Here is a 45,126-nt window from a genome sequence, read left to right as displayed (position 1 = left end):
ACCGCGCGGCTTCTTTCTACTAGTGCGTTCGTCCTGGCGTTGTTTGGGTGTTGTGAAACCGGTGTCGGCGACGGGGGATGGTACCCCCCGCTGCGCCGGCTCCTCACGTTTTCCGGCCGTCTCCCGGGCTTCTCGGGCCCGTCTCTCGGCTCGTCCTTCGGTTCGTCTTTCGGTTCGTCTTTCGGGCAGGCGGCCCGGTGCCGCGGGTCAGGCCCGGTCGTCGGCGTAGGTGGTGAGCAGGCGGGCCAGGTGTTTGCCGGTGACCAGCAGCGGCTGCTCGCTGCGGGCGACCTGGGCGGCGAGCTCGGCGCCCTCCAGGGTGCTGATCACGGTGCCGGCCAGCTCGCGGGCGTCCTGCTCGCCGATGCCGGCGGCGAGCAGCCGTTCCGCCACGACGGCCCGCCAGTTGGCGAAGGCCTCGGTCACCGCCTCCTCGATCACCGGCACCCGGCCGACCGTCTCCAGGGCCGTGCTGGTGATCGGGCAGCCGTCCTGCCAGTCGGACTCGCGCAGTTCCGTGGCGAGCATCCGGGTGCAGGAGGTCATCGCCTCGCCCAGGTCCGGCGAGGAGCCGAGCCCGGCGCGCAGCAGGACGGCGAACTCCTCGTCCCCGTGCCGGATCGCCTCGGCGGCCAACTCCTGCTTGCCGCCCGGGAAGAAGTGGTAGACGGAGCCGAGGGTGGCCTCGGCCTCGCGGGAGATCTGCTTGATCCCGGTGCCCTCGTACCCCTGGCGCTGCAGCAGCCGGGAGGTGGCCCGGACGATCCGCTCGCGGGTGCCGGGCTTCGCTTCGGCCTTCGAGCTCGTCTTCGAGCTCGTCTTCGAGCTCGTCTTCGAGCTCGTCCTCGCGCTCGCTTTCGCGTCGGCTCTCTCGGGCGTGTTCACGCCGCGATCCTAGCCGAGATTCTGGGTAGAGCGTTCGTTCCAGTCCTGTGCTAGCGTCGGCCCGGCGCTCTGGATAGAGCGTTCGTTCCAGAGGAGGGGAAGCGCATGTCCGTGGAGCAGCAGGCACGGCGATCAGTGACGGTGATCGGGCTCGGCCCGATGGGGCAGGCCATGGCCGGGGCGTTCCTGGACGCCGGGTACGCCGTCACGGTGTGGAACCGCACCGCCGGGCGGGCCGACGCGCTCGTCGCCCGGGGTGCGCGGGCCGCATCCGACGCCGAGGCGGCGGTGGCGGCGAACGACCTGGTGGTACTCAGCCTCACCGACTACGACGCGGTGTTCGAGGTGCTGGAGTCGGTCGAGCCGGCGCTGCGGGGGAGGACGATCGTGAACCTCGGCTCGGACACTCCCGGGCGGGCCCGCGAGGCCGCCCGCTGGCTGGCCGAACGCGGCGCCGGCCACCTGACCGGCGGGGTGCAGGTGCCGCCGTCGGGCATCGGCAGCCCCGAGTCGTCCACCTTCTACAGCGGCCCGGTCGAACTGTTCCAGCGGCACCGGGCGGCCCTGGAGGTGCTCACCGGGGCCGACTACCGGGGCGACGACCCCGGGCTGGCGCAGCTGTACTACCAGATCCAGATGGACCTGTTCTGGTCCTCGATGGTCGGCTACCTGCACGCCACGGCGATCGCCGAGGCCAACGGCATCTCGGCCGAGGAGTTCCGGCCGTACGCCCTGCCCACCGCCTCGCTGGTGCCGCGGATGATCGAGTTCTACGCGCCGCGGATCACCGCCGGGGACCACCGCGGGGACGTCGACCGGCTGACGATGGCACTCGCGAGCATCGAGCACGTCCGGGACACCGCGGAGGCCTCCGGGGTGGACGGCGCCCTGCCGGCCGTCCTCGCGGAGGCGGTCCGGCGGGGCGTGGCGGCCGGCGACGGCGCGGCCGGTCTGAGCACCCTGGTGGGCCGGTTCCGTCGGGCGTAGCCCTCCGTGCGGACCCGAAGATCGTGTGCCGTCGGCCGTTGTCACGGCCGACGGCCGCTGCCACCATGGCATTCGGCGTCACGGAGGGCCGGCCCGGCGGGCCGGTGACGGGTGTTCGAATCACCGGCTGTCGCGTACGCAACGTAACGTGACATTGTACGCTGGTGTTCTGCACCCACCCGGAGGAACACCATGGCCGACCTCAAATCCCGCACCCTGATCTCCGTACAGGAGCGGCTTCGCGACCAGGTCGCCCACGCACTCCGGGCGGCCCTGATCTCCGGCGAACTGCGCCCCGGCGTGGTCTACTCCGCACCCGCGCTCGCCGCCGACTTCGGGGTCTCCGCGACCCCGGTCCGCGAGGCCATGCTCGACCTCGCCCGCGAGGGCCTCGTCGAGGCCGTCCGCAACAAGGGCTTCCGCGTCACCGAGCTGACCGACCGCGACCTCGACGACTTCACCGAGATCCGCGCCCTGATCGAGGTCCCGACCGTCGGCCGGGTGGCGCGCACCGCCACCAAGGAGCAACTGGAACGGCTGCGCCCGCAGGCAGAGGCGATCGTCGCGGCGGCCCGCAAGCACGACCTGATCGGCTACCTGGAGGCCGACCGCCAGTTCCACCTGGACGTGCTGGGGCTGGCCGGCAACTCCCGCCTGGTCGAGGTCGTCGGCGACCTGCGCAAGCGCTCGCGGCTGTACGGCCTCAACCGGCTCGACGAGCGCGGCGAGCTGGTCTCCTCGGCCGAGGAGCACCTGGAGCTGCTGGACCTGATGCTCGCCGGGGACTCGGCCGGCGCCGAGGCCTGCATGACCCGCCACCTCAGCCACGTCCGCTCGCTGTGGGCCGGCGGCGAGAAGCCCGCCGAGCCGGAGGCCTCGGCCCTGCGACTCGGGGCCCGCCGGAGCTGAACCACTCGTCCGGGTGAGGATCGAGGATCGGGCGCCGGGAGGCGTCCGAGTTCTACGATGATGCTCTCGACATCGGCAGCCAGGAGGAATTCCATGTCCGCCGCAGCAGTGGAAGAGCCTTTCGAGCAGCCGACGCTGCTCGAAACCGCCGAGCTGATCTCCACGCAGTTCGCGGGGCACCGGGTCGAGATCCTCGGAGGACAGATCACAGTGACACCGCCTCCGGACGGACAACACGGTGACTCTCTCACCAGCATCAGCATTCCGCTCCTCGTCGCGGGTCTCCACGGCGAGACGACCCGATTGATCCAGGGGATCGGCCTCTGGCTGCCCGGCGGCCCGTCGGACTTCGCCGTCCCGGACATGTCGATCGTCGATGCCGACTATGCCGACCACTTGATCGAGCGCAACTGCTACGACCCTGTGATTTTCAGGCTTGTGCTGGAAGTGACGTCGTCGAACCACTTGATCGACCTGAAGATCAAGCCGTTGCTGTACGCCGAAGCAGGAGTGCCCGCATACGTCATCGTCGACCGCAAGAACCTGAAGGTCATGGTTCTGACCGAACCGCGGGACGGGGAGTACCGGGTGCACGCCGTCCACCACCCCGGCCAGTCCTTCACCCTGCCGGAGTCCATCGGGGCGGCTGTGACGCTCTCGGTGGACGACGTGCTCATCGCCAAGAAGTAGCCGTCATCCGTGCGGAGCAGCGCGGTGGAGATGGCCGAGGCCCTCTTTGAGCGGTTCCCCGGGGAGTGGGTGGTGCACCGTCCCGGGCAGGTGTTCGCGCTGCCCGGGACGACGGTGACGCTGTCGGTGGCGGAGCTGGTCGGCTAGAGCGCCGCCGCGGGCAGGGTCAGCCGGCCGTCGTGGACCTCGGCGACCTGGTCGACGGCCGTCAGGTGGGTTCGGTCGTGGGTGACCAGGACGGTGGCGGTGGCCCGGCGGTGGGTGAGGTCGGTGATCAGGTCCAGGACGGCGGCGCCGCGCTCGTGGTCGAGGGCGCTGGTCGGTTCGTCCACCAGCAGGACGGTGGGGTCGTTCATCAGCGCGCGGGCGATGTTGACCCGCTGGCGCTGGCCGCCGGAGAGCTGGTGCGGGCGGCGGGCGGCCTGGTCGCGCAGGCCGACGGCGTCCAGGAGTTCCAGGGCCCGGGGCAGGGCGGTGCGCGGGGCGCGGCCGTCCAGGTGGGCCATCACCTGCAGCTGCTCCACCGCGGTGAGCGAGGGCAGCAGATTGGGCTGCTGGAAGACGATCCCGATCCTGGTGCGGCGCAGCGCGGTGAGTTCCGCCCGGTCGAGGCCCGTGGTGTCGGTGCCGTCGATGACGACCTGCCCGGAGTCCGGGGTGATCAGGGTGGCGGCGACCGCCAGCAGGCTGGACTTGCCGGAGCCGGAGGGGCCGACGACGGCGGTGAGCGAGCCCTTGGGGACGGTCAGCGAGACCTCGTCCAGGGCCGTGAGCCGGCCGTCGCCGTCCGGGTAGGTCAGGGTGATGCGGTCGAGGGTCAAGCTCATCGGGCGCTCCCCAGGGCGGTCAGCGGGTCGACGGAGGTGATCCGGCGGATGGACAGGGCCGCGCCGATCGCGCCGAGGGCGATCATGACGGCGGCGGGCAGCAGGACGGTCGGGGCGTCCAGGACGAAGGGGACGGCGGAGCCGATCAGCGCGCCGAAGCCGGCCGCGACCGCGGTGCCCAGCAGGGTGCCGAGCACCAGCAGCAGGACGGCCTGGCCGAGGGCGTCGCGCAGCAGGTAGCGGGTGGAGGCGCCGAGGGCCTTGAGGACGGCGATGTCGCCGCTGCGCTGGATCGTCCAGACCGTGAAGAACGCGCCGATCACCAGGGCGGAGATGGCGAACAGGAAGCCGCGCATCAGCTGGAGGGAGCCGTTCTCCGAGGTGTAGGACCCGATCGCGGTGAGGGCGTCGTCGCGGGTGCGGGTCTCGGTGCCGTGGCGCGCGTCGGCGGCGGCCAGGTCGGCGCCCTTCGCCGTGGTGAGGGCGATGACGGTGGCGTGGCCGGTGCCGCCGGGGGCGGCCTGCTGCCAGTCGCCGAGGGAGGTCCAGATCACCGGGGTGTGGCTGTAGGCGGCGTCGCCCTGGACGGCGGCGACCCGCAGCGGGTGGCCGCCGAGGGTGAACTCGGCGCCGGGGGCGAGGCCGCCCAGGTTCTCGGCGGCGGTCCTGGACAGCACGGCCTGGCCGGGGGCGATCCGGGTGCCCTGCGGGGCGAGCCCGGAGTCCTCCGGGACGCCGAAGGCGGAGAGCGCGGCGGTGCGCTGCCCGGCGGCGGCCTTGGTGGTGGTGATGCCGAGCGGCTGGGCGGAGGTGACGCCGGGCTCGCGGGCCCAGCCCTGCCACTGGTCGGGGGTGACCTGGGAATCGGTGAAGGAGAGCTTCTGCCCGTCGGCCGGCTTGCCGAAGACCAGGTGGTCGGCGGGCAGGCCGGTGATCGCGGAGATGTTCTGCCGGCCGAGCCCGGCGGTCAGCCCGGACAGCAGGCCGACCAGTACGGTGATCAGCACGATGACGGTCCCCATCAAGGCGAACCGCCCCTTGGCGAACCTCAGGTCCCTCCAGGCGACGAACACGGTGAACCTTCCTCTGCACAGGTGTTTTCGACTCTTCCACCGTCCCGGACGGAGGGGCCCCGGGGCATCGCGCCGGGGATTGCATCCTGGGCATCAAAGGGAAGAGGCCGAGTTCAACCTTTTGATTGATGCCGGACGCCGACGCGGAACTTAGGCTGGACGGATGGCGACCGAACGATCCAGAACCACCCCCGTCGCCCGCGTCCTCCAGGTCTGCCTGCACCTGCTCGTTGCGGGCCTGCTCGCGCTCGCCGTCGCCCGGGCCGTCTTCGTCGACCGGGGCGGCGACCCCGCCGCCGTCGCCGCCGCGGCCACCGCGATGGCCGCCGTCTACACCGTCGGGCCGCAGCTGGCCGCCGTGCGCCGCTCGCGCCGGGCGGCCGCACTCTGGCTGGTGCTGCTCGGCGCCACCTGGGCGGGCGTGCTGATCGCCACCCAGGACGGGGTCTGGCTGGCGTTCCCGCTGTACTTCCTGGAACTGCACCTGCTGGGGCGGCGCGGTGGGCTCGTCGCCGTCGGGCTGACCGCCGCCGCGTCGATCGCCGCCTGGTCCTGGCACCAGCACAGCTTCAGCTTCGCCGCCTCGATCGGGCCCGCGCTCGGCGCGGCCGTCGCCACCGCCACCGTGCTCGGCTACCAGGCGCTGTACCGGGAGAGCGAGGAGCGCCGCCGGCTGATCGACGAACTGACCGCCGCCCGCGCCGACCTCGCCGCCGCGCACCACGCGGCCGGGGTGCTGGCCGAGCGGGAGCGGCTCGCCCGGGAGATCCACGACACCCTCGCGCAGAGCCTCAGCTCCATCCAGCTGCTGCTGCGGGCGGCCCAGCGGGCCCTGCCGGAGCGCACCGAGGCCGCCGCCGGGTACGTCGAGCAGGCGCGGCAGGCCGCCCAGGACAACCTGGACGAGGCCCGCAGGTTCGTCCGGGCGCTCACCCCGCCCGCGCTGGACGGCGACCCGCTGCCGGTCGCGCTGGAGCGGCTGTGCGCGACGACGACGGCGCACGGCACGCTGCCCGTCCACCTGCACGTCTTCGGCGACCCGGTCCGGCTGCCGGCCGCGCAGGAGGTCGCGCTGCTGCGGATCGCGCAGTCGGCGCTCGGCAACACCGTCCGGCACGCGGGCGCCTCGCGGGCCGACGTGACGCTCAGCTACATGGAGGGCGAAGTGGCACTGGACGTGTACGACGACGGCGCCGGGTTCGACCCGGCGGTGGTGGCGGCCGGCCGCCCCGACGGGGAAGGCGGGTTCGGGCTGCCCTCGATGCGGGCCCGGGCGCGGGCGCTCGGCGGCCGCTTCACGGTGGAGTCGGCGCCCGGGCAGGGCACCACGGTGGCGGTGCAGCTGCCGGTCACCCCGGAGGCCGGCCCGTGATCGGGCTGCTCATCGCGGACGACCACCCGGTGGTGCGGGCCGGGCTGCGGGCGGTGCTGGAGTGCGAGCCGGACTTCGCCATCGTGGCGGAGGCGGCCACCGCCGAGCGGGCCGTCGAACTGGCGGCGGAACCGGGCGTGGACGTGGTGCTGATGGACCTCCAGTTCGGGCCGGGCTCGGCGATGAACGGGGCGCAGGCCACCGCGGCGATCACCGCCCGGGAGGGCGCGCCGCGGGTCCTGGTCGTCACCACGTACGACACCGACGCGGACACCCTGCCGGCCCTGGAGGCGGGCGCCACCGGCTACCTGCTGAAGGACGCCCCGCCGGAGGAGCTCGCCCAGGCCGTACGGGCCGCCGCCGCCGGGCGCAGCGCGCTGGCGCCCAGCGTCGCGGACCGGCTGCTGGAGCGGATGCGGACGCCGGCGGCGGCGCTCAGCGCCCGGGAGACCGAGGTGCTGGGGCTGGTCGCGGACGGGCTGACCAACCAGCAGGTCAGCCAGCGGCTGCACCTGAGCCAGGCCACGGTGAAGTCCCATCTGGTGCACATCTACACCAAGTTGGGGGTGGACTCGCGCACGGCGGCGGTGCGCGAGGCACGGCGGCGGGGGCTGATCCGCCGAGCGTAGGGTGGGGGTGTTCCGTACCCGCAGCAGTGTGAGGAGCGCCCGATGACCGTCCGGCTCGACGAGCTCGCCGTCCCCGTGATCGCCGCCCCGATGGCGGGCGGGCCCTCGACGCCCGCACTGGTCGCGGCGGTGAACCGGGCCGGCGGGCTGGGCTTCCTGGCCGCCGGGATGAGGACCGCCGCCGGGATGTCCGAGCAGATCGCCGCGGTGCGGGCGTCGACCGACCGGCCGTACGGGGTGAACCTCTTCGTGCCGGGCACGCCCGGGGACCGGGCGGCCGTCGCCGCCTACCGGGAGCGGCTGCGGCCCGAGGCCGAGCGGTGGGGCGTGACGCTGCCGGAGGAGGACGGGCCGGACCGGGACGACTGGGAGGCCAAGCTGGCCGCGCTGCTCGCGGACCCGGTGCCGGTGGTCTCGTACACCTTCGGGCTGCCGACGGCCGAGGAGGCGGCGGCGCTGCGGGCGGCCGGGACGACCCAGATCGGCACCGTCACCACGCCGGAGGAGGCGCGGGCGGCGCAGGCGGTCGGGATGGACGCGCTGTGCGTGCAGGGCCCGGAGGCGGGCGGCCACCGCGGCACCCACCGGGTGACGGACGAGCCGGGGGAGCTGCCGCTGCTCCACCTGCTGCCCGCCGTGCGGGAGGTGACGGCGCTGCCGCTGATCGCCGCGGGCGGGCTCGGCGACGGCCCGGCCGTCGCGGCGGCCCTGCGGGCGGGAGCGGCGGCGGTGCAGCTGGGCACGGCCCTGCTGCGGTCGGACGAGTCCGGGGCCGCGGCCGCCCACCGGGCCGCGCTCGTCGAGCTGCCGGAGACGGTCGTCACCCGTGCCTTCACCGGCCGCCCGGCCCGCGGCCTGCGCAACGCCTTCATCGACCGCCACGGCCCGTACGCCCCGCCCGCCTACCCCGAGGTCAACCGCCTCACCACCCCCCTGCGCGCCGCCGCCGCCCGCCGCGGCGACACGGCCGCCATGCACCTCTGGGCCGGCACCGCCCACCACCTGGCCCGCACGGGGCCTGCGGAGCAGATCGTCGCGGAGCTCTGGCGGGCGGCGCGGGGGTAGGGCGTCGGGGGCGCGCGGGACTCGGCGTGTTGTCCCTCGCAGGGGTGGATTGAGCGGGAATGCGCGTAACGTATAAGGGACAACTTAATTTGGTTCCATATGGGAGATCACACTCATTGGTCCGGTGAACGACTGGTTCCTGGACATCGCTGTCAAGGACCCGGACACGGCCGACCAGATCGCCGACGCGATCGAGTTGCTCGCCAGGAGGGGGCCACTGCTCGGGCGCCCGCTGGTGGACCGGATTCATGGAAGCAAGTTGCACAACCTGAAGGAGCTTCGGCCCGGCTCGGTGGGGCGCTCCGAGGTTCGATTGCTCTTCGTTTTCGATGTCGAGCGGGAGGCCCGTCATCCTGGTCGCCGGCGACAAGAACGGGGAGTGGTCCCGGTGGTACGACATCAACATCCCGCTGGCGGAAGCTCGCTATGAGCAGTACGTCGAGGAAAAGGGAGCGTGAGCGTGAAGGGTCGTAGTTGGACCGAGGTGTGGGCCGAGGCGCAGCGGATCAACCCCTGGTTGGCCTCGCCGGAGGCGGAGGCCGACCGGGCTCGGATCCGGAAGGAGAACCTGGCCCGGATTCGCGGCTACGAGCTGGCCGAGATGCGGAAGGCGGCCGACCTCACCCAGAAGGAGGTGGCGGCGCTGATGGGCGTGAGTCAGGCGCGGGTGTCGCAGATCGAGCACGGGCAGGTGGACAGCCTGGACAACCTGCGGGCGTATTCGGCGGCGATCGGCGGCGAGGTCGAGGTGACGATTCGGCGAGGGGAGCGGACGATCAAGGTGGCTTGATCGTCCGCTGCCTCCTCAGGGCAGCAGGTCCGCCATCCAGGATTCGACGTCGGTGGCGGTGCGGGGGAGGGCGCCGGACATCAGGTGGGCGCCGTCGGCGGTGATGACCAGGTCGTCCTCGATGCGGATGCCGAGGCCGCGGAGTTCGGCGGGGAGGGTCTCGTCGTCGGGCTGGAGGTAGAGGCCGGGCTCGACGGTGAGGACCATGCCCTCCTCCAGGGTGCCGTCGAGGTAGCGGTCGGCGCGGGACTTGGCGCAGTCGTGGTAGTCGAGGCCGAGCATGTGGCCGCTGCCGCAGAGGGTGTAGCGGCGGTAGAGGCCGTTGTCCTCGGCGAGGGCCTCCTCGGCGGAGACGGGCAGGACGCCCCAGTCGGCGAGGCCTTCGGCGATGACCCGCATGGCGGCGCGGTGGAAGTCGCGGAACCGGGCCCCCGGGCGCAGCGTGGCGATGCCGGCGCTCTGGGCGGCGAGGACGAGGTCGTAGGCCTGGCGCTGGACCGGGGTGAAGGTGCCGCTGAGCGGGAGGGTGCGGGTGATGTCGGCGGCGTAGAGGGTGTCGGTCTCGACGCCGGCGTCCAGGAGGAGCAGGGAGTTCGGGTCGAGGGCGCCGTCGTTGCGGATCCAGTGCAGCACGCAGGCGTGGGCGCCGGAGGCGGCGATGGTGGTGTAGGAGGTGCCGTTGCCCTCGGCGCGGGCGCGCAGGTCGAAGACGCCCTCGATCCAGCGCTCGCCGCGGTGGTGGCGCAGTGCGGTGGGCAGGGCGCGGACGACGTCCTCGAAGCCGGTGGTGGTGTGGTCGACGGCCAGTTGCAGCTGTCCGATCTCCCATTCGTCCTTGACCAGGCGCAACTCGGAGAGGACGGCGGCCAGTTCGCTGTCCCGGTGGTCGCCGTTCGGGCGCCCGGTGGCCTCGTCGACCAGCGGGTCGGTGCCGACCAGCACCCGGGTGGGCGGCTGGGGGCCGGTGAGCAGTTTGCCGAGGTCGTCGAGGTGTTCGGTGCGCACCCCGGTGAGCTGCGCCGCCTCGGCGAGGTCGGGCCGGGCGCCGACCCAGAACTCGCCGTAGCGGCGGTCGCGGTAGAACTCGCCGCCGTCGCGGGGGGAGCGGGGGCGCAGGTAGAGCACCGGCTCGTGGCCCTCGGGGCCGGCCGGTTCGAGGACGAGGACGTGGTCGGCCTGGTCCTCGCCGGTGAGGCCGGTGAGCCAGACGTACGCGCTGTGCGGGCGGAAGCGGTAGTCGAGGTCGTTGCAGCGGACCTTGAGCCGGCCGGACGGGACGATCAGCCGCTCGCCGGGGAAGACGGTGGAGAGCCGGGCGCGGCGGCCGGGGAAGCGGTCGTGGCCGGGGACGCGCAGGTCGGCGGGAATGGGGGTGGCGGCCCACCGGGTGCCCATGAACGAGGCGAGGGCGGGGGAGACCGGGAGGTCGTGGCTCCCGGTGTTGAGGCCGGTCGGGGGAAGGGTCACCGGTGAACTCCTTGGTGGGGCTGGGGAGATGCCTGGCACGGACACAGCTCGGTAACGGGAGCCGTCACCTCTTGTGCAGTGCAATTTCACATTACTATGTTACGGGTCACACAGCGCAGCGGCCAGATCCGGCGGATCGGGCCCCCCACAGCGGAGTTGCACATGACCAGGCGCACCCACGCCGCCCTCGCGGCGGCCCTCGCGGCGACCCTCACCCTCGGCCTCGGGGCCTGCTCCAACGACAAGAGTGACAGCGGCAGCGACGCCGCCCCCTCCGACGGCAAGGGCCCGGGCGCCGCGTCCGGCTCGGTCATCGGCGGCACCCCCGTCAAGGGCGGGACCCTCACCGTCCTGACCAACCAGGACTTCGCGCACCTCGACCCGGCCCGCAGCTGGGTGGTGCCGCACATGGACTTCGGCACCCGGCTGCTCTACCGCACCCTGACCACCTTCAAGGCCGAGCCGGGCGCGGCGGGCAGCGAGATCGTCCCGGACCTCGCCACCGACCTCGGCAAGTCCTCCGAGGGCGGCAAGGTGTGGACCTTCACCCTCAAGGACGGCCTCAAGTACGAGGACGGCACGCCGATCAAGTCCGCCGACATCAAGTACAACGTCGAGCGGTCCTACTCCCCGGACCTCACCGGCGGCCCCGACTACGCGATCCAGTACCTGGCCGGCGGCGAGAACTACAAGGGCCCGCTGAACGGCGAGCACCTGGCGAGCATCGAGACCCCGGACGACAGGACGATCGTCTTCCACCTGAAGCGCCCGGTCGCCGAGTTCTCCTCCACCGTCTCGCTGCCGACCTTCTCCCCGGTGCCGCAGTCCCAGGAGAAGGGCACCCAGTACGACGCCCGGCCGTTCTCCTCCGGTCCGTACAAGATCGAGACCTACGACCGCGGCAAGCAGCTGGTGCTGGTCCGCAACACCAACTGGGACCCGGCCACCGACACCGTCCGCAAGGCCTACCCGGACAAGGTCGTGGTCACCCAGGGCATCAAGGGCGGCCAGGCCGACGACCGGATCATCGCCAGCGACGGCGCCGACGCCAACGCGATCAACATGCCGTGGATGGCGCACGAGACCGTCGCCAAGGTGCTGCCCAAGCCGGACGTCAAGGCCCGGATGGCCGCCGAGGTCACCGGCTGCACCGACATGCTGTACATGAACACCGCCAAGGCCCCCTTCGACGACCCGAAGGTGCGCGAGGCGATGATGTGGGCGGTCGACCGCGAGGGGCAGGTGACGGCCTTCGGCGGCCCGGCGATGGCCGACGTGGCGACCTCCTACCTGCCGCCCTCGCTGACCGGCGGCGTCAAGTCCGACCCGCTGAAGGTCCCGGCGGCCGGCGACCCGGAGAAGGCCAAGAAGCTGCTCCAGGAGGCGGGCAAGAGCGACCTCAAGGTCTCGCTCACCGTCTCGCTCGGCGACAAGAGCCGTGCCGAGGCGATCCAGCAGTCGCTGTCCAAGGCCGGCGTCCAGGTCACCATCAACACCACCGACCCGTCCGCCTTCCAGGACACCGTCGGCGACATCAAGAACGCCCCCGACCTGACCATCAGCGGCTGGTGTCCCGACTACCCCTCCGGTGCGACCTTCCTGCCGTTCCAGTTCGACGGCCGCACCATCAAGGAGAAGGGCAACCAGGGCAACCTGAGCCAGTTCAAGGACCAGGCCACGATGGACCGGATGGACCAGATCGCGGCCATGACGGACGTCAACGAGGCCAACAAGGCCTGGCAGCAGCTGGACCAGGACCTGGCGAAGAAGGCCCCGGCCGTCCCGCTGATCTGGCAGCGCCGCCCCCTGCTGGTCGGCACCAACGTGGCCGGCGCCTTCGGCAACTCGGGCTTCGCCGGGATGCTCGACCTGGGTGCCATCGGCCTCAAGGACCCCGCCAAGGGCAAGTGAGGGGCCGGCAGCGATGAGTACCACCACTGAGCCCGCCGCCGTGGCCGACGCCACGGCGGGGGGCGCCAAGAAGAGTGCCGGGCGCGGGCCCTGGCGGCTGGTCTGGGACCAGCTGTGGGCCAAGGGCTCGGCCCGGTTCGGGCTGATCACCGTCGGCGTGCTGATCCTGATCACGGCGCTGGCCGGACCGCTCAGCGCGCTCGGCGGCTGGACCCCCGAGGAGTTCGACAAGCGCGCCGTCGACCCGTACCTGGGCGGCGTGCCCAGGGGCGACTTCGGCGGCATCAGCGCCCGGCACTGGCTGGGCGTCGAACCGGGCAGCGGCCGCGACCTGTTCGCCCGGGTGCTGCACGGCGGGCAGGTCTCCCTGCTGATCGCCTTCACCGCGACCGCCGTGGTCGTGATCGCCGGCACCCTGGCCGGCATCGCGGCGGGCTACTTCGGCGGCCGCGTCGACACGCTGCTGTCCCGGCTGATGGACCTCACGATGTCCTTCCCCTCGCTGATCTTCATGATCGCGATGATGTCGGTGGCCAAGGACGTCAACCGGATCCTGCTGATCACCCTGGTGATCGGGCTGTTCACCTGGCCCGGCATCGCCCGGGTGGTGCGCGGCCAGACCCTCTCGCTCAAGCACCGCGAGTACGTCGAGGCCGCCAAGGTCGGCGGGGCGCGCTCCTGGCGGATCCTCACCCGCGAGATCCTGCCGAACGTCTCCGGCCCGATCATCGCCTACACCACCCTGCTCATCCCCGGCATGATCGCCACCGAGGCCGCGCTCAGCTACCTCGGCGTGGGCGTCCGCCCGCCGACCGCGTCCTGGGGCCAGATGATCGCCGAGAGCATCGTGCACTACGAGACCGACCCGACCTACTTCCTGATCCCGACCGCCTTCCTGTTCGTCGCCGTGCTCGCCTTCACCCTGCTCGGGGACGCGCTGCGCGACATCCTCGACCCCCGGGGAGGCCGGTCGTGATCCTCTACCTCGGCCGCCGGCTGCTCGGTGTGGCGGGCATCCTGCTCGCCATCTGCGCCATCACCTTCACCATCTTCTACCTGCTGCCCAACGACCCGGCCGCGGCCGCCTGCGGCAAGACCTGCAGCCCCGAGCGGCTCGCCGACGTCAAGGCGGCGATGGGCCTGGACAAGCCGGTCTGGGACCAGTTCCTCGCCTACCTCGGCGGCATCTTCGCCGGCCGCGACTACGGCTCCGGCCCCAGCGCGGTGCACTGCGGCTTCCCCTGCCTCGGCTACTCCTACGAGTACGGGCTGCCGGTCTGGGACCTGCTCACCGACCGGCTGCCGGTCTCCGTCTCGCTGGCCCTCGGCGCGGCCGTGCTCTGGCTGGTCCTCGGCCTCGGCGCGGGCGTCACCTCGGCGCTGCGCAAGGGCCGACCGGTCGACAAGACGCTGATGGTGCTGTCCGTCGGCGCCGCCTCGCTGCCGGTCTACTTCACCTCGATCATGCTGATCTGGGGCGTCGTCAGGACGGCCGGGCTGCTGCCCTACCCCTCGTACCACAAGTTCACCGAGAACCCCTTCGAGTGGGGCTCCAACCTGCTGCTGCCGTGGATCGCGCTGGCCCTGCTGTACGCGGCCATGTACGCCCGGCAGAGCCGCAACTCGATGATCGAGGCGATGGCCGAGCCGTACATCCGCACCGCCCGGGCCAAGGGCCTGCCGCCGCGGACGGTCACCGTCAAGCACGGGCTGCGCGCCGGGATGACGCCGATCCTGACCATCTTCGGCATGGACCTCGGCGGCCTGCTGGCCGGCGCGGTCATCACCGAGTCGATCTTCGGCCTGCCCGGCGTCGGCCGGCTGTTCTACGACGGCCTGGCCCGTTCCGACCAGCCCGTCATCCTCGGGGTCACCCTGCTCGCGGCCTTCTTCATCGTCGCGGCGAACCTGCTGGTCGACCTGCTCTACGCGTTCGTCGACCCGAGAGTGAGGTACTGATGACCAGGCTGTTGGAGGTCGAGGACCTCAAGGTCGCCTTCGACACCCCGCGCGGCACCGTCCGCGCGGTGGACGGGATCTCCTTCGCCGTCGAGGCCGGGCGCACCCTCGGGCTGGTCGGTGAGTCGGGCAGCGGAAAGTCCGTCACCTCGCTCGCCGTCATGGGCCTGCACCGCGGCGCCGCCGTCACCGGCTCGATCCGGCTGAACGGGCAGGAGCTGAACGGGCTCGGGGAGCGGGAGCTGGGCACCGTCCGGGGCCGCCGGATCGCGATGATCTTCCAGGACCCGCTGTCCAGCCTGCACCCCTTCTACACCGTCGGGGAGCAGATCGCCGAGCACTACCGGGTGCACTTCAAGGCCAACCGCAAGGCCGGGCGGGCCAAGGCGGTGGAGATGCTGGCCGAGGTCGGCATCCCGGAGCCGGCCCGCCGGGTCGACGAGTACCCGCACCAGTTCTCCGGCGGCATGCGCCAGCGCGTCATGATCGCCATGGCGCTCGCCTGCGAGCCCGAGCTGCTGATCGCCGACGAGCCCACCACGGCCCTCGACGTCACCGTCCAGGCGCAGATCCTCGACCTGATCGCCCGGATCCAGCAGGAGCGCGGCCTCGGCGTCGTGATGATCACCCACGACCTCGGCGTGGTCGCCCGGGTCGCCCACGAGGTGCTGGTCATGTACGGCGGCCGGGCCGCCGAACAGGCCCCGGTGGACCGGCTGTTCGCGCAGCCCGCGCACCCGTACACGCGCGGCCTGCTGGACTCGCTGCCGCGCCTGGACGACGCCGACGACGCCCCGCTGCGGGCCATCCCCGGCAGCCCGCCGTCGCTGATCGCCCCCGCCCCCGGCTGCTCCTTCGCCCCGCGCTGCGCCCGCACCACCGCGGCGTCCGCCGAGGAGCACACCCGCTGCCTGGCCGAGCGCCCCGTGCTCGACCGGCTCGCCCCCGGCCACCAGGCCGCCTGCCACCTGCCGCTGGTGCCGGAAGGGGTGCTGTGATGACCACACCGTCGACGAAGGGCGCGACCGCGCCGCTGCTGTCCGTCCGGGACCTGGTGAAGACCTTCCCCGGCCGGCGCGGCCGCACCGGCCGGCCCGGGGCGCCGATCCGGGCGGTGGACGGGGTGAGCTTCGACGTCGGCGCGGGCGAGACGCTCGGCCTGGTCGGCGAGTCCGGCTGCGGCAAGTCCACCACCGGGCGGATGATCGTCCGGCTGCTCGACCCGACCTCGGGCACCGTCACCTTCGACGGCACCGAGATCGGCGGGCTCTCCCAGGCCCGGCTGCGCCCGCACCGGCGCGACCTCCAGATGGTCTTCCAGGACCCGTACTCCTCGCTCAACCCCCGCCAGACGGTGGCCCGGATCATCTCCGAGCCGCTGCTGGTCCAGGGCGGGAGCGCGGCGGACGCGCGCAAGCGGGCCGGCGAGCTGATGGAGCTGGTCGGGCTGATCCCCGAGCACCTGGACCGCTACCCGCACGAGTTCTCCGGCGGCCAGGCCCAGCGCATCGGCATCGCCCGCTCGCTGGCCACCTCGCCGCGGCTGGTGATCGCCGACGAGCCGGTCTCCGCGCTGGACGTCTCCATCCAGGCCCAGGTGGTCAATCTGATGGAGCGGCTCCAGAAGGAGCTGGGGCTGGCGTACGTGTTCATCGCGCACGACCTCTCGGTGGTCAAGCGGGTCTGCGACCGGGTCGCGGTGATGTACCTGGGCCGGATCGTGGAGATCGGCGACAAGGCCGAGGTGTACGGCGCTCCCGCGCACCCGTACACCAGGGCGCTGCTGTCCGCCGTCCCGCTGCCCGACCCGGAGGCGGAGCGCAACCGGGAGCGGATCGTGCTGCTCGGCGACCCGCCGAGCCCGGCCGACCCGCCGCCCGGCTGCACCTTCCACCCGCGCTGCCCCAAGGCCCAGGACATCTGCCGGACCGAGCGGCCGCTGCTGAGGATCGCCGGGCCCGGCGAGCGGCAGGCCGCCTGCCACTTCCCGGAGGCCTGAGGCCGCACAAGCCCCCGGTCGGACGCGGCGGGGAACCCTGCGAGGGCCGCGTCCGGCCGGGTTCCACCCTTTCCCCGCCCACTCTCCGCGCTCGCTCCTGCTGCCCGCTCACTCCTCGGCGGGCAGCAGGCCCTCCTCCGGCAGCAGCCGGCGCGGGCCGGGCCCCTCGGCGGCCAGCTCGTCCCCCGGGTTGAGCACCCGGCAGCGGCGCAGCGACACGCAGCCGCAGCCGATGCAGCCGGTCAGTTCGTCCTCCAGCCGCTCCAACTCGGCCCGGCGGGCGCGCAGCTGCTCGGCCCAGCGCAGGGAGATCCGCTCCCAGTCGTGCTTGCCGGGCATCCGGTCCTCGGGCAGGCCGGTGAACACCTCGGCGACCTCGGAGAGCGGGATGCCGAGCCGCTTGGCGACCAGGATGAGCGAGATCCGGCGCAGCACGTGCCGCCGGTAGCGCCGCTGGTTGCCCGTCGTGCGCTCGGAGGAGATCAGCCCCTGGTCCTCGTAGAAGCGCACCGCCGAGGTGGCGATCCCGGCCCGCCGGGCCACCTCGCCGACGCTCAGCAGATCGACCGGCGCGGTGGTCATGGCGGCTCCTTGACTTCAAGTTCTCTTGAAGTCCTAGCGTACCGGACGTGACCGAATCAGCTGCCGTCGACAACGACACCACCACCGCCGAGCTGGACAGTTACCCGTCGGAGTCGCCGTCCGCGGGAGCCCCCGGCGGGTGGCGCGAACTCTTCTCCCGCCGCTACGCCGCCTCCGCCTCGATCCTGGCCGGCGGCGTCGCGCTGTACGCGATGAACCTCTACTTCACCGCCGCCCTGATGCCCTCGATCGTCGCCGACATCGGCGGCGAGCGGTACTACGCGTGGGTGGCCACCGGCTTCCTGATGGCCGCCGTCATCGCCTCGATGCTGGTCAGCCGGCTGCTGGACCGCCTCGGCGCCGCCCGGGCCTACGTGCTGGGCTTCCTGGTCTTCGGCGCCGGCGCGGTGGTCAACGCGCTCAGCCCGTCGATGGCGGCGCTGATCCTCGGCCGGGTGGTGCAGGGCCTCGGCGGCGGGCTGGTGGCCGGGCTCGGCTACGCCGTGATCCGCAGCGCCCTGCCGGAGCGGCTGTGGACCCGCGCGGCCGGACTGGTCTCCGCGATGTGGGGCGTCGGAACCCTGGTCGGACCGTCGCTGGGCGGGCTCTTCGCCCAGCTCGGCGCCTGGCGCGGGGCGTACGTCCTGCTGCTGGTCGCCGCGCTGGTGCTGGCGGTCCTGGCCCGCCGGGTGCTGCCCGGGCGCCCCGGCGCGGGGCACGGCAGCGGCCCGGTGCCGCTGCCCTCGCTGCTGCTGCTCACCCTGGCGGCCGCCGCCTTCAGCGTCAGCTCGACGGTGCCGAGCGGCTGGCCGACGGCCCTGTGCCTGCTCGCCGGACTGGCGCTGCTGGTGGGCTTCGTGGCGGCCGAGCGGCGCGGGGCGGCCACGGTGCTGCCGCAGCAGACCTACCGGGCCGGCAACCCGCTGAAGTGGCTCTACCTGACCGTCGCGGTGCTCTGCGCGGGCGTGGTGACGGAGAACTTCATCCCGCTGTTCGGCCAGCAGCTGGGCGGCCTCTCCCCGCTGGTGGCCGGGTTCCTCGGGGCCACGACCTCGGCCGGCTGGACCACCGCCCAGCTGTTCAGCGTCGGGATCGGGACGGCCCGCGGCCGGGCCCTGGCGATCCGCACCGCACCGCTGGTGCTGGTCGGCGGGCTGCTGGTCTACGGGCTGACGCAGACCGGGCACGCCTCCGGGCCGCGGGTGCTGCTGTGGGCGGTGGCGCTGTTCGGCGCCGGCACCGGGATAGGCCTGGCCTTCCCGCACCTCAGCGTGGCCGCGATGCGCAGCAGCGGCGACCCGGCGGAGGGCGGCAAGGCGGCCGCGGCGATCAACACCACCCAGCTGATCGCCTTCTCGGTGACCTCGGCGCTGGCCGGCACCCTGGTCAACCTGGGCGGGGACACCCCGGTCGACTCGGCCCGGTACATGACCCTGGGGATCGCCGCGATCACCGTCCTCGGGGTGGCCACCGCCGCGCGCACCGCCCGCAGCCTCGGGCGCTGAGCCGGGGCGGGTACGGGCGGGCCCCGTGGCGGCGGGTACGAGCAGGCCCCGGATCCCTTGTCGTCGGGGGATCCGGGGCCTTTTCCAGGGGGCTTCCCGGCTCAGGAGGCCGGGCCCACCCGGACGGTGGTGATCTTCCCGCCCTGGGACTCCCGGACGACCTCGATCTTCGTGTTGGTGTCCGGCACCTTCACCGTCAGCTGCGGCGTGGCCGGGTCGCCGTACACCCCGGTGCGGTCGTTGAAGACCGGGACGGCCGGCTTCGACGGGATGCGCACCGCGACGCCGCCCTTGTGCAGGGTGAACGGCGTGGTCGGCTTGAGCGAGAAGGTCGCGTCGTAGGTCTGCGCGCGCCCGTTGACCAGCGTCCCGTCGGCGAAGCGGATCGGCGCCGGGCGGGCGTCGATCGGCAGGATCAGCCCGCCGCCGGGGTGGTCCTTGGTGTTGTTGTCACCGTACGAGGTGTCCCACAGCCAGATCAGGACGCCCTCCTGGTACGGGTAGTTGTCCACCACGTTGGCCTTGCCCGCGACGCCGCTGTAGCCGAAGTTGTACGGGCCGGTCTTCAGGAACGCCCCGTAGCCGGTGTAGCGGCGGTTCTCGGCGAGGTACGCGCGCGGGTGCTGCTTGACGGCGGTGCGGCCGTCGATGGCGGTGAAGCCGTTGGCGGTCCAGCCGTTCGCGCCGTTCTCGGCGCCGTCGGTGAACAGCTCGGCGCCGCCGGCGGTGGCCTTGACGGCGTCCACCAGCACGCCCCGGCCGTGGGTGTTGCTGTCCGAGGTGACGTGGAAGCGCAGCCGGACCTGCCGGCCGAGGTAGCCGTCCAGCGGGATGTGCAGCTGCTTGTAGGCGCCGGACGCGCCGCTCAGGCCGGGGGTGTTGGCGCTGGTGTTGCCGATCGGGGCGCCGTCCACGGTGCCGCCGAGGGCGGTCCAGTGCTTGCCCTCGTCGGTGGAGGCCTCGACGGTCAGGAAGTCGTAGTCCTGCTCGGTGTCGTACCAGACCGCCGCGTCCAGGGCGGCCGGACCGGCGGCGGTGCGCAGGTCGACGTCCCGGGTCAGGGAGTTGTCCTGGTTGTCGCCGGTGTCGCTCCACCACTGCCTGGCGCCCTCGTACGGGTCGGCGAGGTCGGTGCGGGTGGTGCCGTCCGGCAGGTGGACCAGGACGGCCTGGGCCTGGTCGGTGTTGTAGCTGCTCACGCCGAGGGCGTGGGTGGAGCGGGTGGCGGCCTGCGCCTCGTCGTAGTCGAGCCAGCCGAACTGCAGCTTGCTCCAGGCGTCGAGGTCGCCGGGGTAGCCGCCGGTGGTGTTCGGGCCCTTGCCCAGGTACGAGCCGGAGGACATCAGTGACCAGAAGTTGACGCTGTTGTCACCGCCGTTGGTGGGGTAGAGGTCGGGCAGGCCGAGGTTGTGGCCGTACTCGTGGGCGAACAGGCCGACGCCGCTGTTCTCGCCCCCCTGGACGTAGTCGTAGACGTACAGGCCGGTGTCGCCGACGGGGGCGCCGCCGATCTTGTTGCCCTCCGGGCCGGTCTGCCCGGTCGCGTCCGGGAAGGTCCAACTGCGGTGCGCCCACAGTGCGTCGGCGCCCTGGGCGCCGCCGCCCCAGGTCTCGTCCACGCCCGCGTGCACCACGACGACGTTGTCCAGGTAGCCGTCCGGCTGGGCGAACTCGCCGTCCTTGTCGTGGTCGTAGCGGTCGTAGACGTCGTACTGGGCGAGCTGCGCCTTGACGTCGGCGGCGGAGCGGCCCTTGGCGATCTCGCCGTCGTACCAGGCCTTGACGGCGTCCCGGACGAACTCCTGCCCCTGGGTCCAGGCGCCGGAGCCCTGCGGGCCCTTGTTGCTGCCGTAGCGGGCCTCGTTGTACGGGAGGGTGACCCAGTCGCTGACGGTGCCCTCGACGTCGTACCGGCCGGAGGACTGGGTGCGGTAGTAGTTGCGCATCGACACGGCGCCGGGCGAGTCGTCGAAGAACAGCTTCTGGTAGTAGTCGCGGTTGAAGTCCTGCGACCACAGGGTGTGGTTGTCGTCCTTGCCCGGCTTGGGGATCCGGTTGTGGGCCGGGCCGGGGGTGCCGCCGTAGCGGGGCTGGCCGTTCCACTGGGTGGTGTTGTCCACCTCGTCGCCGAACTGGGCGAGGATCACGAAGACCTTGTCCGTGCGCTGGTGCGCGAGCTGGACGTAGTCGTTGCCGATCTTCACCTTCGCCGGGGCCCGCTTGCCGGCGCTCTTGGCGACGGATCCCTTGTTGAGCTGCTCCAGGGCCTTGCCGCGCAGCGCCTGGCGCTCGCGCTCCTGCGGGGCCAGCGGGGCGGGCGGGGCCTCGGCGCCCTGTTCGGCGTCGGCCTGGGCCGCGGCGAGGGCGGCGGGGGTCGGGGGTGCGGCCTGGGCGGGGGTGCCCAGCAGGGTGGCCGCTATCGCGCCGGTGGTGAGCGCGGCGGCGAGGGCGGCGGACAGTCTGCGCAACTGACCGGTCCTTTCGGGGGGATGGGGGTCCTTCAGGTCATCAGTCGGTGAAGCGCAGGTAATATTTCACATGTGACGGGTCACGTGGAAGAGGTGTGGAGCAAGCGGAAGGGCGCCGCACCAGGAGGTACGACGCCCTTCGCCCGCCGGACCGTCAGCCGGTGGTGTACTCCAGGGCCACGCTGACCACCACCAGTGCGCCGTACACCAGAGCGAGGGTGCTCCGCCCGGTGGCGTGCAGGGCGAGCGCGCCGGCGCCGAGGACCAGCAGCTTGACCACGATCTCCGCACCGACCGGCAGCCGGACGGCCGGCCCGCCCGCGGCCAGGAACAGCGCCCAGACGCCGGCCGCCAGGGCCGGCGCGCCGAGCCCGAACAGCAGCCGCAGGCCGGTGTTCGGGCCCGCCTGGAAGCCCCAGTAGCAGAGCGACGCCAGCAGGGCGAGCTCCAGCCCGAAGGCGAGTCCGGCGTTGCCCGCGGTCAGTGGCGTCCACTGCCGCTGCCCGACCGGGCCGGGTCGGTCGATCCTCATCCGCGTTCTCCCCGTCGTCCTGGCCCGCCCGGACCGGGCGGCGATCGTGCGGAGTGTCGCAGCCCGGCCCGGGCGGTGCAACGGACTACCCCAGGGACGCCCGCAGGAAGGCGAGTTCGGCCTCGGCCAGCTGCTCCATCAGCCCGCCCGGGGTCATGTGGGTGGCCCCGGGCAGCGGCAGCACGCTGTGCGGCCGGCCGGCCCTGGTGAGCGCCTGGGAGAGCAGCAGGGTGTGCGAGGGGTGGACGTTGTCGTCGGCCAGCCCGTGGATCAGCAGCAGCGGCCTGGTCAGGCCGGGCGCGTCGGTGATCAGGCAGTCGTCGGCGTAGCCCTCGGGGTTGTCCTGCGGCAGGCCGAGGTAGCGCTCGGTGTACGCGGTGTCGTAGAGCCGGAAGTCGGTGGGCGGGGCGCCCGCGCAGGCGGCGTGGAAGACGTCCGGGCGGCGCAGGACGGCGAGCGCCGCGAAGTAGCCGCCGTAGGACCAGCCGCGCACGCCCACCCGGCCGAGGTCGAGGTCCGGGTGCTGCTCGGCGAGCGCGTGCAGGGCGTCGACCTGGTCGTCCAGCGCCACCTGGGAGAAGCGGCGGAAGATGGTGCGGGTGAACTCGGGGGAGACGAACGGGGTGCCGCCGTTGTCGACGGTGACCACCGCGAAGCCCTGGTCGGCCCACCACTGCTTGAGCTGCCAGCGGCGCGGCTCGTTGGCCACCGCCTGGTAGCCGGGCCCGCCGTAGACGTCCAGCAGGACGGGCAGCCGCCGGCCCGGGACGTGGTCGCGCGGGTAGACCACGGCGCTGGGCAGGGCGCGCCCGGTGACCCGGGCGAGTCGCGGTTCCACCCGGTGGGGCAGTGCGGCGCTGTGGTCGGTGAGCGGCAGCTCGCGGCCGTCGCGGCTGACGACGCGCCGCACGCCCTCCGGGCCGGCCGAGGTGAGCAGCAGGGTGTCGGCGGCGGCGAGGGCCGTGTGGGTGCCGGGGCCGGAGGCGAGCGGCTCGGGGGCGCCGCCGTCCGGGTCGACCAGGTGGACGTACTGGTCGAAGGGGTCGCCCTCGCCGGTCTCGCAGAGCAGTCGGCCGTTCAGCCGGCCGACGACCCGGCGGATCTGCAGGCCGGTGGTGTCCAGCGGCTTGCCGTCCAGCGCGAGGCCGCGGGTCTGCGGGGTGTCGTGGACGGTGAGCAGTCGGCCGTCGGCCAGCCGGGCGGGGGTGCCGGGCAGGTCGTCCACCCAGAACTCCTCGGTGGTGCGGGAGAGTTCGGTGCTCGTTCCGGTGGCCGGGTCGGCGCTCAGCAGCAGCACGTTCTGCTGCAGGCGGTCGGCGACGGTGAGCAGCACCTCCTCGGTGGAGGCCCAGGAGGCGGCGCAGACGTACGGGAACTCCTCGGCGTCCCACCGCAGTCGGACCCGGGTGCCGTCGAGGCCGAGCACCCAGAGCTGGACGTCCGCGTTGGGGCCGCCGGCCTGCGGGTAGGCGAAGTCCTCGGGGGCCTCGCCGGGGTGCGCCGGGTCGGCGAAGTAGCGCCGGGGGACAGCGGATTCGTCCACCCGGGCGGCCAGCAGCGCGCCGCCGTCCGGGCGCCACCAGTGGCCGCGGGAGCGGCCGAGCTCCTCGGCGGCGGCGAATTCGGCGACGCCCCAGCGGGCGCCGTCGGCGGGGGAGAACGGTTCGAGGGCCGGGGTGACGTACAGGGCGTCCTCGGCGACGTAGGCGACGCGCTGCCCGGTGGCGTCCGGCCGGGGGTCGAACGCGGGCCCGGCGACGGTGAGTTCGTCGCTGGTGCCGGCGGTGGTGTCGGTGCGGAACAGTCGGCCGTCCAGGGTGAAGACGGCGGTGGCGAGGTCGGCGGTGGCGGCGTACGTGCCGATGCCGGCGGCGACCAGCCGGGTGCGCTCGCGCAGTCGGCGCTCGACGACGGGCAGGTCGTCGCGGCGGCCGGTGCGGCCGGGCAGCAGCGCGGCCGGGTCGGCGACCAGGCGCTCCTCGCCGGTCGCGGTGTCGAGCAGGTGGAGGCGGTCGACCGGATCCTCCGGACCGGTGGAGCGGAGCAGCAGCAGCCGGGTACCGTCCTCGGCGAGGGTGTACGCACGCGGCGCGCCGAAGGCGAACCGGCCGGTACGGGCGCTGAGGGCAAGGAAGGCGTCGGTGTTGGTCACGGCCCGATGGTGGTCGCGAGGTGTGGGCCCCGACCAGTAGTCTGTCATGTGAAATGTCACACATCAGTGCGTGCCGGTGCCGACCGGCCCGCCGAGACGTCGAGCCACCGGCGCGCCGACCACCGGTGCGCCGGCCAGCGGAGGAAACCGTGACCGAGGACCTGCGGACCGCCGAACCCCCGGCCCCCCTGCCCGCCGCCGACCGGCTGTTCAGCGTGTCCCCGCAGACCGCGCACCTGAACCACGGCTCGTTCGGCGCCGTTCCCGTCCCGGTGCAGCGGGCGCAGGAGCGGCTGCGCACCGAGCACGAGCGGGACCCGGACGGCTTCTTCGCCGACCTCCCCGCCCGGATCGCCGCCGCCCGCGCCCTTCTCGCCGCCGAGCTGGACACCGACCCGGACCGGCTCGCGCTGGTCGCCAACGTCACCGAGGCGGTCGCGATCGCCCTGGACAGCATCCCGTTCGCCCCCGGAGACCGGATCCTGGTCACCGACCACGGCTACGGCGCGGTGACCCGGGCCGCGGTCCGCAAGGCCGCCGAGACCGGCGCCGACGTGGTGGTCGTCGAGGTGCCGCTGGACGCCCCGGACGAGCAGGCCGTCCGGGAGGCGGTGCTCGCCGCCGTGGACGGACGCACCACCGTCGCGATCCTGGACCAGCTGACCTCGCCCACCGCCCGCCTGGTGGCCGGCCCGGCCCTGCTCGCCGACCTGCGCGCCCGCGGCGTGACCACCGTGGTGGACGGCGCCCACGCCCCCGGCATGCTGCCCGCCCCGATCGATCCGAACGCCGACTTCTGGTTCGGCAACCTGCACAAGTGGGCCTTCGCCCCGCGCGCCACCGGCGTGCTCGCCGTCCGCCCCGAGTGGACCGCCCGGGTGCGCCCGCTGGCACTGTCCTGGGAGCACGACAAGGGCTTCCCGGGCAACGTGGAGTGGCGCGGCACCTGCGACTACACCCCCTGGCTGGCCGCCCCGGCCGGCTTCGAACTGCTGCGCGACCTCGGCCACGCGGAGGTGGCCGCCCACAACACCGCCCTCGCCGCGTACGGCCGCCGGGTGCTGGCCGAGCGGGCCGGCCTGGCGCCGCTGCCCTCGACCCCCGGGGTCTGGATGAGCACCGTCCGGCTGCCGGACGGGTTCGGCGAGACCGAGCCGCAGGTGAAGGCGCTGATGGCCGAGGTGTGGCACCGGCTCGGCACCCGGATCGCCGTCCGCCCGTGGGCCGGCGGCGGGGTGCTGCGGGTCAGCGCGCAGCTGTACAACCGGCCGGAGGAGTACGAGCGGCTGGCGGACGGGCTGGTGGAGCTGCTGAAGGGCTGAGCCCCGGGGACGGGGCCGGGGCCGGGGCCAGCCGCCGGTGGTACCGGTGGTCCCGGTCGTCCAGGTCACGGAAAAACGGTGCTATCGATGTCACTCCTCCCGGGTAACCTCTCGCTGAGATGCGAGATCACACCAACCACACCCGGACGGCGATGAACACCCCCGATCCAGAGCCCCAGGACGACCAGGAGCTCAGCCCCGCCGAGGCGTACGCGGCCAGCCGTCGCCGGGCCAAGGAGCAGGCCACCGCCCTGTACGGCTTCCAGCAGCTGTACGACTTCCCGCTGGACGACTTCCAGCTGGAGGCCTGCGAGACGCTGGAGGCCGGATCCGGCGTCCTGGTCGCCGCCCCCACCGGCTCCGGGAAGACCATCGTCGGCGAGTTCGCCGTGCACCTGGCCCTGGCCGCGGGCCGCAAGTGCTTCTACACCACGCCGATCAAGGCGCTGTCCAACCAGAAGTACGGGGACCTGGTCAAGCGCTACGGCGCCGCCAAGGTCGGCCTGCTCACCGGCGACAACACCGTCAACGGCGACGCACCCGTGGTGGTGATGACCACCGAGGTGCTGCGCAACATGCTCTACGCGGGCTCCAGCACCCTCGACGGCCTCGGCTACGTCGTGATGGACGAGGTGCACTACCTCGCCGACCGCCTCCGCGGCGCCGTCTGGGAGGAGGTCATCATCCACCTCCCCGAGTCGGTCACCCTCGTCTCGCTCTCCGCGACCGTCTCCAACGCCGAGGAGTTCGGCGACTGGCTGGACACCGTGCGCGGCGGCACCAAGGTGATCGTCTCCGAGACCCGCCCCGTGCCGCTGTGGCAGCACGTGATGGCCGGCAACCGGATGTACGACCTGTTCGCCGACCCCGACCGCGACGGCCGCCCCAAGCACAACCTGAAGAACCCCGGCAAGGCCGTCAACCCCGAGCTGGTCCGGCTCGCCCGCTCCGAGCTCGACCGCAACCCGCGCGACCGCTTCGGCCGCGGCCGGGGCCGCTCGATGCCCAACGGCCGGCCCGGCCGGGTCTGGACGCCGAGCCGCGTCGACGTCATCGACCGGCTCGACGCCGAGGGCCTGCTGCCCGCGATCACCTTCATCTTCAGCCGGGCCGGCTGCGAGGCCGCCGTCCAGCAGTGCCTCAGCTCCGGCCTGCGGCTCAACAAGGACGCGGACCGCGCCCGGGTCCGGGCGATCGTCGAGGAGCGCTGCGCCGACATCCCCGACGAGGACCTGCACGTCCTCGGCTACTTCGAGTGGCTGGACGGGCTGGAGCGCGGCATCGCCGCCCACCACGCCGGGATGCTGCCCCGGTTCAAGGAGGTCGTCGAGGAGCTCTTCGTGAAGGGCCTGGTCAAGGCCGTCTTCGCGACCGAGACCCTGGCGCTCGGCATCAACATGCCCGCCCGCTCGGTGGTCATGGAGAAGCTCGTCAAGTGGAACGGCGAGACCCACGCCGACATCACCCCCGGCGAGTACACCCAGCTCACCGGCCGGGCCGGGCGGCGCGGCATCGACATCGAGGGCCACGCCGTGGTCCTCTGGCAGCGCGGCCTCGACCCCGAGGCGCTGGCCGGCCTGGCCGGCACCCGCACCTACCCGCTGAAGTCCTCGTTCCGGCCCTCCTACAACATGGCCGTCAACCTGGTCTCCCAGTTCGGCCGGCACCGCTCGCGCGAGCTGCTGGAAACCTCCTTCGCCCAGTTCCAGGCGGACCGCTCGGTGGTCGGCATCGCCCGCCAGGTGCAGCGCAACGAGGAGGGGCTGGAGGGCTACCGCGAGTCGATGACCTGCCACCTCGGCGACTTCGACGCGTACATGGAGCTGCGCCGCAAGCTCAAGGACCGCGAGAACGAGATGGCCCGCGAGGGCAGCAGCCAGCGCCGCGCGGCCGCCGTCGAGTCCATCGAGCAGCTCAAGCCGGGCGACGTCATCCACGTGCCCACCGGCAAGTTCGCCGGCCTCGCCCTGGTCCTCGACCCGGGCCTGCCGCCGGTCAACCGCTCCGGCCGGGGCGGCCCGCGCCACCCCGACTACCAGGACGGCCCCCGCCCGGTGGTGCTCACCGCCGAGCGGCAGGTCAAGCGGCTCGCCATGATCGACTTCCCGCACCCGGTCGTCGCGATCGAACGGCTGCGCATCCCCAAGTCCTTCAACCCGCGCAGCCCGCAGTCCCGGCGCGACCTCGCCTCGGCCCTGCGCACCAAGGCCGGTCACCTGGAGCCCGAGCGGTTCCGGCGCGGCCGCGCCGCGGCCGCCGACGACCCGGAGATCACCCGGCTGCGCACCGAACTGCGCCAGCACCCCTGCCACGGCTGCTCCGACCGCGAGGACCACGCCCGCTGGGCCGAGCGCTACCACCGGCTGCACCGCGACACCGAACTGCTGGAACGCCGGATGCGCTCGCGCACCCACACCATCGCCCGCACCTTCGACCGGGTCTGCGGACTGCTCACCGACCTCGGCTACCTGCACGGCGACACCGTCACCGACGACGGCAAGCGGCTCGGCCGACTGTACGGCGAGCTCGACCTGCTCGCCTCCGAATGCATCCGCGAGGGCGTCTGGAGCGGCCTGGCCGCCGCCGAACTCGCCGCCTGCGCCTCGGCGCTGGTGTACGAGGCCCGCCAGTCCGACGACGCCGGCGCCCCCCGGGTGCCGGAAGGCGCGGCCAAGGAGGCGCTCGGCAAGATGGTCCGGATCTGGGGCCACCTGGACGCCCTGGAGGAGCAGCACCGGGTCAACACCGCGGAGGGCGTCGGCCAGCGCGAGCCCGACCTCGGCTTCGCCTGGGTCGCCTACCGCTGGGCGCTCGGCCACAACCTCGACCAGGTCCTGCGCGACGCCGACATGCCGGCCGGCGACTTCGTCCGCTGGACCAAGCAGCTGATCGACGTCCTCGGCCAGATCCAGGACGCCGCCGGCGAGGACGTCGAACTCCGCCGGACCGCCCGCAAGGCCGTCGACGGCCTCCGCCGCGGCATCATCGCCTACTCCTCCGTGGGCTAGCCGGACACCCGAAGGGGCCCGCTCACCCGAGCGCGCGGGCCCCTTCGCTCTCCCAACGATGAGGGGGTGGGGAAGCGCCAGGCCTTCGGCCACCCCCACCCCCACCCCCACCCCCCAATGCGGCCTCGGCTTCGCCTCGCCGCCGGGGCTTCCACGGCGTTGCATAGGAAGTCGGCCCAGCCGACTTCCTATGAAGAAGAGATGCCGTTGCCCCGGCCGACAGCAGGGGCAACGGCATCGTGGCCGCAGACGAGACCTGTGAGGAATGGCCGGGAGATTCTGACGATTCCACGGACGAGGTCTCTTCCGTTGCCGCTTCGGCCAGCCGAAGCGGCAACGGACTTGGGTGAAGTTGTGCGGAAGTCGGTTGAGTCGACTTCCTGCGACGGATCAGACCTCCGTGGGTGGCCTGAGCGCCCTCGCTCGCCCCGGGTGAGGGCGCCAACACCTCTCACACCATTTCGAGGACCGCCTTCACCTTGTCGGGCCCGTGCACCATCAGGCTGTGCAGTGCGCTGACCTGCCGGGCACCGGCCCACACTCCCGTGCTCGGCACGCTGAACTGCCGCAGTTCGACCCGTCCGGCCGTGAACAGGTCCGGTTCGACGTACCTGCTGCCGCCTGTGCCGCACAGGTACGTATCCGCGCCGACTGCCCGACACAGGTCCACGAGGCGCTGCGTCCGCCCGGATCCGGCGGACAGGGTGCTGCTGCGTACCGTCGCTCCTGACCAGCCGAGCACACGGAGCAGTAGCAGGGTGGATGCTTCGGCGACATGCGCCGTCCGATCGGTACGCCTGAAGAGTGTCAGGAGCCCCAGCAGGTCCGCCGCCAACCGAGGCCAGAAGGGACTGACCCCGTAATGCCGGCGGAGGACGTGTTCCAGCCGACGGATACTGCGCGGGGCGTCGACGGTGCGGGCGTCGCGGATCAGTGTCGACCTTCCGGCCGGCAGGTGCGTGGGGACGGACAGCCACCGGGCCGGGCCAGTACCGTCGACCGGCCCCAGCCGGGCCCGGTGCTGGTAGTCACGGCGGCTGAACTGGACATCGTCGAGGACCACCCAGACGTCCGCGGCGGCCAGCTTCGCCACGGTGGACAGTCGGGGGAGGAAGTTGGGTTGGTGGACGGCGCACACCAGCCCGGAGGGCGGCGCCGCGTCAGCTGAGGATCTTGCTGTCGAATCCGTCGGCCAGGAGCCGCTGGTACGCATCATGAACCGTCTCCGGAACATCCTGGGCGACGGCGAACCCGAGCCTCGGGTACTCGATCACCCGCTGGAGGTCGCCCACGAGGCTGTCGATCACGAGCCTGTCGTCGCCAATGCTCTTCACGTAGTCGTTCAGGCTCATCGGGGCCGAGGTGCACACCACCTCGGCCTCCGGCCACACCTTGCGGCACGTCGCGAACGCCCGGCGCTCCATGTACGGCATGGTCACGAGCAGCACCGACCGCGTCTCGACGCCGGCCGCCTCCAGGACCTCACGGGAGAACTGGATGTTCTGCCCGGTGTTGCGGGCGTGGGGCTCCTGGTGGATCGCATGCTCGGGGACTCCGAGGGCGATGGCGTGCTCGGTGAAGTGCACGGCCTCACCTCGGGGGAAGAGCTCCGGCCGGGACGGGTTCGGCCCGCCCGTGAACACGATCTTCCGCACCAGGCCGTCCAGGTACAGGGCTGCCGTCTCGGCCGCCACTCCGAGGTCGTGGCAGCCCAGACCGATCGCCACATCGCACGGCCGCCGCTCGTGTCCCATCCGGTGGTATTCCCAGATCAGCGTGGCGTCCGTCCACTGCCGGTCGGTGATCTCGCACTGCTGGGTGTCCGCCACGTTCTTCTCCCGCTCACTGAAGGCACCGTGCCCGCTGGAATCCGGACCGGATGCCTCGGATGCTCCTTCGCTGGTGGGTCATACCGTACTTGTCCGCCATCACCTCGGCCCTGTCCAGCAGAGCGAGCCCCTCCCCGACCGTCGCACGGTCGCTCAGCAGGATGTGCCCGTGCGCGGTGGTCAGCCGCACGTCCTGCATGGGCGCCGAACCGTTGGTGTTCGTCCTCGCCACCTCGATCAACCGGACCGCCTCTCCGAGATCCCCCGAACCGCGGTACGCGAGCGCGAGCTTCTGGTTGCCTGTCGCCCAGTCCTCCACCTCACCCAGGTTCTCGAACACTCGGATCGCCGACTCGGCGATGCCGATGGCCTGTTCGTGCTCGCCCAGCTTGTCGAGCGAGGTCCCCACCCACAGGGCCGCCCGAGTCCGGTCCCGTGCGCTGAGGCGAACGTCACCGGAAAGGTCCGAGTATCGATCCGAATGTCGAGCTGGGTGTACAACAATCGGGCCTTGGCGTACGACGCCGACGCCGACAGCGGGCCGAGCAGCGCACCCTGATCACGGCGGAGGTCACCCACCAGAGCCGTCGACCGGGCCAACAGGTAGAGGCCGCGGTCGTCGAGTTCGGCTGCCGGCCAGTGTGATCGCCAACGTTCCAGCAGGACTCCCGCAAACGCGAATTCCTGCCGGGACGCCGCCAGCACCGCCCTTTCATCGCCATACCTCCCGCTCCGGGGTGCCACCGAAGCACCGCAGGTCGTCGTGGTGCGGCGGAACTGCCACGGAACTGCCACGGCACGCGATTCCGCGACGACGGCGCCTCCCGCAGTCTGGAAGCCGACGACCCCGTTGACCGGAAGGAATCGCCCAGCATGCTCACCGAGCAACTGTCGGTCCCACCGCCCGTCGTCATTGGGCTGCTCCGCACAGCGGTCGCTGTGGGGCTACCCCGTCGGCGAGCTCTGACCGGGGTCCTCGACGCCTTTTGCGAGCGGCAGGAACTCCACCTCGTCGGTGTGATCACCGATGAGGGCGTCGAGCCGGACGCCCTCATCGCCGGCATCGAGGAGCAGCGCGATGTGTACGCCGTGGTGCTGCCCACGATCGCGCACCTCGGCGACCAGGCTGCCGCCAATAGACGGCGCAAGCACCTTGAGGACGTCGGCATACGCCTCCTGGTCACTCGGACCTAGAAAACCGCGGTCTGCGGGATTTCTGTTTTCCTCCCGGCCCCTGACGCGGCGAGTTTCTGCGAACACGCGATGACCATCACTCGCCACCCCCGCCAACGGCTCGGGACCACCTCCCCATGTCCAGCCCGGAGGAACAGCCATGAAGCGCGTCCTGGAGTTCAGCGCCACGGTCACGACCGCGTCCATCGGCGTGATTCGCAACCTGTTGTCCGCGGAGGTCGCGAGAGCCGGCATCGTCCTCGACGAGTCCCGGGCGTACGCGCTCCGCGTGTGCTCTTCGGAGTTCGTCGACAACGCGATCAAGCATGCCGTGGGTCAAGGCCCTGGCGGTGAAGCCGAGTTGTTGATCGAGGTGGGCTCCGATCGGGAGCGCAGCCGTTTGCGGATCACCGTGACGGACCCGAGCGTGGTCGAACCGTTGATGAACAGCACCATCGACGACCTCGACGCGACCTGTGGCCGCGGGCTGGTGGTCGCCGACGGCTACGCGGACGACATCGGGTGGCACCAGCGGCTCGACCTCCAGGGACGGCCCACCGGCTGGTCCGTCCGGTTCGAACTCGACGTGGAACCGGAGACCTTCGGCCAGGCCACCGCCGCTGGGGCGGAAGTGCAGCCGGAAGCCGTCACGCAACCCTCTGAGCGCCGCGTGAAGGTCGTCTCCGGGCACGTACTCGGGAATGCTCCGAGGCCGAACCGGCCGACTCAACGGCCAGGGGAACGCACCGCCTTGGCGCCGGCCGCGAGTCAATGTTCCCAGGGGCCGGGCCGGCCCGTCTCTCCCGTCCATCCAACCACTCCGTACCCGAGGACTGCGCCGTGAGCGTCGGAACGCGCACCAAGACGCTGCTCAAGACCATCAGCCCGGCCCGCAGACTGGACATCGCGGCCTCCTACGAGGCCCTGACGCAGGCCTGCGTGGCCACCGGCGACGACCCCGCGAAGGCCGAGCTGCTCAGTGACAGCCCGAACCACCTGTGGTCGCTCGGCTCGCGCTCGCGCGCACTCGCCATCGTCCACCCCGACCTGGACGAGGCATGGGCGCTCATCAAGGGCGCGCAGTTCCTCCGGCAGCACCTGCTCCCCGTCACCTCCGCCTACTACACGGAGGTCCGCGCGGCCGCCGACGGCCGGGCCGTGACCTTCTGGCAGGACCCCGGGAGGCCGAGCACCGACACCTCCCTGTCCGCGTGGGTGACCGCCCTCACCCATCGCATCGACCCCGGGACGGCTCCGTGGCTGCGGGAGCACGACCCGTTCGCCTCCCTGCTGGACGGCCTGGACGACACCCCGCTGGACGAGACCGCCCGCCGGTCCCTGCGCGAACGCGCGGCCCAGCTGCGCGAGGAATGGGACTACCTCGACTGGCCGACTCCGGACACCGTCGTTCTCGGCGCCCTCGGCATGGCCCCCGTCCACGACGACGGCACCCACGTCGGACTCCTCCTGCGCCGCCCGCTGACCCGCGGCCACCGCGAGTGGGACCTCGTCGCCGCCCGCTGGCGCTCCGAACTGCTCACCGGCCCGCGCGAGGACCACCGGACCTACGCCGACACCTACCTCTCCTACGAGCGGGAGGACCGGCTCCCGGACCACCCCTACATCGGCGCCTGGTCCGGCTACCAGGCCGTACGCGACACCGTCGTCCTCACCGCGGTCATGGACACGGTCCGCCGTGCCCGGCTCGACCCCGGCGCCCGCCGGCAGGCCGCCCATCGCATCGCGTGCCTGCGCGGCGCCCACCCGGTCCCGTGGAACTGGGGGCCGCGATGACAGTCCGAACCAGGAAACGGAGTTCACATGGACGTGACCCGAGGGTTCTTCATCACCATCGACGGTCTCAGTGCGAGCGGGAAGACCACTGTCGCCCCGCTGGTCGCGGCCTTCGCTGACGGCGTCCACCTCGCGGACGACACCTTGCCGACCTTCCCCCGCACGCGTGCGGAGGTGGACGCCGTCGGCATCCTGCCGGCGCGGTTCCACTGGTGGCTGATGGCCAATCACATCAAGTCCGAGACCGCTCGCACGCTTGTCGAGGCCGGCCGGACCGTGGTGGTCGAGTCCTACTTCCCGCGCACCATCGCCACGCACAGGGCGATGGGTCACGACTGCGCGCCGGAGTACCCGGAGGGAGTCCTCGTCCCGCACGTGCCGATTCTGCTGGAGGTGGACGAACGCGTCCGCCAGGAGCGGCTTCGTCGGCGGGCCGAGCTGGGAACGCTGAGCTCCTGGCGCCGGCGGGAGGAGCCGAACGTGGCCGAAAGCTCCCGCGTGTACCGGGCGTTCGGACTGCTGCGGGTCGACGGAACCGACCGCACGCCTGATGAGGTGGCTCGCAGCATCGCCGATACCGTGCGCTCGTATGCCCGCATCGCATCGAGGAAGGCAATTCCCCATGACCGCAACTGAGTTCGAAGTGAAGATCCTCGACGTCGATCCGGAGGAGATCCGCGTGATCCTCGCCGAGGCCGGGGCCGAGCACGTGGTCGACCGCTTCCAGCGCCGCTACGTCTACGACATCCCCGGCCGGCCGGATGCGTGGGTCCGGCTGCGTGACACCGGCACCGACGTCACCCTGTGCGTCAAGGAGATCCACTCCGACGCGATCGACGGCGTGACCGAGACGGAGACGACCGTCGGTGACTTCGACGCCGCGAACACGCTCCTCGGCAAGCTCGGCTACCAGCCGAAGGCATACCAGGAGAACCGTCGGTCCTCCTGGACGCTCGGCGGCGCGGCCGTCGAGATCGACCACTGGCCGCTGATCCCTCCGTATGTGGAGATCGAGGGCGACAGTGCCGAGCACGTCCAAGCGACCGCCCTCGCGCTCAGGCTCCTTCTGGAGGAGCTGACGAGCGAGAACACGACCAAGGTCTACCGCCGGTACGGGATCGACATCGAGGCGATCCCCCGGCTCACGTTCGAGTGACAGGAGAAGAGCCTTGTCAGTTACCTATCGTCCGGCGGTCAGGGTCGTCCGGGACCGGACCATTCGTATCAAGGTGATCGACGACTGCGGGTTGGCCTGCACGTTCTGCCACAACGAGGGAACGCCGGTCTCCGCCGACAACCAGGGCCACACCGAACTGCCCTTCGTCGCGGGCCCGGGCAGGACCGGGCGTGTGTCGATCTACAGCGAGACGAACGGGGTCGGCTTTCTCGCCGCGAGGATGGCCCCGGACGTGTCCTTCCGGCGGGCAGTGCGAACCGTGGCGAGGGCCTTCGATGCCGACGAGGTTCACCTCACGGGAGGGGAGCCCACCCTCCACACGGAGGTGCCCGTGCTGGTCGCGGCACTCTCCGGCATGGGGTTGAGCGTCGGGATGACCAGCAACGGCGAGCGCGGTCGGCAGGTCATGGCGCAGTGCTCCGCGGCCGGACTCGGTCGGGTCAACGTGTCGGTCTTCGGCACGACCGCCGAAGAACTCCAAGCCGGTCAGTCCGAGCGTTTCAGGACGGCGGGTCTGGCCGAGGCGAAGATCCGGGCAGCGGAGCAGACCATCCGTGCCGCCGTCTCCCATGGTGTGAAGGTCTCCGTGAACATCGTCGTTACGGCATCCGCCTGTACCTCACCGATCAGGGGGAGTACATGGTGGGCGTCTGCATCCAGCGGATGGACCTCTGCGTTCCTGTGGCCGAGTTGCCGAAGAGCGGGATCGTGGAGGAGGTGCTGGCCTTCAAGGACGCCGAAGTCCGGAGGCTGACGCGCGAGTACGGCGCCGCCGCCTGAGCGGCGGGCTCTGGCGTCGGGGCTTTCGCGGCCTGGGCGAGGCCACGGCCCGGTGGCGCGGTCAGCCCGTCATCGCCCGGTGTTCGGCCCGGGGGCCGGTGCCGGTGAGGTGGCCGTCGCGCGGGGCCGGGTCGGGCCGGTCCTCGCGTCGGGTGGCGACGGTCAGGCAGGCCGCGATCAGCACGATGTTCTTGAGGATGTACTGCCCCTCCAGCGTCGGGACGGGCGGGACGCCGTGCACCCACACGTCGTCCGGCAGCAGGACGAGCGTCGCGAACACCCCGGCCATGTGCGCGAAGAACACCGCCAGGACGACGGGGAGCAGCAGCCCGGTGACCAGTCCGGCCCCGATGGCGACCTCCATGAGGGCCAGCAGCGGCCGCGAGACGCCGGGCGGCACCAGGTCGAAGGTCAGCAGGCTCATGCAGCGGGTGGCGAGGTCCTCGGCGGGGCTGGCCCCGGGGATGAACTTGAGCACCCCGAACCAGAGGTACACCGCCCCGACGCTGACCCGCAGGACTCCGGGGGCCACCCGCCGGTAGCCGTGGGAGAAGTCCTCGGCCCGGCGTCTGCCCGTCCGCACGGCGCGTGCGAGATGCGACTCCATTCGCCCCTCCATCAGATCCCTTTCAGAGTTCCCCGGCACCCAGGAGGACGGGGCACACCGCGGTCGGCGGGATCCGGGTGAGGGGCGACCCGAAGCACCGACCGGGCACGGCTCGTCGGGTGCCGGCTCGGAAGGCCGCAGCTTAGCGCCCTGCTGCCGCGGCGGAAAGGTTCGGCGCATGGTCCGATGGTGGGACGGAGAAGTGCCGCACGGGAAGTCGGCCCGGCCGACTTCCTACGTCCGGGGGTGTCGGGGCCCGGCGGCGTCGAGGCGGCGGACGAGTTCGCGCAGGGCGCGCAGTTCGCGGTCCAGGGCTTCGGCGCCGCGGGCGGTGAGGGAGACCCAGGTGCGGGGGCGGCGTCCGACGTAGCCCTTGGCGACGGCGACGAGGCCGGAGTCCTCCAGGACCTTGAGGTGGCGGGACAGGTTGCCGTCGGTGGCGCCCAACTGCTCCTTGAGGAAGCCGAACTCGACCCGGTCGGCCTCGCGGGCGATGGTCAGGATGCCCAGCCGGACCCGCTGGTGGACGGTGTCGTCCAGGACCAGGGTCGGGTGCGGCTCCTCGGCTTCGTCGGCAACGCTCATGAGGTGACCGTACGGGATGCACCCGGTGCGCGGCGGGCCGCCGTCCACTGCGCCAGCCCTGCGGCCAGCAGGACCACCGCCAGCAGCAGGGCCTTCGGCTGCGGGCCGTCGGCCCAGCCGCCGTCGCCCCGGTCGAGCCACGGCAGCCAGCCGCTCTCCCAGGGTGCCGCGAGGTAGGCGGTGAGCAGCGCCGTGTGGACGAGTCCGGCGGAGGCCACCAGGGGGCTGCGCTCGGTCAGCCCGAGGACGATCAGGCCGGCTCCGACCGCGTACCAGGGTGAGGCGTAGGTGTTCGCGAGCATGTCGAGCACGAACGGCACCCGGCGGACGGACAGCAGGGCGACCAGCACGGCGGCGACCAGGACGCCGGCGCCGACCGTGGTGGCGAGCCAGCCGACACGGCGCGGGACGATCCCGCGGGCCTCGCCGCGCCGCCGGTACCAGCGGGACAGCACCAGCCAGGTGAGCGGGAGCAGCGCGTACCAGACGCCCCAGGCCAGGAAGCGGAGGACGGCTCCGTCGAACTCGCCGGCGAGGCACGGGGCGTCCGGTGCGTGCGGGACGCAGAGGCCGATGAGCTCGGAGTACGCGAAGAGCGGATAGGACGTGACGGACCGCCCGTTGGCGCCGAAGTTGTAGGCCTGGCCGGATATCGGCACGGCGGCCAGGGCCAGCAGGCCGAACCCGAGCAGCGGCACCCCCGAGCCGCGCAGCCGGGTCCGGGCCCGGACCCGGAGCCCTTCCGTCTCGGCGAGGAGTTCGGCCGGGCCGGCCCGGTGCTCTGTCGTCATGATCCACCCCTTGTCGCGCGCGATCGCTTTGCTGTGCCATGAACTTTGCATCGCAAAGTGAGCTGCGGTCAAGGGCACTTGGGGACGGCAGGCCCGGAACGCCGAGGGGCCCGCACGTTCGACGCGAACGTGCGGGCCCCTGCGAGGATTCGGGCTCAGCGGGTGGCGAGGGCCTCCAGGAGGCGGTCCAGGGAGGTGCCGAGGCCCCAGCGGGCGGAGAGCTCCTCCAGGGTCATCGGGTAGAGCGGCTCGCGGGGGAGGGCCGGGTCGAAGTCCGGCAGCGGGGCGTCGTCGGCGACGCGGACGACCTTGGGGGCGACGTCGAGGTAGCCGGCGCCCTCGACGATGTTGCGGCGGCGGGCCGGGGTGAGCCCGGAGCCGAGGTCGAGGGCGGCGGTGCGGATGGCCGCGAGGTCGCCGTACTCGTTGATCAGCTGGGCGGCGGTCTTCTCGCCGATGCCCTTGACGCCGGGCAGGCCGTCCGACGGGTCGCCGCGCAGGGCGGCCATGTCGGCGTACTGGGCGCCGCGCACGCCGTACTTCTCCAGCAGCAGCGCGTCGTCGGTGACCTGGAGGTTGCCCATGCCCTTGACCGGGTAGAGCACCGTGATCCCGCGGGCGTCGTCCACCAGCTGGAAGAGGTCGCGGTCGCCGGTGACGATCTGCACCGGCCCGGCGGCGCGGGCGGTGAGCGTGCCGATCACGTCGTCCGCCTCGTAGTCGGGAGAGCCGACCCGGGCGATGCCGAGCGCGTCCAGCACCTGCTCGATCACCGGGACCTGCGGGGCCAGCGTGTCGGGCACCTCCTCCTCGCCGTCCTCGGCCGCCTCGGCGACCCGGTGGGTCTTGTAGGAGGGGATGAGGTCCACCCGCCACTGGGGGCGCCAGTCGGCGTCCATGCAGGCCACCAACTGGTCGGGCCGGTGGTCGTGGACCAGTCTGGTGATGAAGTCCAGCAGCCCACGGACGGCGTTGACCGGCTCACCCTGCGGCGAGCGCAGGGTGTCCGGTACGCCGAAGTAGGCCCGGAAGTACAGGCTGGCGGAGTCGAGCAGCATCAGTCGCGGTGCGGTCACGACTCAGCATCATGCCGCACCGCGGTGACGGACGGGTGTTGTCAGTGCTCGTGCGGTCCGGCGCGGTGGACCGGGCCGTGGGCGTCGGCGCAGTGCTCGACGGTGGAGTCGGCCGGGGTGGTGATCTGCAGCAGCGCGCCCGCCTCGTCCTCGCCGACGTGGTCGACCTGGAGGGTGGAGTGGGTGATGCCGTACTCCTCCGAGAGCCGGCGCTGCAGGGAGCGCCGCACCGCGTGGCAGTCGCCGCCGGGGGTGACCAGGATGTGCGCGGACAGGGCCGGCTGGCCGGAGGTGATCTCCCAGATGTGCAGGTCGTGGATCTCCTCGACCAGCGGCTCGGTGACCATCCGGTCGGCCACCGCGTCCGGGTCGATGCCCGCCGGGGCGGCCTCCAGGAAGATCCGCCCGGAGTCCCGGACCAGCGCGATGCCGGCCTTGAGCATCAGCGCGACGACGATCAGCGAGGCGATCGCGTCGGCCCGGGCGAAGCCGGTGGTCAGTACGATCGCGCCGGCGACGGCGGTGGCGATGAAGGCGTAGAGGTCGGTCAGTACGTGCTGGAAGGCGCCCTCGACGTTCAGCGAGCTGCGGTTGGCCTTGGACATGCACCAGGTGGCGGCGAGGTTGACCACGATCCCGACCAGTGCGGTGATCAGCACCAGTGAGCCGGTGACCTCCGGCGGTTCGAGCAGCCGGGTGATCGCCTCGTAGCCCAGCCAGGCCGACAGCACCAGCAGGGTGACCCCGTTGGCCTGCGCGGAGAGGATCTCGGCGCGCTTGAGGCCGTAGGTGTAGCCGCCGCGGGCCGGGCGGGCGGCGAGCCGCATGGCGATCAGCGCGAGCACGATCGAGGCGGCGTCGGTGAGCATGTGGGCCGCGTCCGAGATCAGCGCCAGGGACTGGGCGGCGAAGCCGACCACGACCTCGCCGGCCATGAAGACGACGATCAGGGCGAGGGCGCTGAGCAGCCAGCGGCGGTCCGCGTCGGCGGCTACGCCGTGCGAGTGCCCGCCGGAGCCATGCGAGTGGCCGTGCGCCTGCCCGCCGTTCCCGTGCGAGTGCGAGGGCGGGTGCTTCTGGTCATGCGCATGATCATCGTGCGAATGCTCGTGCCCGGCCATGGAGGTCCTCTCTGGGCGCACGGGTGGGAAAGGGGGCGCGGCGCGACCGCCCCGCAACCGAAGTGAACCGCAGAATCGACAAAGATCCAAAGGTTGTACTGGTGACCGTTGTCGTTCCCGTCCGGGCCGCCGGACCCGGCGCACTCCGCAGCCGCCCGGCGGGCCGAACTCCCGTTCCCTCATACCCAGTTGTGCTACCCCAGCGCCAGCGGGTCGAGGGCCGCCGCGGTGGCCGCCCGGACCAGGGCCCGCATCAGCCGCAGGTCCTCCCCCTGCTCCGGATGCCACTGCACCCCGAGCGCGAACCCCGGACCCTCCACCGCCTCCACCGTCCCGTCCGGCGCGTGGGCGCTCACCCGCAGGCCGGCCCCCAGCCGGTCGACGGCCTGGTGGTGGAAGGTCGGCACCTCCAGCTCGCTCTCCGGCAGCAGCCCGCCCAGCAGCGTCCCCGGCACCGGCCGCACCGGGTGCGAGCCGTAGAGCCCGGGCGAGCCGCCGTGCACGTCCACCGGCACCACGTCCGGCAGGTGCTGCACCAGCGTCCCGCCGCACACCACGTTCAGGATCTGCATGCCCCGGCAGACCGCCAGCAGCGGCATCCCCGCCGCCAGCGCCGACCGCAGCAGCGCGACCTCCCAGGCGTCCCGCTCCGGCGACTCGATCTCGGTCGCCGGATGGGCCGGCTGCCCGTAGTACGCCGGGTCGATGTCCGGCCCGCCCGCGATCACCAGGCCGTCCAGCCGGGCCAGCACCTCCGGGGCGCGCTCCGGGACGTCCGGCGGCAGCAGGACCGCGATCCCGCCCGAGTCCCGGACCTGCGCGGTGTACCGCTCGGGCAGCAGGGCCACCCGGCGGCCCCGCCAATCGCTCCAACTCGCGTCCACCAGGTAGGTGCTGACGCCGATCAAAGGCCTGCGATCCATGGCGCGCATTCTCCCCCCGGAGCACCTGATCCACCGTCAGCCACGCGCGTCGGCGCGCCACGGGCACCCGACACCCACCCGCCCTCTTCCGCCCCGCGAGTCGCAGGCCGTACGGTTCGCTGTGACCGCTTGATCTCGAAGAGTGATCGAGGAGGAGGGTTCGGCATGTCCGAACTGCCCGAACAGGCCGCCGCCGGCTCGCCGGCCCGGCCGCCGCTGACCCTGGACGGGCTGCGCACCCTGGTGGACTCCGGCGAGGTGCACACCGTCGCGCTCGCCTTCACCGACATGCAGGGCCGCCTCCAGGGCAAGCGCTTCGCCGCCCGGTTCTTCCTCGACGAGGTCGCCGAGCACGGCGCCGAGGCCTGCGACTACCTGCTGGCCGTCGACGTCGACCTGAACACCGTGGACGGCTACGCCTTCTCCTCCTGGGCCACCGGCTACGGCGACTTCGCGATGCGCCCCGACCTCGGCACCCTGCGGCTGACCCCGTGGCAGCCCGGCACCGCCCAGGTCACCGCCGACCTCGCCCGGCACGGCGGCCACCCGGTGGACGCCGCCCCGCGCCAGCTGCTGCGCCGCCAGATCGCCCGGCTCGCCGAGCACGGCCTGGCCGCCGACATCGGCACCGAACTGGAGTTCCTGGTCTTCCGCGACACCTACGAGCAGGCCTGGCTGGGCGGCTACCGCGGCCTGACCCCGGCGAACCTCTACAACGTGGACTACTCGATGCTGGGCACCGCCCGGGTCGAGCCGCTGCTGTCCCGGATCCGCACCGAGATGGCCGGCGCGGGCCTGGTGGTGGAGTCCGCCAAGGGCGAGTGCAACCTCGGCCAGCACGAGATCGCCTTCCGCTACACCGACGCCCTCACCACCTGCGACCAGCACAGCGTCTACAAGACCGGCGCGAAGGAGATCGCCGCCCAGCTCGGCTGCGCGCTCACCTTCATGGCCAAGTACGACGAGCGCGAGGGCAACAGCTGCCACATCCACCTCTCGCTGCGCGACGCCGTCGGCGCCCCCGCCTTCGCCGACCGGGACGGCCGGATGACGGACACCATGCGGTACTTCCTGGCCGGCCAGCTGGTCGCGCTGCGCGAGTTCAGCCTGCTGTACGCGCCGAACATCAACTCCTACAAGCGCTACCGCCCCGGCTCCTTCGCCCCGACCGCCGTCGCCTGGGGCCGGGACAACCGCACCTGCGCCTACCGGGTGGTCGGCCACGGCCCCGGCCTGCGGATGGAGAACCGGGTGCCCGGCGGCGACGTCAACCCGTACCTCGCGGTGGCCGGGATGATCGCGGCCGGCCTGCACGGGCTGCAGCGCAAGCTGGACCTGCCCGCGCCCTGCCTCGGCAACGCCTACGCGGTCGAGGAGTACGTCCGGGTGCCCGGATCGCTGCGCGAGGCGGCCGAGCTGTGGGCGGACAGCGCACTGGCCCGCGAGGCCTTCGGCGACGACGTGGTCGAGCACTACCTGAACATGGCCCGGGTCGAGCAGGCCGCCTACGACGGGGCGGTCACCGACTGGGAGCGCTACCGATCCTTCGAACGGATGTGACGCATGACCGAGCCCGACGCGAGCGCCGGGAGCAGCACCGTCCGCAATCCCGCCACCGGCGAGGTGCTCGCCACCGTCCCCGACACCGCCCCCGAACGGCTGGACGCGGCCGTCCGGCGGGCGGCGAGGGCCCAGACCGGCTGGGCGGCGCTCGCCCCCGGCGAACGCGCCCGGCTGCTGCGCCGGTTCGCCGACCAGGTCGAGGCGCACGTCCCCGAACTGGCCGCCCTGGAGGTGGCGGAGGCCGGCCACCTGCCGGCCAACGCCCACTGGGAGGCCGGCAACGTCCGGGACCTGCTGGAGTACGCGGCCGGGGGAGTGGAGCGGCTGACCGGCCGGCAGATCCCGGTGGCCGGCGGCCTGGACGTGACCTTCCACGAGCCGGTCGGCGTGGTCGGGGTGATCGCACCGTGGAACTTCCCGATGCCGATCGCCGCCTGGGGCTTCGCCCCCGCCCTCGCGGCCGGCAACGCCGTCCTGCTCAAGCCCGCCGAGGCCACCCCGCTGACCGCGCTGCGGCTGGCCGAACTCGGCCTCGCGGCGGGCCTGCCCGAGGGCCTGTTCCAGGTCGTCCCCGGCGCGGGCACCACCACCGGCCGGGCCCTGGTGGACCACCCGGCCGTCCGCAAGATCGTCTTCACCGGCTCGACCGTCGTCGGCAAGGAGGTCGCCGCCCGCTGCGCCGCCCGCGCCAAGCGGGTCACCCTGGAACTCGGCGGCAAGAGCCCCAGCATCGTCTTCGCCGACGCCGACCTGGCCCGCGCCGCCGACCCGATGTCCTTCGCCGACAACAGCGGCCAGGACTGCTGCGCCCGCAGCCGGATCCTGGTCCAGCGCGAGGTGTACGAGGACTTCCTCGCCCTGCTGCTGCCCGCCGTCGAGAGCCTGCGCACCGGCGACCCGACCGACCCGCAGACGGAGCTCGGCCCGCTGATCTCGGCCGCCCAGGTCCGCCGGGTGGCCTCCTACCTCACCCCCGACCTGCCGGTGCTGGCCCGCGGCAAGGTCCCGGACGGGCCCGGTTACTGGTACCCGCCGACGGTCGTCGGCCCCGAGGACCCGCAGCTCCCGGCCGTCACCGAGGAGATCTTCGGCCCGGTCGCCGCCGTCCTGCCGTTCACCGACGAGGCCGACGCGCTGCGCCTGGCCAACGCCACCCGCTACGGCCTGGCCGGCTCGATCTGGACCCGGGACGTCGGCCGGGCGCTGCGCCTGGCCCGCGGCGTACGGGCGGGCAACCTGTCGGTCAACTCGCACTCCTCGGTGCGCTACTGGACGCCCTTCGGCGGCTACGGCGAGTCCGGGGTGGGCCGCGAGCTGGGCCCGGACGCGCTGCGCCACTTCACCGAGACCAAGAACGTCTTCATCCACAGCGAGGAGTGACAGCCCGATGAGCGAGAAGCACGCCGCGCGGGACGAGGTCGTCTGCCGCCGGCTGGTCGGCCGCACCGCCGTGGTCACCGGCGCGGGCAGCGGGATCGGCCTGGCCGCCGCCCGCCGGCTCGCCTCGGAGGGGGCGAAGGTGGTCTGCGCCGACCTCGACGAGGAGACCGGGCGGGCCGCCGCCAAGGAGGTCGGCGGGCTGTTCGTGCACACCGACGTCACCGACCCGTACATGGTGGAGGCGCTGTTCGACGAGGCGTACGAGACCTGCGGCAGCGTGGACGTCGCGTTCAACAACGCGGGCATCTCGCCGCCCGAGGACGACTCGATCCTGACCACCGGCCTGGACGCCTGGCGCAGGGTCCAGGAGGTCAACCTGACCTCGGTCTACCTGTGCTGCAAGGCCGCGCTGCCGTACATGCGCCGGCACGGGCGCGGCTCGATCATCAACACCGCCAGCTTCGTGGCCCGGATGGGCGCGGCCACCTCGCAGATCTCCTACACCGCCTCCAAGGGCGGGGTGCTGGCGATGTCCCGCGAGCTGGGCGTGCAGTTCGCCCGGGAGGGCATCCGGGTCAACGCGCTCTCGCCCGGACCGGTGGACACCCCGCTGCTGCGCGAGCTGTTCGCCGCGGACCCGGAGCGGGCCGCCCGCCGGCTGGTGCACATCCCGCTCGGCCGGTTCGCCCGGGCCGAGGAGATCGCCGCCGCGGTGGCCTTCCTGGCCAGCGACGACTCCTCCTTCATCACGGCGAGCGAGTTCCTGGTGGACGGCGGCATCTCCGGGGCGTACGTCACCCCGCTGTAGCCGCCGCCGGTGGGAATCCCGGCCGCGCCGGGCCGCGCCGGACGGGGTTCTCACCGGAATCTCATCGAAAACGGCGGGAATTCCCGGCTGCGCTGATTTCGCGTTTATCCGGCTGCCTTTAGATTCTCTTCTGTGAGCGAGCAGATTCCCGCCGGGTGGTACCCGGATCCCAAGGACACCACGAGCGACCCGAGGCCGCAGCGGTGGTGGGACGGCAAGGGCTGGACGGCCGACACCCGGCCCGCACCCTCGGACGCCCCCGCCCCGGACGCCCCCGCCTCGGACATCCCCGCGCCGGGAGCGGCCGAGCAGCCCACGGTGCTGGAGGGCGAGGTGCTGGAGAGCGGCCCGACCGTCCGCTACCCGGAGCCGCCGCCCTTCGGCGCCGCCTACGGCACGCCCGGCGGGCCGCCGCGCAAGGCCCGGCGCAAGCCCTCCAAGCTGGTGCTGGCTACCACCGTCGCCGCCCTGCTCGGCCTGGGCGTCGGCGCCGGGGTCACCTACCTCGCGACGGACGGCCACCAGGACCGCGCCCCGCGCAGCGCCCGCCCGGCCCCGCAGGGCGGCTACGGCCCGTGGGGCGGCGCCCCGGACTTCGGGGACCCCGGCAACGGCGGCAACGGCGGGAGCGGGAACGGCAAGGGCGGAAACGGCGGCAAGGGCGGGAACGGGGGCGGCAACGGCGGCGGCCGGACCAGCCCGAACGCCGACAAGGCGATCGACGTGGTCAACCGGCTCACCCTGCCGGTCCCGGACGGCTGGGAGGCCGGCACCACCACGGACGGCTACGCCTCGCTCAGCGTCGGCTCGTACACCTGCGCGGACGGCAAGGGCAACTGCTCCCTCGGCGGCGTGAACACCGGCCGGATCGACGGCGGCGGTACCGACGCCCAAGCGGCGGCCAAGGCCGACATCGCGACGGCCGCCAAGGCCGCGTACGGCGACGTCACCGGGCACCAGGAGCTCAAGTCCGAGGCCGTGAAGGTCAACGGCCAGGACGGCTACCTGGTCCGCTGGAAGGTGGACGCGCCCAAGGGCAACAACGGCTACGTGCAGACCGTGGTCTTCCCGTCCGCCGACGGGAAGTCGCTGGTCTCGGTGCACTTCGGCTTCGACATCGCCGACAAGTCGCCCGACGTCGCGGTGATGGACACCGTCGTCCAGGGCATCTCCGCCTACAAGGGCAAGCTGCCGAGCATCCCCGGGCTGCCCGGGACGGGCTCCGGCTCCGGCGGGTCCGGTGCGGACGGCGGCGTCGGGGGCACCACCACCTGAGCACCGCGCTCCTCACACGGCGGCGGCCCACCCGGGAGGGAACCCTCCGGGTGGGCCGCCGTTCGTCGTCGTGCGGGTGGTGCCACGGGAGCCGGGCCGGACGGGGGTGTGC

44 protein-coding genes are annotated in these 45,126 nt (G+C 72.6%); 27 read left to right on the top strand and 17 right to left on the bottom strand.

The features are described from left to right. Positions 1 to 207: 207 nt before the first annotated feature. The gene (locus tag ACFWJ4_RS17215; protein WP_380544707.1) at positions 208 to 765 is read right to left on the bottom strand and encodes a TetR/AcrR family transcriptional regulator; all 558 of its coding nucleotides are present in this window, start codon (positions 763 to 765) and stop codon (positions 208 to 210) included. 225 nt (positions 766 to 990) lie between these two features. Here ACFWJ4_RS17215 and ACFWJ4_RS17210 point away from each other — a divergent pair, with 225 nt between their 5' ends. The 4 genes from ACFWJ4_RS17210 to ACFWJ4_RS17195 all read left to right on the top strand — a co-directional run bounded on the left by ACFWJ4_RS17210 (position 991) and on the right by ACFWJ4_RS17195 (position 3,618). Continuing rightward, complete coding sequence (locus ACFWJ4_RS17210; protein ID WP_380544664.1) at positions 991 to 1,872, top strand: NAD(P)-dependent oxidoreductase; 882 nt, start codon at positions 991 to 993, stop codon at positions 1,870 to 1,872. Between the two features lie 192 nt (positions 1,873 to 2,064). Then, positions 2,065 to 2,781: a GntR family transcriptional regulator gene (locus tag ACFWJ4_RS17205; RefSeq protein WP_380352892.1), complete on the top strand. Its 717-nt coding sequence runs from the start codon at positions 2,065 to 2,067 to the stop codon at positions 2,779 to 2,781. A gap of 93 nt (positions 2,782 to 2,874) precedes the next feature. After that, entirely contained in the window at positions 2,875 to 3,471 is a 597-nt protein-coding gene (locus ACFWJ4_RS17200; protein ID WP_380544661.1) for a Uma2 family endonuclease, read from the top strand. A gap of 9 nt (positions 3,472 to 3,480) precedes the next feature. Continuing rightward, on the top strand, positions 3,481 to 3,618 hold the full coding sequence (locus ACFWJ4_RS17195; RefSeq protein ID WP_380544659.1) for a hypothetical protein: 138 nt from the start codon (positions 3,481 to 3,483) through the stop codon (positions 3,616 to 3,618). On the opposite strand, the gene ACFWJ4_RS17190 is transcribed toward ACFWJ4_RS17195, so the two are convergent. Both ACFWJ4_RS17190 and ACFWJ4_RS17185 read right to left on the bottom strand, forming a co-directional pair. Next, entirely contained in the window at positions 3,615 to 4,298 is a 684-nt protein-coding gene (locus tag ACFWJ4_RS17190; RefSeq protein ID WP_380352890.1) for an ABC transporter ATP-binding protein, read from the bottom strand. The two genes, ACFWJ4_RS17195 and ACFWJ4_RS17190, sit on opposite strands and share 4 nt — an antisense overlap. Continuing rightward, positions 4,295 to 5,371, bottom strand: coding sequence for an ABC transporter permease (locus ACFWJ4_RS17185; protein WP_359901111.1), 1,077 nt, complete (start codon positions 5,369 to 5,371; stop codon positions 4,295 to 4,297). Before ACFWJ4_RS17185 ends, ACFWJ4_RS17190 begins: the two co-directional genes overlap by 4 nt. Before the next feature lie 163 nt (positions 5,372 to 5,534). Between ACFWJ4_RS17185 and ACFWJ4_RS17180 the strand changes: the two genes are divergently transcribed. The 5 genes from ACFWJ4_RS17180 to ACFWJ4_RS17160 all read left to right on the top strand — a co-directional run bounded on the left by ACFWJ4_RS17180 (position 5,535) and on the right by ACFWJ4_RS17160 (position 9,227). Beyond that, positions 5,535 to 6,743: a sensor histidine kinase gene (locus ACFWJ4_RS17180; RefSeq protein ID WP_380544656.1), complete on the top strand. Its 1,209-nt coding sequence runs from the start codon at positions 5,535 to 5,537 to the stop codon at positions 6,741 to 6,743. Continuing rightward, positions 6,740 to 7,372, top strand: a complete 633-nt coding sequence (locus ACFWJ4_RS17175; RefSeq protein ID WP_380544653.1) for a response regulator — start codon at positions 6,740 to 6,742, stop codon at positions 7,370 to 7,372. The genes ACFWJ4_RS17180 and ACFWJ4_RS17175 overlap by 4 nt, the downstream gene beginning before the upstream one ends. Before the next feature lie 42 nt (positions 7,373 to 7,414). After that, entirely contained in the window at positions 7,415 to 8,437 is a 1,023-nt protein-coding gene (locus ACFWJ4_RS17170) for a nitronate monooxygenase (protein ID WP_380544650.1), read from the top strand. A 124-nt stretch (positions 8,438 to 8,561) separates the two neighbouring features. Continuing rightward, positions 8,562 to 8,867 carry a type II toxin-antitoxin system RelE/ParE family toxin gene (locus ACFWJ4_RS17165; RefSeq protein ID WP_380544648.1) on the top strand — a complete coding sequence of 102 codons (306 nt, stop codon included), beginning with the start codon at positions 8,562 to 8,564 and terminating at the stop codon, positions 8,865 to 8,867. A gap of 24 nt (positions 8,868 to 8,891) precedes the next feature. Then, entirely contained in the window at positions 8,892 to 9,227 is a 336-nt protein-coding gene (locus tag ACFWJ4_RS17160; RefSeq protein WP_380544645.1) for an XRE family transcriptional regulator, read from the top strand. A gap of 15 nt (positions 9,228 to 9,242) precedes the next feature. Here the strand turns inward: ACFWJ4_RS17160 and ACFWJ4_RS17155 are convergent, their stop codons facing one another. Beyond that, positions 9,243 to 10,694 carry an aminopeptidase P family protein gene (locus ACFWJ4_RS17155; RefSeq protein WP_380544642.1) on the bottom strand — a complete coding sequence of 484 codons (1,452 nt, stop codon included), beginning with the start codon at positions 10,692 to 10,694 and terminating at the stop codon, positions 9,243 to 9,245. Positions 10,695 to 10,856: 162 nt separating this feature from the next. Between ACFWJ4_RS17155 and ACFWJ4_RS17150 the strand changes: the two genes are divergently transcribed. From ACFWJ4_RS17150 to ACFWJ4_RS17130, 5 genes are read left to right on the top strand one after another with little or no spacing between them, the layout of a single operon-like run. Continuing rightward, positions 10,857 to 12,605 (top strand): ABC transporter substrate-binding protein, encoded by a 1,749-nt coding sequence (locus ACFWJ4_RS17150; RefSeq protein ID WP_380544639.1) that lies wholly within the window; start codon positions 10,857 to 10,859, stop codon positions 12,603 to 12,605. A gap of 13 nt (positions 12,606 to 12,618) precedes the next feature. Then, positions 12,619 to 13,581 (top strand): ABC transporter permease, encoded by a 963-nt coding sequence (locus ACFWJ4_RS17145; RefSeq protein ID WP_359901091.1) that lies wholly within the window; start codon positions 12,619 to 12,621, stop codon positions 13,579 to 13,581. Further along, complete coding sequence (locus ACFWJ4_RS17140; protein WP_359901089.1) at positions 13,578 to 14,564, top strand: ABC transporter permease; 987 nt, start codon at positions 13,578 to 13,580, stop codon at positions 14,562 to 14,564. The genes ACFWJ4_RS17145 and ACFWJ4_RS17140 overlap by 4 nt, the downstream gene beginning before the upstream one ends. After that, a complete protein-coding gene (locus ACFWJ4_RS17135) occupies positions 14,564 to 15,562 on the top strand; it encodes an ABC transporter ATP-binding protein (RefSeq protein ID WP_380544636.1) in 999 nt (332 codons plus the stop codon). The genes ACFWJ4_RS17140 and ACFWJ4_RS17135 overlap by 1 nt, the downstream gene beginning before the upstream one ends. After that, positions 15,562 to 16,563 (top strand): oligopeptide/dipeptide ABC transporter ATP-binding protein, encoded by a 1,002-nt coding sequence (locus tag ACFWJ4_RS17130; protein ID WP_359901083.1) that lies wholly within the window; start codon positions 15,562 to 15,564, stop codon positions 16,561 to 16,563. Before ACFWJ4_RS17135 ends, ACFWJ4_RS17130 begins: the two co-directional genes overlap by 1 nt. 108 nt (positions 16,564 to 16,671) lie before the next feature. Here ACFWJ4_RS17130 and soxR read toward each other — a convergent pair whose 3' ends face one another. After that, entirely contained in the window at positions 16,672 to 17,145 is a 474-nt protein-coding gene (gene soxR, locus ACFWJ4_RS17125; protein ID WP_359901080.1) for a redox-sensitive transcriptional activator SoxR, read from the bottom strand. Positions 17,146 to 17,192: 47 nt separating this feature from the next. On the opposite strand from soxR, the gene ACFWJ4_RS17120 reads away from it, so the two are divergent. After that, a complete protein-coding gene (locus tag ACFWJ4_RS17120; RefSeq protein WP_380544633.1) occupies positions 17,193 to 18,650 on the top strand; it encodes an MFS transporter in 1,458 nt (485 codons plus the stop codon). 101 nt (positions 18,651 to 18,751) lie between these two features. Here ACFWJ4_RS17120 and ACFWJ4_RS17115 read toward each other — a convergent pair whose 3' ends face one another. From ACFWJ4_RS17115 to ACFWJ4_RS17105, 3 genes are all read right to left on the bottom strand, one after another. After that, positions 18,752 to 21,118, bottom strand: a complete 2,367-nt coding sequence (locus ACFWJ4_RS17115; RefSeq protein ID WP_380544630.1) for an immune inhibitor A domain-containing protein — start codon at positions 21,116 to 21,118, stop codon at positions 18,752 to 18,754. Positions 21,119 to 21,272: 154 nt separating this feature from the next. Next, positions 21,273 to 21,650 (bottom strand): YrdB family protein, encoded by a 378-nt coding sequence (locus ACFWJ4_RS17110; protein ID WP_380544627.1) that lies wholly within the window; start codon positions 21,648 to 21,650, stop codon positions 21,273 to 21,275. An 85-nt stretch (positions 21,651 to 21,735) separates the two neighbouring features. Next, complete coding sequence (locus ACFWJ4_RS17105) at positions 21,736 to 23,802, bottom strand: prolyl oligopeptidase family serine peptidase (RefSeq protein WP_380544624.1); 2,067 nt, start codon at positions 23,800 to 23,802, stop codon at positions 21,736 to 21,738. Positions 23,803 to 23,951: 149 nt separating this feature from the next. Here ACFWJ4_RS17105 and ACFWJ4_RS17100 point away from each other — a divergent pair, with 149 nt between their 5' ends. Beyond that, positions 23,952 to 25,124 carry an aminotransferase class V-fold PLP-dependent enzyme gene (locus tag ACFWJ4_RS17100; protein WP_380544621.1) on the top strand — a complete coding sequence of 391 codons (1,173 nt, stop codon included), beginning with the start codon at positions 23,952 to 23,954 and terminating at the stop codon, positions 25,122 to 25,124. 152 nt (positions 25,125 to 25,276) lie between these two features. Further along, positions 25,277 to 28,132, top strand: a complete 2,856-nt coding sequence (locus ACFWJ4_RS17095; protein WP_380544704.1) for a DEAD/DEAH box helicase — start codon at positions 25,277 to 25,279, stop codon at positions 28,130 to 28,132. A 451-nt stretch (positions 28,133 to 28,583) separates the two neighbouring features. Here ACFWJ4_RS17095 and ACFWJ4_RS17090 read toward each other — a convergent pair whose 3' ends face one another. The 3 genes from ACFWJ4_RS17090 to ACFWJ4_RS17080 are packed head-to-tail and all read right to left on the bottom strand — an operon-like array spanning position 28,584 to position 30,370. Then, positions 28,584 to 29,270, bottom strand: coding sequence for a WbqC family protein (locus tag ACFWJ4_RS17090; protein WP_380544701.1), 687 nt, complete (start codon positions 29,268 to 29,270; stop codon positions 28,584 to 28,586). 22 nt (positions 29,271 to 29,292) lie between these two features. Further along, the gene (locus ACFWJ4_RS17085; RefSeq protein ID WP_380544618.1) at positions 29,293 to 29,961 is read right to left on the bottom strand and encodes a YdcF family protein; all 669 of its coding nucleotides are present in this window, start codon (positions 29,959 to 29,961) and stop codon (positions 29,293 to 29,295) included. 13 nt (positions 29,962 to 29,974) lie between these two features. Next, positions 29,975 to 30,370 (bottom strand): hypothetical protein, encoded by a 396-nt coding sequence (locus ACFWJ4_RS17080; RefSeq protein ID WP_380544615.1) that lies wholly within the window; start codon positions 30,368 to 30,370, stop codon positions 29,975 to 29,977. A 464-nt stretch (positions 30,371 to 30,834) separates the two neighbouring features. Between ACFWJ4_RS17080 and ACFWJ4_RS17075 the strand changes: the two genes are divergently transcribed. The 6 genes from ACFWJ4_RS17075 to ACFWJ4_RS17050 all read left to right on the top strand — a co-directional run bounded on the left by ACFWJ4_RS17075 (position 30,835) and on the right by ACFWJ4_RS17050 (position 34,859). Next, entirely contained in the window at positions 30,835 to 31,155 is a 321-nt protein-coding gene (locus ACFWJ4_RS17075; RefSeq protein WP_380544612.1) for a hypothetical protein, read from the top strand. 139 nt (positions 31,156 to 31,294) lie between these two features. Then, positions 31,295 to 31,978 (top strand): ATP-binding protein, encoded by a 684-nt coding sequence (locus tag ACFWJ4_RS17070; protein WP_380544609.1) that lies wholly within the window; start codon positions 31,295 to 31,297, stop codon positions 31,976 to 31,978. After that, entirely contained in the window at positions 31,975 to 32,928 is a 954-nt protein-coding gene (locus ACFWJ4_RS17065) for a hypothetical protein (protein WP_380544606.1), read from the top strand. Before ACFWJ4_RS17070 ends, ACFWJ4_RS17065 begins: the two co-directional genes overlap by 4 nt. A 27-nt stretch (positions 32,929 to 32,955) precedes the next feature. Further along, positions 32,956 to 33,564 carry an AAA family ATPase gene (locus ACFWJ4_RS17060; protein ID WP_380544603.1) on the top strand — a complete coding sequence of 203 codons (609 nt, stop codon included), beginning with the start codon at positions 32,956 to 32,958 and terminating at the stop codon, positions 33,562 to 33,564. Continuing rightward, on the top strand, positions 33,551 to 34,084 hold the full coding sequence (locus ACFWJ4_RS17055; protein WP_380544601.1) for a class IV adenylate cyclase: 534 nt from the start codon (positions 33,551 to 33,553) through the stop codon (positions 34,082 to 34,084). Before ACFWJ4_RS17060 ends, ACFWJ4_RS17055 begins: the two co-directional genes overlap by 14 nt. A gap of 73 nt (positions 34,085 to 34,157) precedes the next feature. After that, positions 34,158 to 34,859: a radical SAM protein gene (locus tag ACFWJ4_RS17050; protein ID WP_380544598.1), complete on the top strand. Its 702-nt coding sequence runs from the start codon at positions 34,158 to 34,160 to the stop codon at positions 34,857 to 34,859. Positions 34,860 to 34,946: 87 nt separating this feature from the next. Here ACFWJ4_RS17050 and ACFWJ4_RS17045 read toward each other — a convergent pair whose 3' ends face one another. The 6 genes from ACFWJ4_RS17045 to ACFWJ4_RS17020 all read right to left on the bottom strand — a co-directional run bounded on the left by ACFWJ4_RS17045 (position 34,947) and on the right by ACFWJ4_RS17020 (position 39,988). Beyond that, entirely contained in the window at positions 34,947 to 35,492 is a 546-nt protein-coding gene (locus tag ACFWJ4_RS17045; RefSeq protein WP_380544595.1) for a DoxX family protein, read from the bottom strand. 234 nt (positions 35,493 to 35,726) lie between these two features. Then, positions 35,727 to 36,077: a winged helix-turn-helix domain-containing protein gene (locus tag ACFWJ4_RS17040; RefSeq protein ID WP_380544592.1), complete on the bottom strand. Its 351-nt coding sequence runs from the start codon at positions 36,075 to 36,077 to the stop codon at positions 35,727 to 35,729. Further along, entirely contained in the window at positions 36,074 to 36,868 is a 795-nt protein-coding gene (locus ACFWJ4_RS17035) for a hypothetical protein (protein ID WP_380544590.1), read from the bottom strand. Before ACFWJ4_RS17035 ends, ACFWJ4_RS17040 begins: the two co-directional genes overlap by 4 nt. Positions 36,869 to 37,023: 155 nt before the next feature. Continuing rightward, positions 37,024 to 37,926, bottom strand: a complete 903-nt coding sequence (locus ACFWJ4_RS17030; RefSeq protein ID WP_380544698.1) for a 5'-3' exonuclease H3TH domain-containing protein — start codon at positions 37,924 to 37,926, stop codon at positions 37,024 to 37,026. Between the two features lie 59 nt (positions 37,927 to 37,985). Next, entirely contained in the window at positions 37,986 to 39,065 is a 1,080-nt protein-coding gene (locus ACFWJ4_RS17025) for a cation diffusion facilitator family transporter (RefSeq protein WP_380544588.1), read from the bottom strand. 194 nt (positions 39,066 to 39,259) lie between these two features. Beyond that, positions 39,260 to 39,988 (bottom strand): gamma-glutamyl-gamma-aminobutyrate hydrolase family protein, encoded by a 729-nt coding sequence (locus ACFWJ4_RS17020; protein WP_380544585.1) that lies wholly within the window; start codon positions 39,986 to 39,988, stop codon positions 39,260 to 39,262. A 165-nt stretch (positions 39,989 to 40,153) separates the two neighbouring features. On the opposite strand from ACFWJ4_RS17020, the gene ACFWJ4_RS17015 reads away from it, so the two are divergent. The 4 genes from ACFWJ4_RS17015 to ACFWJ4_RS17000 all read left to right on the top strand — a co-directional run bounded on the left by ACFWJ4_RS17015 (position 40,154) and on the right by ACFWJ4_RS17000 (position 45,014). Continuing rightward, positions 40,154 to 41,548, top strand: coding sequence for a glutamine synthetase family protein (locus ACFWJ4_RS17015; protein ID WP_359905898.1), 1,395 nt, complete (start codon positions 40,154 to 40,156; stop codon positions 41,546 to 41,548). A gap of 3 nt (positions 41,549 to 41,551) precedes the next feature. After that, positions 41,552 to 42,931 carry an aldehyde dehydrogenase family protein gene (locus ACFWJ4_RS17010; RefSeq protein WP_380544582.1) on the top strand — a complete coding sequence of 460 codons (1,380 nt, stop codon included), beginning with the start codon at positions 41,552 to 41,554 and terminating at the stop codon, positions 42,929 to 42,931. 7 nt (positions 42,932 to 42,938) lie between these two features. After that, positions 42,939 to 43,739 carry a 3-oxoacyl-ACP reductase gene (locus tag ACFWJ4_RS17005; RefSeq protein ID WP_380455629.1) on the top strand — a complete coding sequence of 267 codons (801 nt, stop codon included), beginning with the start codon at positions 42,939 to 42,941 and terminating at the stop codon, positions 43,737 to 43,739. 132 nt (positions 43,740 to 43,871) lie between these two features. Further along, positions 43,872 to 45,014 (top strand): DUF2510 domain-containing protein, encoded by a 1,143-nt coding sequence (locus tag ACFWJ4_RS17000; RefSeq protein WP_380544579.1) that lies wholly within the window; start codon positions 43,872 to 43,874, stop codon positions 45,012 to 45,014. The last annotated feature ends 112 nt before the right edge of the window (positions 45,015 to 45,126 follow it).

Origin of the sequence: Kitasatospora sp. NPDC127067 (assembly GCF_042724755.1) — a bacterium.
In the GTDB taxonomy this organism is placed as follows: Bacteria; Actinomycetota; Actinomycetes; order Streptomycetales; family Streptomycetaceae; genus Kitasatospora; species Kitasatospora lactacystinica.
This window is presented reverse-complemented; position numbering and strand designations above follow the sequence as displayed.

What these genes read in the sequence shown, in the direction of transcription:
- ACFWJ4_RS17015 (WP_359905898.1), top strand. Translation starts at nt 40,154, where the DNA reads ATGTCCGAACTGCCCGAACAGGCCGCCGCCGGCTCGCCGGCCCGGCCG.
- ACFWJ4_RS17095 (WP_380544704.1), top strand. Translation starts at nt 25,277, where the DNA reads ATGAACACCCCCGATCCAGAGCCCCAGGACGACCAGGAGCTCAGCCCC.
- ACFWJ4_RS17170 (WP_380544650.1), top strand. Translation starts at nt 7,415, where the DNA reads ATGACCGTCCGGCTCGACGAGCTCGCCGTCCCCGTGATCGCCGCCCCG.
- ACFWJ4_RS17180 (WP_380544656.1), top strand. Translation starts at nt 5,535, where the DNA reads ATGGCGACCGAACGATCCAGAACCACCCCCGTCGCCCGCGTCCTCCAG.
- ACFWJ4_RS17075 (WP_380544612.1), top strand. Translation starts at nt 30,835, where the DNA reads ATGCTCACCGAGCAACTGTCGGTCCCACCGCCCGTCGTCATTGGGCTG.
- ACFWJ4_RS17030 (WP_380544698.1), bottom strand. Translation starts at nt 37,926, where the DNA reads ATGCTGCTCGACTCCGCCAGCCTGTACTTCCGGGCCTACTTCGGCGTA.
- ACFWJ4_RS17205 (WP_380352892.1), top strand. Translation starts at nt 2,065, where the DNA reads ATGGCCGACCTCAAATCCCGCACCCTGATCTCCGTACAGGAGCGGCTT.
- ACFWJ4_RS17135 (WP_380544636.1), top strand. Translation starts at nt 14,564, where the DNA reads ATGACCAGGCTGTTGGAGGTCGAGGACCTCAAGGTCGCCTTCGACACC.
- ACFWJ4_RS17045 (WP_380544595.1), bottom strand. Translation starts at nt 35,492, where the DNA reads ATGGAGTCGCATCTCGCACGCGCCGTGCGGACGGGCAGACGCCGGGCC.
- soxR (WP_359901080.1), bottom strand. Translation starts at nt 17,145, where the DNA reads ATGACCACCGCGCCGGTCGATCTGCTGAGCGTCGGCGAGGTGGCCCGG.
- ACFWJ4_RS17110 (WP_380544627.1), bottom strand. Translation starts at nt 21,650, where the DNA reads ATGAGGATCGACCGACCCGGCCCGGTCGGGCAGCGGCAGTGGACGCCA.
- ACFWJ4_RS17145 (WP_359901091.1), top strand. Translation starts at nt 12,619, where the DNA reads ATGAGTACCACCACTGAGCCCGCCGCCGTGGCCGACGCCACGGCGGGG.
- ACFWJ4_RS17200 (WP_380544661.1), top strand. Translation starts at nt 2,875, where the DNA reads ATGTCCGCCGCAGCAGTGGAAGAGCCTTTCGAGCAGCCGACGCTGCTC.
- ACFWJ4_RS17035 (WP_380544590.1), bottom strand. Translation starts at nt 36,868, where the DNA reads ATGACGACAGAGCACCGGGCCGGCCCGGCCGAACTCCTCGCCGAGACG.
- ACFWJ4_RS17150 (WP_380544639.1), top strand. Translation starts at nt 10,857, where the DNA reads ATGACCAGGCGCACCCACGCCGCCCTCGCGGCGGCCCTCGCGGCGACC.
- ACFWJ4_RS17070 (WP_380544609.1), top strand. Translation starts at nt 31,295, where the DNA reads ATGAAGCGCGTCCTGGAGTTCAGCGCCACGGTCACGACCGCGTCCATC.
- ACFWJ4_RS17060 (WP_380544603.1), top strand. Translation starts at nt 32,956, where the DNA reads ATGGACGTGACCCGAGGGTTCTTCATCACCATCGACGGTCTCAGTGCG.
- ACFWJ4_RS17040 (WP_380544592.1), bottom strand. Translation starts at nt 36,077, where the DNA reads ATGAGCGTTGCCGACGAAGCCGAGGAGCCGCACCCGACCCTGGTCCTG.
- ACFWJ4_RS17055 (WP_380544601.1), top strand. Translation starts at nt 33,551, where the DNA reads ATGACCGCAACTGAGTTCGAAGTGAAGATCCTCGACGTCGATCCGGAG.
- ACFWJ4_RS17190 (WP_380352890.1), bottom strand. Translation starts at nt 4,298, where the DNA reads ATGAGCTTGACCCTCGACCGCATCACCCTGACCTACCCGGACGGCGAC.
- ACFWJ4_RS17020 (WP_380544585.1), bottom strand. Translation starts at nt 39,988, where the DNA reads ATGGATCGCAGGCCTTTGATCGGCGTCAGCACCTACCTGGTGGACGCG.
- ACFWJ4_RS17025 (WP_380544588.1), bottom strand. Translation starts at nt 39,065, where the DNA reads ATGGCCGGGCACGAGCATTCGCACGATGATCATGCGCATGACCAGAAG.
- ACFWJ4_RS17210 (WP_380544664.1), top strand. Translation starts at nt 991, where the DNA reads ATGTCCGTGGAGCAGCAGGCACGGCGATCAGTGACGGTGATCGGGCTC.
- ACFWJ4_RS17130 (WP_359901083.1), top strand. Translation starts at nt 15,562, where the DNA reads ATGACCACACCGTCGACGAAGGGCGCGACCGCGCCGCTGCTGTCCGTC.
- ACFWJ4_RS17005 (WP_380455629.1), top strand. Translation starts at nt 42,939, where the DNA reads ATGAGCGAGAAGCACGCCGCGCGGGACGAGGTCGTCTGCCGCCGGCTG.
- ACFWJ4_RS17010 (WP_380544582.1), top strand. Translation starts at nt 41,552, where the DNA reads ATGACCGAGCCCGACGCGAGCGCCGGGAGCAGCACCGTCCGCAATCCC.